At 55.0% G+C, this 57,671-nt stretch carries 51 protein-coding genes (1 of these 51 running past the window's edge); 22 read left to right on the top strand and 29 right to left on the bottom strand.

Annotated elements, in window-relative coordinates; genetic code table 11:
- From VEV40_RS15570 to VEV40_RS15560, 3 genes are all read right to left on the bottom strand, one after another.
- On the bottom strand, positions 1-2,230 hold the 5' portion of the coding sequence (locus tag VEV40_RS15570; protein WP_324833637.1) for a TonB-dependent receptor. Its footprint begins 1,208 nt before the window's first position; only the first 2,230 of its 3,438 coding nucleotides appear in the window; it begins with the start codon at positions 2,228-2,230; the stop codon falls past the left edge of the window.
- Between the two features lie 281 nt (positions 2,231-2,511).
- On the bottom strand, positions 2,512-3,216 hold the full coding sequence (pyrF, locus tag VEV40_RS15565; protein ID WP_324833636.1) for an orotidine-5'-phosphate decarboxylase: 705 nt from the start codon (positions 3,214-3,216) through the stop codon (positions 2,512-2,514).
- A gap of 31 nt (positions 3,217-3,247) precedes the next feature.
- The gene (locus VEV40_RS15560; protein ID WP_324833634.1) at positions 3,248-3,790 is read right to left on the bottom strand and encodes a septal ring lytic transglycosylase RlpA family protein; all 543 of its coding nucleotides are present in this window, start codon (positions 3,788-3,790) and stop codon (positions 3,248-3,250) included.
- Between the two features lie 189 nt (positions 3,791-3,979).
- On the opposite strand from VEV40_RS15560, the gene thiD reads away from it, so the two are divergent.
- A complete protein-coding gene (gene thiD / locus VEV40_RS15555) occupies positions 3,980-4,813 on the top strand; it encodes a bifunctional hydroxymethylpyrimidine kinase/phosphomethylpyrimidine kinase (protein ID WP_324833632.1) in 834 nt (277 codons plus the stop codon).
- A gap of 210 nt (positions 4,814-5,023) precedes the next feature.
- Here thiD and VEV40_RS15550 read toward each other — a convergent pair whose 3' ends face one another.
- The 11 genes from VEV40_RS15550 to VEV40_RS15500 all read right to left on the bottom strand — a co-directional run bounded on the left by VEV40_RS15550 (position 5,024) and on the right by VEV40_RS15500 (position 14,447).
- Complete coding sequence (locus VEV40_RS15550) at positions 5,024-6,343, bottom strand: Gfo/Idh/MocA family oxidoreductase (protein ID WP_324833630.1); 1,320 nt, start codon at positions 6,341-6,343, stop codon at positions 5,024-5,026.
- Between the two features lie 217 nt (positions 6,344-6,560).
- Positions 6,561-6,911 carry a hypothetical protein gene (locus tag VEV40_RS15545; RefSeq protein ID WP_324833628.1) on the bottom strand — a complete coding sequence of 117 codons (351 nt, stop codon included), beginning with the start codon at positions 6,909-6,911 and terminating at the stop codon, positions 6,561-6,563.
- A 9-nt stretch (positions 6,912-6,920) separates the two neighbouring features.
- Positions 6,921-7,469 carry a DUF420 domain-containing protein gene (locus tag VEV40_RS15540; RefSeq protein WP_324833626.1) on the bottom strand — a complete coding sequence of 183 codons (549 nt, stop codon included), beginning with the start codon at positions 7,467-7,469 and terminating at the stop codon, positions 6,921-6,923.
- A gap of 92 nt (positions 7,470-7,561) precedes the next feature.
- A complete protein-coding gene (locus tag VEV40_RS15535) occupies positions 7,562-8,392 on the bottom strand; it encodes an ABC transporter permease (protein WP_324833625.1) in 831 nt (276 codons plus the stop codon).
- Between the two features lie 2 nt (positions 8,393-8,394).
- Positions 8,395-9,405 carry an ABC transporter ATP-binding protein gene (locus VEV40_RS15530; protein ID WP_324833623.1) on the bottom strand — a complete coding sequence of 337 codons (1,011 nt, stop codon included), beginning with the start codon at positions 9,403-9,405 and terminating at the stop codon, positions 8,395-8,397.
- 124 nt (positions 9,406-9,529) lie between these two features.
- The gene (gene cyoE, locus VEV40_RS15525) at positions 9,530-10,522 is read right to left on the bottom strand and encodes a heme o synthase (protein ID WP_324833622.1); all 993 of its coding nucleotides are present in this window, start codon (positions 10,520-10,522) and stop codon (positions 9,530-9,532) included.
- A 113-nt stretch (positions 10,523-10,635) separates the two neighbouring features.
- Positions 10,636-11,730: an AI-2E family transporter gene (locus VEV40_RS15520; protein WP_324833620.1), complete on the bottom strand. Its 1,095-nt coding sequence runs from the start codon at positions 11,728-11,730 to the stop codon at positions 10,636-10,638.
- Positions 11,727-12,290, bottom strand: a complete 564-nt coding sequence (locus VEV40_RS15515; protein ID WP_324833619.1) for a shikimate kinase — start codon at positions 12,288-12,290, stop codon at positions 11,727-11,729. The genes VEV40_RS15520 and VEV40_RS15515 overlap by 4 nt, the downstream gene beginning before the upstream one ends.
- A 37-nt stretch (positions 12,291-12,327) precedes the next feature.
- Complete coding sequence (locus VEV40_RS15510) at positions 12,328-12,606, bottom strand: hypothetical protein (RefSeq protein WP_324833617.1); 279 nt, start codon at positions 12,604-12,606, stop codon at positions 12,328-12,330.
- Complete coding sequence (locus VEV40_RS15505; protein ID WP_324833616.1) at positions 12,603-13,196, bottom strand: RNA polymerase sigma factor; 594 nt, start codon at positions 13,194-13,196, stop codon at positions 12,603-12,605. The genes VEV40_RS15510 and VEV40_RS15505 overlap by 4 nt, the downstream gene beginning before the upstream one ends.
- Before the next feature lie 225 nt (positions 13,197-13,421).
- On the bottom strand, positions 13,422-14,447 hold the full coding sequence (locus VEV40_RS15500; RefSeq protein WP_324833614.1) for a ThiF family adenylyltransferase: 1,026 nt from the start codon (positions 14,445-14,447) through the stop codon (positions 13,422-13,424).
- 152 nt (positions 14,448-14,599) lie between these two features.
- Here VEV40_RS15500 and VEV40_RS15495 point away from each other — a divergent pair, with 152 nt between their 5' ends.
- From VEV40_RS15495 to VEV40_RS15475, 5 genes are all read left to right on the top strand, one after another.
- Complete coding sequence (locus VEV40_RS15495; RefSeq protein WP_324833613.1) at positions 14,600-17,737, top strand: BamA/OMP85 family outer membrane protein; 3,138 nt, start codon at positions 14,600-14,602, stop codon at positions 17,735-17,737.
- Complete coding sequence (locus VEV40_RS15490; protein ID WP_324833611.1) at positions 17,737-18,498, top strand: SurA N-terminal domain-containing protein; 762 nt, start codon at positions 17,737-17,739, stop codon at positions 18,496-18,498. Before VEV40_RS15495 ends, VEV40_RS15490 begins: the two co-directional genes overlap by 1 nt.
- Positions 18,495-22,670 carry a translocation/assembly module TamB domain-containing protein gene (locus tag VEV40_RS15485; RefSeq protein ID WP_324833610.1) on the top strand — a complete coding sequence of 1,392 codons (4,176 nt, stop codon included), beginning with the start codon at positions 18,495-18,497 and terminating at the stop codon, positions 22,668-22,670. The genes VEV40_RS15490 and VEV40_RS15485 overlap by 4 nt, the downstream gene beginning before the upstream one ends.
- Positions 22,671-22,862: 192 nt before the next feature.
- Positions 22,863-23,648, top strand: a complete 786-nt coding sequence (locus tag VEV40_RS15480; RefSeq protein WP_324833609.1) for a BON domain-containing protein — start codon at positions 22,863-22,865, stop codon at positions 23,646-23,648.
- A gap of 98 nt (positions 23,649-23,746) precedes the next feature.
- Complete coding sequence (locus VEV40_RS15475) at positions 23,747-24,610, top strand: UbiA-like polyprenyltransferase (RefSeq protein WP_324833608.1); 864 nt, start codon at positions 23,747-23,749, stop codon at positions 24,608-24,610.
- Between the two features lie 44 nt (positions 24,611-24,654).
- On the opposite strand, the gene VEV40_RS15470 is transcribed toward VEV40_RS15475, so the two are convergent.
- Complete coding sequence (locus VEV40_RS15470) at positions 24,655-24,951, bottom strand: CsbD family protein (RefSeq protein WP_324833606.1); 297 nt, start codon at positions 24,949-24,951, stop codon at positions 24,655-24,657.
- A 61-nt stretch (positions 24,952-25,012) separates the two neighbouring features.
- Positions 25,013-25,165: a lmo0937 family membrane protein gene (locus VEV40_RS15465; protein ID WP_324833603.1), complete on the bottom strand. Its 153-nt coding sequence runs from the start codon at positions 25,163-25,165 to the stop codon at positions 25,013-25,015.
- 117 nt (positions 25,166-25,282) lie between these two features.
- Here VEV40_RS15465 and pheA point away from each other — a divergent pair, with 117 nt between their 5' ends.
- Both pheA and lon read left to right on the top strand, forming a co-directional pair.
- Positions 25,283-26,107, top strand: a complete 825-nt coding sequence (pheA, locus tag VEV40_RS15460; RefSeq protein WP_324833602.1) for a prephenate dehydratase — start codon at positions 25,283-25,285, stop codon at positions 26,105-26,107.
- Positions 26,108-26,355: 248 nt separating this feature from the next.
- Positions 26,356-28,797: an endopeptidase La gene (lon, locus tag VEV40_RS15455; protein WP_324833600.1), complete on the top strand. Its 2,442-nt coding sequence runs from the start codon at positions 26,356-26,358 to the stop codon at positions 28,795-28,797.
- Between the two features lie 87 nt (positions 28,798-28,884).
- On the opposite strand, the gene VEV40_RS15450 is transcribed toward lon, so the two are convergent.
- From VEV40_RS15450 to VEV40_RS15440, 3 genes are all read right to left on the bottom strand, one after another.
- Positions 28,885-30,468, bottom strand: a complete 1,584-nt coding sequence (locus tag VEV40_RS15450; RefSeq protein ID WP_324833599.1) for a M48 family metalloprotease — start codon at positions 30,466-30,468, stop codon at positions 28,885-28,887.
- The gene (locus VEV40_RS15445; protein ID WP_324833597.1) at positions 30,468-30,782 is read right to left on the bottom strand and encodes a hypothetical protein; all 315 of its coding nucleotides are present in this window, start codon (positions 30,780-30,782) and stop codon (positions 30,468-30,470) included. The genes VEV40_RS15450 and VEV40_RS15445 overlap by 1 nt, the downstream gene beginning before the upstream one ends.
- A 253-nt stretch (positions 30,783-31,035) precedes the next feature.
- Positions 31,036-32,427 (bottom strand): PP2C family protein-serine/threonine phosphatase, encoded by a 1,392-nt coding sequence (locus VEV40_RS15440; RefSeq protein ID WP_324833595.1) that lies wholly within the window; start codon positions 32,425-32,427, stop codon positions 31,036-31,038.
- 94 nt (positions 32,428-32,521) lie between these two features.
- Between VEV40_RS15440 and VEV40_RS15435 the strand changes: the two genes are divergently transcribed.
- The 12 genes from VEV40_RS15435 (at position 32,522) to VEV40_RS15380 (ending at position 45,804) form a co-directional block, all read left to right on the top strand.
- Positions 32,522-34,834: a TonB-dependent receptor gene (locus VEV40_RS15435; RefSeq protein WP_324833593.1), complete on the top strand. Its 2,313-nt coding sequence runs from the start codon at positions 32,522-32,524 to the stop codon at positions 34,832-34,834.
- Positions 34,834-35,382: a DUF488 domain-containing protein gene (locus VEV40_RS15430; protein WP_324833591.1), complete on the top strand. Its 549-nt coding sequence runs from the start codon at positions 34,834-34,836 to the stop codon at positions 35,380-35,382. Before VEV40_RS15435 ends, VEV40_RS15430 begins: the two co-directional genes overlap by 1 nt.
- 50 nt (positions 35,383-35,432) lie before the next feature.
- Positions 35,433-35,882 carry an antitoxin Xre/MbcA/ParS toxin-binding domain-containing protein gene (locus tag VEV40_RS15425; RefSeq protein ID WP_324833589.1) on the top strand — a complete coding sequence of 150 codons (450 nt, stop codon included), beginning with the start codon at positions 35,433-35,435 and terminating at the stop codon, positions 35,880-35,882.
- A gap of 18 nt (positions 35,883-35,900) precedes the next feature.
- Complete coding sequence (locus tag VEV40_RS15420; RefSeq protein ID WP_324833587.1) at positions 35,901-36,776, top strand: RES family NAD+ phosphorylase; 876 nt, start codon at positions 35,901-35,903, stop codon at positions 36,774-36,776.
- Positions 36,777-36,790: 14 nt separating this feature from the next.
- Positions 36,791-37,489 carry a molybdenum cofactor biosynthesis protein gene (locus VEV40_RS15415; RefSeq protein WP_324833585.1) on the top strand — a complete coding sequence of 233 codons (699 nt, stop codon included), beginning with the start codon at positions 36,791-36,793 and terminating at the stop codon, positions 37,487-37,489.
- Positions 37,486-38,385, top strand: coding sequence for a VWA domain-containing protein (locus VEV40_RS15410; RefSeq protein ID WP_324833583.1), 900 nt, complete (start codon positions 37,486-37,488; stop codon positions 38,383-38,385). The genes VEV40_RS15415 and VEV40_RS15410 overlap by 4 nt, the downstream gene beginning before the upstream one ends.
- A gap of 100 nt (positions 38,386-38,485) precedes the next feature.
- Positions 38,486-38,743, top strand: coding sequence for an RNA chaperone Hfq (locus VEV40_RS15405; RefSeq protein WP_324833582.1), 258 nt, complete (start codon positions 38,486-38,488; stop codon positions 38,741-38,743).
- Positions 38,740-39,633, top strand: a complete 894-nt coding sequence (locus VEV40_RS15400) for an inositol monophosphatase family protein (RefSeq protein WP_324833581.1) — start codon at positions 38,740-38,742, stop codon at positions 39,631-39,633. The genes VEV40_RS15405 and VEV40_RS15400 overlap by 4 nt, the downstream gene beginning before the upstream one ends.
- Before the next feature lie 90 nt (positions 39,634-39,723).
- Entirely contained in the window at positions 39,724-39,984 is a 261-nt protein-coding gene (locus VEV40_RS15395; protein WP_324833579.1) for a ferredoxin family protein, read from the top strand.
- Positions 39,985-40,132: 148 nt separating this feature from the next.
- Positions 40,133-40,462 (top strand): PadR family transcriptional regulator, encoded by a 330-nt coding sequence (locus VEV40_RS15390; RefSeq protein WP_324833577.1) that lies wholly within the window; start codon positions 40,133-40,135, stop codon positions 40,460-40,462.
- 10 nt (positions 40,463-40,472) lie between these two features.
- Positions 40,473-43,145 (top strand): ABC transporter permease, encoded by a 2,673-nt coding sequence (locus VEV40_RS15385; protein ID WP_324833575.1) that lies wholly within the window; start codon positions 40,473-40,475, stop codon positions 43,143-43,145.
- 10 nt (positions 43,146-43,155) lie between these two features.
- Entirely contained in the window at positions 43,156-45,804 is a 2,649-nt protein-coding gene (locus VEV40_RS15380; RefSeq protein ID WP_324833574.1) for an ABC transporter permease, read from the top strand.
- Between the two features lie 22 nt (positions 45,805-45,826).
- Here VEV40_RS15380 and VEV40_RS15375 read toward each other — a convergent pair whose 3' ends face one another.
- From VEV40_RS15375 to VEV40_RS15360, 4 genes are all read right to left on the bottom strand, one after another.
- The gene (locus VEV40_RS15375) at positions 45,827-46,513 is read right to left on the bottom strand and encodes a hypothetical protein (protein ID WP_324833573.1); all 687 of its coding nucleotides are present in this window, start codon (positions 46,511-46,513) and stop codon (positions 45,827-45,829) included.
- A gap of 389 nt (positions 46,514-46,902) precedes the next feature.
- Positions 46,903-47,493 carry a hypothetical protein gene (locus VEV40_RS15370; protein ID WP_324833571.1) on the bottom strand — a complete coding sequence of 197 codons (591 nt, stop codon included), beginning with the start codon at positions 47,491-47,493 and terminating at the stop codon, positions 46,903-46,905.
- Positions 47,494-47,516: 23 nt separating this feature from the next.
- Complete coding sequence (locus VEV40_RS15365; RefSeq protein ID WP_324833569.1) at positions 47,517-47,813, bottom strand: hypothetical protein; 297 nt, start codon at positions 47,811-47,813, stop codon at positions 47,517-47,519.
- A gap of 111 nt (positions 47,814-47,924) precedes the next feature.
- Positions 47,925-49,355 carry a glutamine synthetase family protein gene (locus VEV40_RS15360; RefSeq protein WP_324833568.1) on the bottom strand — a complete coding sequence of 477 codons (1,431 nt, stop codon included), beginning with the start codon at positions 49,353-49,355 and terminating at the stop codon, positions 47,925-47,927.
- Positions 49,356-49,561: 206 nt separating this feature from the next.
- Here VEV40_RS15360 and VEV40_RS15355 point away from each other — a divergent pair, with 206 nt between their 5' ends.
- Positions 49,562-50,476 (top strand): ABC transporter ATP-binding protein, encoded by a 915-nt coding sequence (locus VEV40_RS15355; protein WP_324833566.1) that lies wholly within the window; start codon positions 49,562-49,564, stop codon positions 50,474-50,476.
- A 152-nt stretch (positions 50,477-50,628) separates the two neighbouring features.
- Positions 50,629-51,321 carry a hypothetical protein gene (locus VEV40_RS15350; protein WP_324833564.1) on the top strand — a complete coding sequence of 231 codons (693 nt, stop codon included), beginning with the start codon at positions 50,629-50,631 and terminating at the stop codon, positions 51,319-51,321.
- Between the two features lie 353 nt (positions 51,322-51,674).
- Here the strand turns inward: VEV40_RS15350 and VEV40_RS15345 are convergent, their stop codons facing one another.
- From VEV40_RS15345 to VEV40_RS15320, 6 genes are all read right to left on the bottom strand, one after another.
- Entirely contained in the window at positions 51,675-53,153 is a 1,479-nt protein-coding gene (locus VEV40_RS15345; protein ID WP_324833562.1) for an NADH-quinone oxidoreductase subunit N, read from the bottom strand.
- Positions 53,150-54,676, bottom strand: a complete 1,527-nt coding sequence (locus VEV40_RS15340) for an NADH-quinone oxidoreductase subunit M (RefSeq protein ID WP_324833560.1) — start codon at positions 54,674-54,676, stop codon at positions 53,150-53,152. Before VEV40_RS15340 ends, VEV40_RS15345 begins: the two co-directional genes overlap by 4 nt.
- A gap of 34 nt (positions 54,677-54,710) precedes the next feature.
- On the bottom strand, positions 54,711-56,693 hold the full coding sequence (gene nuoL, locus VEV40_RS15335) for an NADH-quinone oxidoreductase subunit L (RefSeq protein WP_324833558.1): 1,983 nt from the start codon (positions 56,691-56,693) through the stop codon (positions 54,711-54,713).
- Positions 56,690-56,992, bottom strand: coding sequence for an NADH-quinone oxidoreductase subunit NuoK (nuoK, locus tag VEV40_RS15330; RefSeq protein WP_324833556.1), 303 nt, complete (start codon positions 56,990-56,992; stop codon positions 56,690-56,692). The genes nuoL and nuoK overlap by 4 nt, the downstream gene beginning before the upstream one ends.
- Before the next feature lie 5 nt (positions 56,993-56,997).
- Positions 56,998-57,492: an NADH-quinone oxidoreductase subunit J gene (locus VEV40_RS15325; protein ID WP_324833555.1), complete on the bottom strand. Its 495-nt coding sequence runs from the start codon at positions 57,490-57,492 to the stop codon at positions 56,998-57,000.
- A 56-nt stretch (positions 57,493-57,548) separates the two neighbouring features.
- On the bottom strand, positions 57,549-57,671 hold a 123-nt coding region (locus tag VEV40_RS15320; protein WP_324833660.1), incomplete at its 5' end, for an NADH-quinone oxidoreductase subunit H.

The raw sequence follows: 57,671 nt of genomic DNA, 5'->3' as shown, positions 1-57,671 counted from the left end.
CGTTGAATGTAACGTTGCCGAAGTTACGCTCATAGCTGATACCGTACCCACCGCGAATGGACGTCTTGCCGTTACCAAACAGGTCATATGCAAAGCCGATGCGAGGTGAGACTGTTCCCCATTGCGGATTCCAGAGCTTGTGAATGGGGCTGTTCGGAGTTGTGTACACCTGACCGGTGCGGATGTTCGCGGGCTCTAGTGTTCCATAGTAGAAGTTAGAGTCCAGATCCTCGTGGTTGTTGTGCTGGACGCCGTAGTACTCATAACGCACGCCGTAGTTAAAGGTGAACTGCGGCGTGATCTTGTAAGCATCCTGTGCGTAGACAGCCCAGTCGTGAAACCTGTTGCTGCGAGCGAACTGGGGCGCCGTGGCTGGAAGATTGATCGAGCAAGCTGGCGTTTGCGTCAATGCGCCGGTGTACTGGTTGCGAACGCAGGGCAGCGCTCCACCAGGATTCACCGCTGCCTGGAACTCAAACAGGTCTCCGGTAGCCAGGTTTTGTAAGCCCGAGTCCAGATTGTTGCCGAGTTGCTCGTTTGCCTGAGCATAGGCGCCATAGGCCTGGTTGCTCTGGATATAAAGAACCTGTCCTCCGTACTGCATGGAGTGCTTGCCTTTGGTCCAGTTCAGGTCCTGGTTCCACTGAATCGTGTTTTGCGGACCGCCGAAGGGAAGACCGCCGTTTGCCGGATTGAAGTCATAGAAACCGGGCAGTTGGATGAAGGTGTTGGTGTTCGGTACCTGCGCGTTCACGGAGACTACCAGCGTCGGCGTTTCTTGCAGTGCGGTGTCGTAGCTGAAGAACGTGTTAAACCGGCTGAAGCTCAGTTTGGTGGTCGTCAACAGACTTGGGCTGAAAACGTGCGATCCGCTGAAGAGGTAAGCCTGGTTGTCCAGAGTTTGTCCCACATTGTATTGCGAATACGGTGAGGCAAACTCGGAGCCTGGTTCATCCACCTCTTTGTAGTCGACAAAACGGAAGAACATCTGCGTCTTGTCACTCAGGCTGTAATCCACTCTGCCAACAATGTTGTAGGCGTTCTGCGGAAAACCGCCGCCGGCATTCGTCGGTGCGCTGTAAGCCACGGTGCCAAGTGCGGGTGTGTTCGCCGGAATGCTCGTCATGCCCAGGTAACTGGCTGAGTAGGTCTGCGAGAAGTTGAATGTCTTCCCACCGGCATACTTGCTGAAAAAGTCCTGGATGTTCGGAGCAGCCACGGCCAGAAAGTCAGGCGTCGGAACAGCAGCCGTAAGATTTGCAGCGCTGCGAACGCGAATCCATTCTGTGCTGCCAAAGAAGAAGAGCTTGTCTTTCAGGACAGGTCCGCCCACAGCAAAGCCGAACTGGTTGCGGGTATAGGTGCCCTTGGGAATGCCCGCCTGATCGTTGGTCTCGGTGTTTGAGGTGTAAGCAGAGAGCCGGTTGAACTCCCAGGCATTTCCGTGGAAGGCGTTCGATCCCGACTTCGTGGCTACGTTGACCACGCCGCCCGATGCGCGGCCGTACTGCGGCTCAAAGTTGCTGGTCGTTACGCGGAATTCGTTGACCGCATCGATCGGAACAACAATGCCGACCGAGTCGCCGAAAACGGACACATTTTCGACACCGTCTAATAGAATTTCGGTGCCGGTAGAGCGCTGTCCATTAATGTTGAAGTTAACGCCGCGCGTCGTCGCATTTTGCGTGTTTCCACCCATTTGCGAGTTGCCGCTGTTCGAGCTGTCCCCGTTTGAGATATTGCCGGACAAGGCAACAAAGTCATAAGGATTGCGAGTCAAGCTGGGCAGCTGCGAAACCTGTTGCTGGCTCACAACCTGTGACAGTTCTTGTGTTTGTGTGTTTACCTGTGTGCCGCCCTCACCCACAACTTCTACTGACGTTGTAGCGGTGCTCACACTCAATGTGGCGTCAACGGTGGCATGCCCACCAACCGTGACCTCCACCTTTGCGGTGTAGGGCTGAAAGCCCGGCGCGGTTACGTTCACTTCATACGTTCCGGTGCTCAAACCGGTCGCCGTGTATGCTCCATTCGCAGCCGAGTCGACGGTTCGCTTAACGTCGGTCTGCAAGCTGCGCAGCGTGACGCTAGCCCCCGCCACGACGGCGCCAGTCGAATCTGTGACCGTTCCTCCGACTGTGCCGGTATCGACCTGGGCGAAAGTAATACCGCAGACAATCAGCAGCATCACTGCCAGGCCCGCGAGTTTCTTAAGAATGTCTTTCATCATGCTCCCTCCCAACGGAAATGCTTTTTTGTTGGTTGTTCCAATAAAGGCATTTCAAGGGCCATTTGAAGGAGGTATTCGTGATTACCCAAATGTCATCATTTATAAGTAGTTAACAATTGTTAATTTATTAACCATATATGTAACAAAAAGAATGTGATCCATTTTTGGAAGCTAAAATCCGCAATTTGGAAGGGAATGGTGTAATTACAATCTGGTTAACTATTTATTAACTAATTAACACAGCAATTAAACAATTCACCAATGGTAAACAACCGTTCGTCTCATTTTACAAATGCAATTTCGCTGAGAATAGCTTCAGCTGCCAGAACCGGGTCTTTAGCCAGCGTTATAGGACGTCCCACAACCAGATAATCCGCCCCTGCCGATAATGCCGCTGCGGGAGTAGCCACACGCTTCTGATCTCCGACAGATGCCCCGACAGGCCGAATCCCCGGCGTCACGAGAATCGAGCCGGGAAGCTCATGGCGCATCTGTGCCGCCTCTTCCGGGCTGCAAACCAGTCCCTGAATTCCCGATTCGTGCGCTACTTTAGCCAGCCTGAGAGCCTGCTCGGCTGGCCTGGCAGCAATCCCCGTCGCGGCCAATTGCGCTGCATCCATGCTCGTTAGAACAGTGACCGCCAGCAAACGCGACGCCTGCGGCAACCCCGCAGCGGCCTCAGCCGCAGCCGCAAGCATGGCCGGACCGCCGCCTGCATGAACGGTCAGCAGGTCGGCTCCAAGTCCGGCAACAGAACGAACCGCCCCAGCTACCGTGTTTGGAATATCGTGCAATTTAAGGTCTAAAAAGACACCAAAATGGCGCTTTTTCAGCTCTAAAACGACGTGATTTCCTGCCGAAATATACAGCTCCAGGCCGACTTTAAACCAGCGGCAGCGCCCCTCAAGCTGATCCACAAGCGCGAGCGCCTGCGAGGCGTTGGGAAAGTCGAGGGCGACAATCAGCTTATCGGCAGCGCTAGACACACTTCGAGTAAGAACCATGTCAAAGAAGATTTTACGGCCTGGCTGCCGCGGGAGTCAGCGGATAGCTCAACTGGGCCAAATCGTTCTTTGTATTCACAAGATCCAGGCGCACAGGCGCCGTCCCCCTGCTGCTAAAACCAAGGAAGCGCGCGGCGGCGTAAGAAAGATCGACCACGCGGTTTTGCGGCATCGGGCCGCGATCATTCACGCGAACCACAATGGTCTTGTGGTTGCGGAGGTTCGTGACGCGCACCATCGAGCCAAGCGGGAGGCTGCGGTGGGCGCACGTAAGTTGATTCATATCAAAGTCTTCACCGCTCGCCGTCGGCTGTCCCTGGAGCTCTTCGCCATACCAGGATGCACGGCCAATCTGATACCAGTGGCGCCTTTTGCCAGCAATATCAGTATTTTTCCCGAGGTCATTGTCGGGAAGCGCGGACGGTTGCGGGTTATGAATGGTGGCCGGAACATCGGCCTTCATGCCGAAAAGCCCAAGCATGGCAGCCAGGACAAGCCCAGCATACGTCGAGAGCTTAGGAATCCGTCTGTTCGTATCGGTTACGATAGCGTTCATAGTCCTCCATGTACAAATTGTATGGAGCCAATAAGGCTAAGTCAAACCAATATCAGTATTTATCCTCAGTTTTCGCTTGCCAGAATGTAACATCTGTGGTAGCAAATTGACGCAGTTTGAACGTCCAATGACGAAGGCAGATTCGACGGTTAAGATGAAAACACGATGAACGAGGATGTGCAAGCTGAAATGCGAGCAGATGCCAAGTTTTCCGCCAGACCCATTGCGCTCACCATTGCCGGCTTTGACCCATCCTGTGGCGCAGGAATCACGGCCGATCTTAAAGTCTTTGCTGCCCATAATATATACGGAATAGCCTGCATCACTGCCTTAACTGTGCAATCGAGCATGGGAGTAAAACGGGTTGAGCCGGTTGCGCCGCAAACCGTCCGCGAAACCCTGGACGATCTGCTCGAAGACGTTCTTCCAAACGGGGTAAAGGTTGGCATGTTGGCGACAGCAGATGCGGTCAGCAAAACCGCCCAGTTTCTGGCCAAGTCTGGAATCGGGCGTCAGCGGATCGTCCTCGACCCCGTCATTCGATCCAGTTCGGGCAGGGAGTTGCTCAGCCCGGAAGGCGTGGCTGCTTTGCGTTCAGAATTGCTGCCTCTTGTTGGCTGGGTAACGCCGAATATTGAAGAGCTGGCCGTGCTGGCTGGTTCGCCAGCTTCAGTAAGAGAGGATGTACCCGACGCGGCAGCGCGTCTCCAATTCCTGACCAGCGAGGGTGGCAATCGTGACCTGCACATTGTAGCTACGGGAGGCCATCTCGACAGCGTAGACGATTTCCTCCTTACGCCCAATGGGAAGGGGCAGTGGGTCAAAGGCGAGCGAGTTGAAACTCAGTCCACTCACGGGACGGGTTGCGCTTTTTCATCGGCGCTGCTCTGTCAGCTGATTGCTGGACGAAGTCCCGAAAAGGCAGCTATGGAAGCTAAGGCCTACGTAAGCGCAGCTCTCAAAGCTGCCTACCCGGTGGGTCGAGGGACTGGTTCCATGCATCACCTCTTCCGATTAACGTGATCCATTTCAGTTGGCGCTGAATGCCCTTATAAAAAAACATGCTTCGGGAAAGATAGAAACAGGCAACACCTTTGGTGCTGCCGGTGAACGGTTGAGAGGGACATGCTTCTCTGGGCGGAATTTGGAATGTGGAAAAGTCTTGGTGCAGCATTGGAGATCGGCAACTGTAGTCCAGGAACAGCTTTATCGCCAAGCTTCGATGATCTATATTTAGATCTGGGGCTCCCAGCCTTTCTCATATTCGCGTGACCATCCCTTCATCGCTTCAGAATCGCCGAGAATCTTTCCATTCTTTGAATCCAGATTCAACTCGCGCTGCACCTTCCACGCGATATTGGAAAGCTGAAGCATGGTTACCGCTACATTCCCAACCGCAATCGGAGCATTCAGTTTTTCGCCCTTACGAATACCCGCGATGAAGTTCGCAAAATGGTCGTCGGTCATCGAGTCGCGGCCTGTGAGATCGGCGGAACTTGTCGCGCTGCCGGTCTTATACTCATCCGTCTTCCTGCCATGCAGGTCGTACACTTCATATCCATCGCGATCTACAAGCACAGTCCCGGACGTGCCCATGATCGTCGATCCGCGGTCGCGTCCGTAATACTTCATCCCCTGGCAGCACTTGCCCTCCCAGGTCAGTAGTTTGTCGTCGTATTCAAAGCTCGTGACCAGCGTGTCGTAGAACTGCCAGTCATCTTTGAACTGATATCGCCCGCCTGAAGCCGTCACGCGATTCGGATAATCCACGCCTAAGGCCCAGCGACAGACATCCACTTCATGTGTCCCATTGTTCAGTGTCTCGCCTGTGCCGTAGATCCAGAACCAGTGCCAGTTGTAAGGATGGAGGTTGTCCTTATATGGCCGTCGCGGAGCGGGGCCCTGCCACAGGTCCCAGTCGAGCGAAGCGGGGACCGGAATTTCTTTCCCCACACCAATGGATTTGCGCGTGTTGCTGTACCAGGCCTTCGCAAAGTACGGTCTGCCGATCAGCCCATCATGGATTTTGTTAACGATTTCGATCGTGTGCTTTGACGAGCGTTGTTGCGTGCCCATCTGGACCAGCTTTCTGTATTTCTGCTGTGCCTCCACCAGCAGTGCGCCTTCAGCCGGATTGTGACTGCACGGCTTCTCCACATAGACGTGCTTGCCCGCCTGCAGGCCCGCAATCGCAAGCGGGGTATGCCAATGGTCAGGCGTTGCGATGGTGATCGCGTCTAAATCTTTTGAGGCGAGCACTTTGCGGTAGTCCTTGTCAGTCGCTGGTGCATAGCCGAGTTCTTTTTGCGCGTTCCCGGCGAACTTCTCCAGAATGTTGCTGTCCACATCGCAGACATGAGAGATGCACGCCGCGTCCTTATTTGCTTTCAGCGATGACAAATGCGCGTAAGCGCGTCCATTCAGGCCAATCACTGCAAAATTAAGGCGCTCGTTCGATCCCAAAATTTGAGCGTAGCTCTTTGCCGTTGCGCCAATCGCCAAGCCCGCTGCTCCAACAGCTAGCGTGTCGAGAAACTCCCTTCTAGTGACCATCTCAGCTCCTTAGTTTTCCTGCGAATGCACTGCGGGCTGTCTTAAATACCGCTATGCGGGACGGCAGACATTCAGTAGTGAAATCAATATGTGACCCTAATGTACACGAGCATTGTGATGACGTGCATTTCTGCGACTGCACTCCACACGCTGGGTCGGGCATGCCTGACCTGGCCCAAGAAGAGCCACACGCCTATGCATGAGGCTTTCCCGACTATTATCGGTGACGCTTTATAGCGTCGGTATGCCCTGAGGACAGTGCCGTGCTTCTTTGAGACCTGAGTCGTAGCCACTTCGCTATTCCAAGCAGCGACAGCAACAGGCCAAAGGGCAGACACATGAGGGCGACGATGAGGGTTAGCCATCCGGAGTTGGTATGTGGGCCTTGCGGGCCGATGCCGCCGAAGGCAAACTGTGCGAGCGCGGCGGCAATTATGCCGGCGGTAAATGTTCCGAGGCCGGATTGCAGGAGTTGTCGAGTTCCGTCGCCTTGTCCAAGATGGGTCCGGGGCTCGGCGCTTTCTGACAACGGCTGATGCTCCGGCGATTGTTCGGTCACAAGCGACATGCTAATCCTTCAGCGCCATGCTGCCAGCATCGCATAAACTACAACGCCAGTGATAGAGACATACAGCCAGATCGGCAGCGTATAACGGGCAATTTTCTTGTGCTGTGGAAAGCGGCCCGAGAGCGAAAAGAAAAACGTAATCAGAATCAGCGGCAGCGCCACGGCTGACAGCAGTATATGGCTGATGAGCAGAGCGAGATAGGCTGTGCGGATGGGGCCGTGTCCGGCAAAGCGCATTTCTCCATGCAGAGCATGGTTGGTTGTATAGGTGATTAGAAAAAGCACGGAGAAGGCAAAGGCTGTGAGCATCGATGCACGATGCGCCGCGATGTTGCGCTTGCGAATGTAAGAAAAGCCAATGACTAGCGCAGCGGCGCTCATGGCGTTAAAGAGGGCGTTCAGCGTGGGCAGGAAGAGCAGACGCGAAGCATATTCCTGCGATGGCGGATGCACATAAATCAGCCAAAGCAGAAAGAGCGTGGCGGCAACGCTGATTCCGATGATGGTTGCGATGGGCGCGCGGCTTGTGGTCTCGGCTTGTGTTGTTTGTCCTTGCACTGGTGAAGCCCTATTTGGAGTGCGCTTCGCGCGGTCTATCGTTCACAAAAACAGATCCTTCGCTCCGCTCAGGATGACAACTTTGTAAAGAGTCATGCAGACGGTTTATTTGTCCGGTGGTTGACAATGGCCCAGGATGCGGCGAAGGTCAGCGCGCAGAAGGCGATGGTCACGGTCAGGTTGGTCGTCAGCGGGAAATCTGTCTGCTGCGCGGGAAAGAGCGCGTTACGCAGCGCGTCGGTCCCGTAAGTCAGCGGGTTGATCCGCATAAGCGTACGGAGCCAGCCAGAGGCGCCGCTTGCCGGAAAGATCGCGCCGGAGAGCATCCAGAGAGGCAGCAGGATCAGGTTCACGATCGCGTGGAATGCCTGCGGCGAGTCCATAGGCCAGGCAATGGCGAAGCCGAGTGCGGTGAGCTCGAAGCTGATCATGATGATAGCGGCGATGCTGACGCCGATAGCTTCGAGGTTAGGGTGCACACCTATCAACGGCGTGAAGACGAGAAAGACAATCCCCTGGATCGCGGCGAGGGTTGCGCCTCCCAGGACTTTGCCGAGCACGATGGACGAACGGCTGACGGGCGCGGCCATGACTGAGAGCAGAAAGCCTTCATTGCGGTCCTGAATCAGCGACATCATGCTGAAGATCGCGGTGAAGAGCACGATCATGACGACAGCGCCGGGAAAGAAATATCCCAGGTATTGATTGGAGCCTTCGCTTCCGGTGTGGAAGCTATGCGCGAAGCCGGAGCCGAGAACAAACCAGAACAGTATAGGAGAAGCGATAACGCCGACGACACGAGCTTTCTGGCGGTAGAAGCGGACGATCTCGCGCAGCCAGAGGGTGTAGGCGGGCGTCCAGATACCTACCTTCCTGGTTTGCTGAATGCGTGGCGCGGGAGCGGTTGCAACGATGGTGGCCATGGTTATATGCGCTCCTTTGCGGCTTCTTCCTGTTCTGTCCAGAAGCGGTGCCCGGTGCGCTGGATGAAGACATCTTCCAGGCTTGGTTTGGCGACAGATATGCTTTCGACCAGTCCGGGAAAAGCTTCGACGACATCGGTCACGAATTTGTGGCCTTGTTCACGTTCGAGGCGGACGGAGTGGCCGAGCACAGACGGCGAAATAATGAAGCGGTTGGCGATCTTTTGCGCAAGGTCTGCGGCATCGGCCTCGCTTGCAGTTTCAAACGTCACCACATCGCCACCGATTTCCGATTTCAATTCAAAGGGGGAGCCGAGCGCGACAAGTTTGCCTTCACTCAGGATAGCGAGTCGGTCGCAGTGTTCGGCCTCTTCCATTAAGTGCGTGGTCACGAGAACCGTAACGCCTTCATCGTCGCGCAACATGCGCAGGTATTGCCACACGTCGCGTCGCGCGCCGGGGTCGAGGCCGGTGGAAGGCTCGTCGAGCAGGAGGACTGAGGGGGAATGGATAAGGCCCTTGGCCAGTTCTACGCGGCGCTGCATTCCTCCAGACAGCGTTTCGACAGCATCTTTGGCGCGATCAAGCAGACCCACACGGGAGAGAACCTCGTTGATACGGCGTTTGAGATGTGTGCCTTTCAGTCCGTAAAGATGGCCCTGGTGCTTGAGATTTTCAGCGACCGTGAGCTTGATGTCGAGGCTGCGCGCCTGAAAGACAATGCCAATCTGCTGGCGAACTCTATTCGGTTCGCGAGCGGCGTCGAATCCCTGCAAGAAAGCATGGCCGCCGGTTGGCACCATCAATGTCGAAAGGATGCGAAATAGAGTGGTCTTGCCGCTGCCGTTGGGTCCTAGTAGGCCAAAGATTTCCGCCGGACGCACGTCGAAAGTGAGGTGGTCAAGGGCGAGGCGCGAGCCATAGTTATGCGAGAGCGCGTTGAGAGAGATGGGCGCGGGAACCTGAGGGTTGGCGAGAGATTGTATTTTCTCGAATTGTGTTGTTGTTGCCATGTTTAGTTTGTCGGACTTGGAAAAATCCTAACCGCAGGTCCCCTTCGGCTACGCTCACGGCAGGCTCTCTGCTCCGCCTTCGACTCCGGTCGGATGACAAAATTGGGAGCAGTACTCATACTTTTCACTTTCCCAGCGCATTCAGCATTAGGACTGTCAAAAGCACGGGCAGATAAATAACGCTCACTTTCAGCAGATCGCGCGCGTACATTTTCGATTCGACAATGCTGCGCGCGCGTGTGATGCGGGCGAACCGAATTGTGTATCCCAGATAGACGATACTGAGAATCGCTGCGGTCACACCATAGATCTTCCCGGCAAAGTGCAGATACACCGGCAGCAGGCTTACGGGAACCATGAGCACGGCATAGGTCAGGGCTTCGAGTACGGTAGACCAGCCGTCTGGCTGCACGACCGGCAGCATGCGGATTCCCGCTCGGCCATAGTCTTCTTTATAAAGCCACGCGATGGCCATGAAATGCGGGAACTGCCAGACGAAGAGAATCGCGAACAAGGCGACAGCAGGCCACTCGATTGCTCCGCGCACTGCGGTCCAGCCGAGTAGCGGAGGCATGGCGCCCGGAAACGCGCCAATGAAGGTTGCCAACGTTGTGTGGCGCTTGAGCGGCGTATAGATGGCCACATAGCTGAACGCAGTAATGAGCGTCAGTGCCCCTGTAAGGGGATTTGTTTCGTATGTGAGCCATAGGGAGCCAGAAATGATAGCTGCCATACCCAGCAGGACACCATGCGGCAGGCTGATACGTCCCGATGCCATGGGGCGCTGAGCGGTACGAATCATTCGTGCGTCGAGTTTGCGCTCCAAGGCCTCGTTTAAGGCTGCGGAACCGGCGGAGACCAGGCCGATGCCGACTAGGGCAGCGATGAGTCCCGGCTGGATGCTGCTGATGCCGCTGCGCATGGAGCCGAGATAAAAGCCGGCCCACGCAGTCATCACGACCAGCGCGGTAACGCGAAATTTAAATAGCTCCGCGTAATCGGCGATACGGGATGCGGTCTCGCCGGCGCGCAGATGTGGGTGTTCTGCAGTCACAGCCTCGCCGGGCGAGATGACCTGGTCTTCGATGACAGAAGATGCGGGGACGGCGGGCGTCATGAGGGTACGGCTCGGACGAAATCTAATTGTGCGCCTGGGGCCACTCCCCATGATAACAAGCGATGGGACCATTGAGTCGCAGCAACTGATTCCCGGAGAAAGTCTTTCAATTTTCAAGCTTGAACTTCGGTAACAGGATGAGGCGCTGAGATAATTGGCTCCGGCTGCACTGCATATTCATCCAGCAGAACAGTGACGAGAACGGCGGTCGGCACAGCGACCATTGCGCCAATGATGCCGTCGAAGGCCGCGCCTAAAAGCAGCGCGACGATGATGGCGATTCCGGGGAGATCGACGCTCGAGCGCATGATACGCGGTGTCAAAAATGAGGTTTCAACCTGTGCATAAATGGCGTAAAAGATGGCCACCCCAAGCACACGGGTCCATGAATCTATGGCGGCAACAAGGATTGCAAGCGAGACGGTAATGACCGCTCCCGCAATTGGAACGATATTAAACACGCCCATAAGCACACCGAGCGCATAGGCGTAGCGCACATGCAGCGCGAGGAAGACGATGGTGCTCGATAGGCCGAGAATCAACATCAGGCTGGCCTGGCCGAGCAGCCATTTGCCCATGCGCCTTTCGGCGCGCGCCAAGGCTACATCCAGCCGCTGCCGCATGTCCACAGGGAAGAAGCTTAAGACCCAATGGTAGGCAGCTTCACCTTCAAGCATGAAATAGATGGTGAGAACAATGCCGGCGACGACATAGAAGAGCTTAGTGGCCCAGTCGCGTATGGAGAGAAGCAGATAGGTGGCGAAATTCGTGGCAAAATCCTGCAATTTGGTGTTGAGCACGCTCACGTTGACACGCTGCATAAAAGGGACATGTCGAATGCGCGACAGCAGCTCAGGTCCGCGCGTCGGCAATTCGTTGAAAAACTCGCGCAGGTCACGCATCACTGGAGGCAGCGCGAAGACGAAAAACAACGTAGCAAAGCCCCCGACTGCGAGCAACAGAATAAGTATGGCAATCCCTCGACCAGGCTTCCAGCCGCCGATACGCAGCTTCATGATGCCGTTGACTACCGGCATTAATACGACGGCGAAGAGGGCGCTGACGTAGAGCAGCACCAGCACATCGCGCACAACCCATGCGAGATACAGCCCGAGGGCGAGTGCAAAAGTGAAGACTATGTCGCTACGCAGTGACCGGGTCTGCTTGATCGTTGTATCTGTTGGAACCGCGATGGGGGGTTCGCTCATGCCAAAGTATTTTCCTTAAGGAGAGCACTGACTGTCTTGAATATCTGATGCGATGTTTCTTCCGCCGTAAGCGAGGCTGTTTCAATGACAAGATGTGCTGCATAGTAGTAGGAAAGGCGGGACTCGAAGCGGCTGCGCAGGTGTTCGCGATTCTGCAGCACTGGACGGAGGGCGGCGCCGGGCTGCTGCTCACAGCGCGCGATCATGATTTCAAGCGGAGCGTGAAGAAATACGACGCATGTTTCCGGGTTTACGAACAGGGCCTCGCGAATGGAGGGTGTTTCGACGGCTCCCCCACCCAGTGCTAGAACCAGGCGGTCTTCGCGCACAAGATCATTAATGACCTGGGCTTCCAGGGCGCGGAAAGCAATTTCACCGTTGTGGCTGAAAATGTCAGCAATGGATTTACGCGCACTGTCCTCAATGACATTGTCTGCGTCGAGGAAGCGCCATTGCAACAGGCGCGCCAGCAGGGAGCCAACAGTGGATTTGCCGGCGCCCATGAATCCTACGAGCACAATGCGCGAAATGCAGGCCGGAAAATTCGGCTTCGTCTCCATGCGTTCTCTGCATTATAAGAACCGAAGCAGGTTAAGACTACGGCAGCTTGCCGGTATGCGCCCGGGTCTTGTGGTCCGTTTCATTGCGAATGGCTGACTGAATATTGTCCCAGACTGACGGGCTGGGGTCATGGATCGGTAGCAGAAGCTTGGCCTGCGCGGCGATGTATTCGAGATCGCGCACCAGGGCAGAGCAATTTTCGCAGCCGAGCACATGCTCATTGCGGCTAACATTCGCGCCCGACTCAAAGAGTTCGGGGAGACTTTCCTGAAATTCTGCGCAATTCATTGATTTCCTGTCGCGAGTGTTACTCATGCGACCGACTCCTCTTTCCGTTGTCCGGAGCGCAGGAGGTCGCGAAGCTTCATTCGCGCTTTGTGCAGTTGCGATTTACTGTTGCCGATGGAGCAGTTGAGCATGTCGGCGATTTCATTGTGTTCGTACCCTTCCACATCATGCAGTACGAAGACGAGCCGATAGCCAGGAGGCAGATTTTCCACTGCGCGTTCAAGCGCGACTCGGTCGAGAGAACCGGAGAGAACAAGGTCGCGTTCGCCAAGGTCTCTCCGAGGGCCATCTTCCTGGGAAGGCTCGAGTGCCTCCTCGAGCGATATCTGCGGCAGGCCTTTCTTGCGCAAGTGCATGAGCACCACGTTAACCGCGAGGCGATGCAACCATGTCGAAAACGCTGAGTCGCCGCGGAAGGTACCGATTTTGCGATGGAGCTGTAAAAAGGCTTCCTGCGTGAGGTCTTCGGCCTCCGCAACATTGCCGAGCATGCGCAGGCAGAGCGAATAGACGCGGCGTTTATGCAGCGAGTAGAGAATCTCAAACGATTCCCCATCGCCTGCCTGGGCCTGGGCGATGGCTTCTGCTTCTCCGGCAATCGGAGGATTTCTGCGCATGTGTCTTACTGGTGGTCTGGGTTCCGATCTGGGCTGCGTAGGTCCTGCGCTCATCCGCACTCCACCTGTCTTGAAAATTCCACGCTTTGCTTCTCCCGTCAATCCATAATTCGATTTGGTCTGAGCTGAATGCATAGGACACTGATCGGGATGGCATACGTTGCGAGTTGTAAATAGGAGGACAATCCAGCGCAAATGGTTGCCAGGCAGCAGCTTGTCCCTTAGTCAAGAGCCGATGAAGCGGGCATACAGGCTTCGGGCCTGAATGACATCTGTTGTCCCTTGAATCAGTGCCCGTCCGTCAGCGAAGACAGTGATGACATGAGCGCCGCGTTCAAAACGGAGCAAAAGATTATTGGACCGGACTTTGCCGTGCGACTTGAGTCTTGCCTCGAGTTCACCGAAGTCGACGGGGCGCTCGTGCTCATGGATCTGAACTGAGTTCCGGCCGCAGAGAGTGATGTGAGGGCGGCCTTCGCCGCGCAGGTGCGCGAAGTCACGCCGCTGGCAAACTTCACAGTCAGGCCGTGGACGGTTCGTTGACACCTCCGAGCGCTCGTTAGTCCATAGATCAAAAGACAGCAGGCTGCGGCGCAGCATGTCTTTTGATCCGGTGAGCAGTTTGAATCCTTCTGTCACTTCGATGGAAGCAGCGAGGTTGACTGCTGAATTGAGAATGCCGGCGGTGTCGCAGGTTTCGATTGTGCCGCTGGGCGGCTTGGGAAAGATGCATGCAAGGCATGCGGTTTCCCCGGGAAGGATGTTCATGGTGACAGCATAGGCACCAATGGCAGCGGCATATATCCAGGGTTTGCTTTGTTCAACCGCGTAGTCGTTGATCAGGTAGCGGGTCTCAAAATTGTCACTTGCGTCGAGCACAAGGTCTGCATCACGTAGCAACTGGTGGATATTTGCCGGAATCAAATCAGCGATGTGGGCATGGACACTGATCTCACTGTTAAAGAGAGCGATTTTCCGGCGGGCGGCCTCTGCTTTTGGGAGCGCCAGTTTTGCGTCTGTCTCGTCAAAGAGCACCTGGCGCTGAAGATTACTCTCCTCAACATAGTCGCGGTCGATGATGATCAGCGTACCGACTCCAGCGCGCGCGAGCAAAGATGCTACGGCAGCTCCGGTGGCCCCGCAGCCAACAATGCCAACATGCGCCGCTTCCAGTTTTCGCTGTCCCTCGGGCCCGATTCCGGGATACAAAATTTGACGGGAGTACCTCTCTGTTAACTGTGCGCTCGGCATTGGCTTGTTCTTTAGTATAGAGAATGGATGGAGCCTTCATTGGATGTTGGGGGTTCTTGGCGTGGACAGGGCTGGATTTCATTCTTTCGACGCATTTGAGGGGCCGATTGGATTCTCGCTGCAAATCCTGGACAAGCGCCTGTTGGCAGGCGATGCGTTGGTTCAACCTCGTAATTTTGATGTGCCTCGCTTTTTGCGGCTTTGCAAACGCCGAGGAAGCTCGTGGCACAGTCGGCGCTCAACAGACAGCGGGTGCGGCAGACAACTTGACGCTGCGAAGTTGGGCGAGCCTGCATGTAGAAGCAATACAGTTTCGGGGAGTTTCCGCGGAGAGGCTCGCCCCTCTACCGGACCAGTTGGCGCAACAACCACAACAGCCACTTGATCCGCTTAAAGTCCGCGAAAGCCTGCGGCGTCTTTATGAAACCGGCCTTTACAAGACAATTCAGGTTGAGGGTCTGCGCAACGGCAATACCGTGACCATCATATTCGATGGTGTTCCCAATCTTTTTATCGGCCGTGTGACGGTAAATGGGGTGAACACCGAGAGGCTTTCCGGCGTGCTGGAGCGCTCGACACGCATGAATGCAGGGACCGTATTCACTGATAGCAAACTCATGCAGGCGCAGACGCTTATGCAGCAGACGCTGGCGGAAAACGGCTACTATGCGGCGAAAATCTTTGCCAGCACCAGCATCGATGAGGCAAATTCACAGGTCAATGTGGCTTTTCAGATTGAACAAGGCAAACAGGCGCGCGTGGGCGATGTAGGGGTAAAGGGTGACAGCGGCATGACGGTTGACCAATTCCGCAAGAAGGGCAAACTGAAACAGGATTCAAAAGTGACGCGCGATACGGTGAGCAATGCTTTGAATCGTCTGCGCAAAAACTATCGAAAACAGGACCGTCTGGAAGCAAGCCTCAAGCTGGATTCGCGCACTTATCAGCCACCATCTAACCACCTGGACTACGGATTTTCCGCGGAGCGCGGACCGATTGTAGAAATTAATGTCGATGGAGTTTCACTCAGCAAGGGTAAAATCCGGAACCTTGTGCCTGTCTATGAAGAAGGCAGTGTTGATGATGATCTGCTGCATGAAGGCGACCGCCGTATTCGAGACTACTTCCAACGCGAAGGCTATTTCGAGGTAAAAGTAACACACGCTGAACAACGGAAAGACCCGCAGCACTCCATCATTACGTACACAGTCACTCCTGGGGTTAAGCATTCTGTGACTGAGGTGACCGTCAGCGGAAATAAATATTTCGACACGGACACCATTTTGCCGCGATTGAGTGTAGTGAAGTCGAGCGTCGTCAATCGTCGTGGCATGTACAGCCAGGCCCTGGCGCAGGCCGACGTGAACTCGATTACGGCTCTGTATCAAAGTAACGGTTTCAGCAATGTGAAGGTGACGCCGCAAGTGAAAGACATCGATACCGGCAATGCGGGGCAAAACTCAAAATATGCGCGGATCAGCGTAAATTATGCCATCGATGAGGGCGTACAGCAACGAATTGGTGCTTATGTGATCAATGGAACCAGCAAAATCCAGCTTTCTGAACTGACTCCTCTGCTCAATACCCAGTCCGGCCAGCCTTACTCATCGCTCAATGTGACGCAGGACCACGATGCGATTCTCACGTACTACCTTAGTCACGGTTTCCAGGATGTGCAGGTTGACCTGCTGCAGCGGCCCTCGCCCCAGAATCCTGACCTTATCGATGTAACGATCACAGTGAGAGAGGGTGAACAGTTTTTCGTTAACCGCGTTCTGATTTCCGGCCTCCACTACACGCGACCAAGTACGGTGGAAGACCGCGTGCTGATTCATCCGGGAGATCCCTTAAATCAGACAGCACTGCTGGATACGCAGCGGAAACTCTACGACCTGACGCTGTTCAACCAGGTCAATACCGCTGTGCAGAATCCGGGAGGCGATGAATTACGAAAAAATGTATTGTTGCAATTCACAGAAGCGCGGCGCTGGGACCTCAGCTATGGATTCGGATTTCAGGCGCAGACCGGCAATCCACAGAGCAATTGCAACAATCTCACGCCGGAGCAATTGATCCAGCTCGGGATCAATCCTTCAACCTATACATGCAGCCCGAATGGCAAGACCGGCGTAAGTCCAGCGGTTCTATTCAACATCTCTCGCATCAATCTTCGCGGTACGGACAAATCCATTTCCCTCAACACGACACTCGGCACACTCGAGCAGCGTGTTCTGGCGAGCTTTTCGGATCCGCATTTTCGGGGGAATCCGAAATTTAACTTCCTTCTCACCGGTGGATACACGAATGCACAGGACGTAACAACCTATGCCTCGTCAAGGCTCGAAGGAACTGTGCGCTTCACGCATAAAGTAAACAAGCCAAATACGCTCATTTATTCCTTTGGATATCGCCGCGTCAAAGTTGATCCCAACAGTGTACAGGTGGCTCCGGATCAGATTCCGCTGGTTTCGCAGCCGGTCCGGGTGGGCGGACCGGGCATCACATGGATTCGTGATACCCGGGTGCCTTCTCCTCTTGATGCAGGCAGCGGTACCTACAACACAGTCCAGGACAACTGGGTAGATAAGCATTTTGGCTCTGAGGCAGACTTCAATCGCATCGACGGAACGAACGCCAGCTATTACAAGTTCGGCAAATTGAATACCTGGATATTGGCGCGCAGTACCCGCATCGCCGCGGAGCACGCGTACGGCGGCTCGCAATACGACCTGGTCCCGTTGCCCGAACGTCTGTATGCAGGCGGTGCGCAGTCGCACCGTGGGTTTGCCATCAACGCCGCTGGGCCGCGCGATTCGCTGACCGGCTTTCCCATTGGCGGCACGGGCGCGTTTGTCAACAGCACGGAACTGCGTATGCCCAGTCCCACTCTGCCATATATAGGTAACAGCTTGGGTTTTGTTCTATTTCATGACATGGGTAATGTCTTTGAGTACGCCAAGGACATCTGGCCCAGCTTTATCCGTTTCAGGCAGCCGGATAGAGCAGGTTGTAGAAATCTAAATGAAGAAGAGCAATCTGTGCCGCACCCGAATTCCCCCATCGGTGCGGCCGGGCTCTGCAGCTTTAATTATTTTTCGCACGCTGTTGGGCTAGGCTTGCGGTATCACACGCCGGTAGGGCCGCTCCGTTTTGACTTCAGCTATAACTTGAATCCGCCTATCTATCCCGTCATTATTGACTACTCCAGTACGCCAACGAACCCGATACCGCCGCACGTGGGCGAAGCAGGGCACTTCAACTTCTTCTTCAGCATTGGACAGGCATTCTGATGAAACGTCACTGGCATATCGGACTGCTCGTCGCGTTTATAACGGCCGTAGTCTGCCTGTGTCCCAATGGCGGTGCACAAGAGAATCAGACAACTGGTGAAACTCCGGTCGTGCTGGATCGTGTCATTGCCATCGTAAATGGGGATGTTCTCCTTGAAAGCGATGTGCGCGAAGAGATGCGCGTCGCCGCCCTGCAGCCCCTCAGCGTTCCTCCTGGCCAGAATACTGAAGTAAACGCCGCGCAGCGTTTGATCCGACGGGCGCTGATTCTGCAGCAGATGAAAGCGCAACAGGTCATCAATTACTCGATCAGCGACGATGAGGTAAAGAAAAGCCTCGCAGAGTTGCGCACGCAAATACCCGTTTGCAGGCAAATTGGCTGCGCAACGGAGGAGGGATGGAAAGCGTTTCTCAAAGAAAACGGCCTCACCGAACAGGAGATGGAGAACCGATGGCGGCAGCGCCTGGAGATAATCAAATTCATCAATGTTCGCTTCGCCGCTGGCATTCGCATTACGCGACAAGACATCCAGAAGTATTACGAAGCGACCGTAGTACCCACCTTTGAGAAGATGAAGGAAAAGCCGCCAACTCTGCAGAGCGTGTCCCCGCGTATCCAGGAAATACTGCTCCAGCAGCAGGTAAACTCCATGCTTCGCGACTGGCTGCAAAGCCTGCGTGACCAGGGTACGGTGCAGATTCTGGATTCTCGATTCGGGGAAAACAACAGTTCCGATGACGAGGATGGAGGCGGAGCATGAGCACACAGCCTTTGCCGGCTCCGACCCCTACGCCTCAGGCTGCGCCGAAGCGCAGAATATGGCTGCGGGTCCTTGCAGCTGTGGTTTTTTTGATTCTGCTCGCAATTGGGGGAATCGCATGGTACGCCTCAACGCCGCAATTCAAAAACCTGGTTCACGAAAAGCTCATTGCCACGTTGGAACATGCCACTGGCGGACGTGTGGAACTCGCTGCGTTCAAGTGGTCAGTGCGGCATCTGGCTTTCGAGGCAGATGGCCTGACGATTCATGGGCTGGAAGCGGCAAATGAAGTTCCGTACGCGCATGTTGACCGTATTTATGTGCGGATCAAAATTCTTTCCTTCATCCACCCTCGAATTGATCTGAATTATCTGGAGGCTGACCACCCTGTTTTTCATCTCATCATTTATCCCGATGGCTCGACAAACCAGCCTCGCCCCAAAACCGAGAGCAGCGGCAAGTCGGTCAAGGATGAGATTTTTGATCTCAAGGTTGGCAGGACTGAGATCCATAATGGCATTGCCCTGATTAACAAGAAGGCCACGCCTTTCGACCTGGCAGCGAATGATCTCGGCATTGTTGTGACGTATGCGGCGCCACAGGACCAGTATCAGGCAACGCTGCAAGCTTCGGACATCACGGCGCGTCGCGGGAAAAACCCTCCTCTTCATTCAAAGTTGAATCTTACGGCGAACATGGGCCGCAACCTGCTGAATGTATCGCAGTTGCAGTTACAAACCGGGCCTTCCGTATTGAAGGCGACGGCCAGCGTGCAGGATTTTGCGAATCCACGCTGGAACCTGACGATGCAGGGCAAAGTGGACGTGAGAGAAGTGATGGCGCTTGCGCCTGTCGAGGGTGTTGATAGGGGCCTGGTCGATCTCGATTTGAAAGGGCAGGGAACGCGGACGCAGTTTGTTCTGGATGGGCAGGCGAAGGTCAGAGATGCGGCCTATCACATCAACACTGTGCACATTTCCGGAGTCGATGTGGACACCGCGCTCCACGCGACGGAGCAGGAACTGGCGCTTACCGGAGTGCGAGCGCACATTGCGCGCGGCGGCAATATCGAGGCAGAAATGCGCGTCGCGCACTGGCTGGGCATGGCGTTCGCGCAGCCGGGGCAGCCGGCATCGGCCACTGTAAGAAGAGGAACGATTCGAGCAAAGCTGAACGGAATCACCCTGCGTACGGTCATGGCTTTTGTTGCCCCATCCCAATATGGAGAGCTGGGTTTCGATACCGTTGTGTCGGGAGATGGGTACCTCGACTGGACAGGCGACGCTTCAGACCTTGCGGCGAGAGCGAATGTAACGATGACGCCTTCCGCGCACACGCCTGCGGGAGAGGTGCCCATGTCGGGCATGGTCGATGCGACCTACTTCCAGAAGAACGGCAGCGTCCAGATCAGGCAATTGCAAGCGCAGACTCCTGCGACGCAGTTTGAAGTGACCGGCGGACTGGGCGTATATCCCATCAGCCGTCCTTCTACGCTGCAGGTAAATGTAGAAACGACAAACCTCGGCGAGTTTGACGAGGCGCTTGCAGCTCTAGGAGTTGCCGCGAATGGCAAGAAAGGCGTGCAGGCTTTACCTATTCGATTGGCGGGGCAGGCGCAGTTCCAAGGCACGGTGTCGGGCAGTCTTCCCGATCCCGACGTGAAGGGCCATCTGGTTGCCAGCAACTTTGATCTGCTGATACCAGCGAAGACGGCGGAGCCAGCTCCCGCCGTGAAACAGGCAAGCGCGCCTGCAGAGCCAGAACCGGCAAATACACCTGCACAACCGGAGATGCCTGTGCCCACAGAGAGAACCATTCACTGGGACTCACTCACAACGGACGCGGAATACTCTTCGCAATTGATTGCGATACAACAGGCAACGTTGACTCGCGGCAAGACTTCAATCCATGCTTCGGGACAACTGCACGCGCATCATATTTCGCCGCATCACAGCGCTTTTGATGATGAATCGCCGATCAGCGCGGACGTTAAAATACAGGGCGCCGCGCTTGACGAAGTGCTGGCGCTTGCGGAACAGAACCTTCCTGTAACCGGCGTGGTTGATCTGAATGCTCATGCAGGTGGAACCTTGGGAAATCTGAATGGCGGTGGGCATCTTGCCATTCAGGGAGGAGAGGCATACGGCGAGCATTATCACAGCCTGAATGCCGACCTGAAGTTTGCTGGAGACGAGATCGGTGTATCAAAACTTACATTGCTACAAAATGGCGGGCAGATTACAGGAAATGGCGGGTTAGGCATCCGCTCCAGGCAGTTTCACTTTCAGGCCGAGGGTAAAGGCTTTGATCTAAGCCATACAGAACACTTCCGGGATGCGAAGTACCCGCTCGGCGGCCAGCTTGTCTTTGCTGCCGATGGCTCAGGAACGCTGGATTCACCCACAATCCATGCCAATGCCCACCTGACTAAAATCAAAGTAGGCGCCGAAACGAATGGCGCGGTAGATGTAGAAGCACACACCGATCACGGAAATATATTGCTTACTGCCAGCGGTCGGCTGGGCAAGGCTGCACTGCAGGTGAATGGGAAAACGTCTCTTTCCGGCGATTATGCAACACAAGACCAGGCCACGCTTTCGAATCTAGATGTCGATCCTTTCATGGAGATGTTCCATGTTCAGGGTGTGACCTGGCACTCATCGATTGCCGGGAGCGTAACCGTATCGGGCCCGTTGCGCAATTTGCGGCAACTGCAGGGTGATGCGCAGATCAGCCAACTGGCGCTCGCGGTCGGCAGTGTTCCGCTGAAGAGTGAAGGGCCACTGCATGCCCAGCTCAAGGATAGCCTTCTGAGCCTCGATCCGCTGCACATTACCGGAGATAACACCGACCTGCGCGCCCAGGGGCGAATAGGCATCTTCCGCACAAACCATCGGCTGAATGTGCAAGGCCAGGGAAGCATCAATATGAAGCTTCTGGAAACGCTGTATCCGAATGTCACTTCCACCGGGCAGATCACGTTCAGCATGGACGCGGGCGGGACATTCGAGCGGCCGGAACTGAGTGGCCAGGTAAAGCTGGCCAACGTCGCGATGAACATAGGAGACCTGCCGAATGGCATAAGCCAGTTGAATGGCACACTGCAGTTCGATCAGGACCGCCTCCAGGTGCAGAATCTGCAGGGGACCACAGGCGGCGGCACGGTGAAGGTTACCGGATACGCCACCTATCAGCAGGGCATCTACTGCGATTTAACCGCGACCGGCACCGATATCCGCATCCGCTACCCCACCGGAATCAGTTCCATGGTGAACACGAAGCTGCGGCTGCAAGGCACTCAGAACAGCCTGATGCTGAGCGGCAACGTGCTTCTGACACGGTTTACCATCAATCCGAATCTGGATTTCGCAAGTTTCGCCGGCTCATCGAGCGGTGTTACTCCCCCTCCTGACCCCAATGCTTTTTCCAACCGCATCAGGCTGGATATCCATCTCACGTCGGCGCCGGAACTTGACTTCCAAAACTCATTCGCCAAGCTTGCGGGCGATGTGGACCTGCGCGTGCGCGGCACTCTCGCTCAACCAACCGTGCTGGGACACATCAACATTACCGAAGGCAGCGCGACCTTTGCGGGAACGAAATATCAGTTACAGCGGGGGGACATTTATTTCAACAACCCGGTGCACATCGAGCCAACCATCGATCTCGATGCAACCGCGCATGTTGAGGACTATGACATCACCATCGGGCTGCATGGCACACCAGGCAATCTGACGCCATCGTTCCGTTCGGAGCCGCCGCTATCGCAACAGGATATTTTTTCGCTGCTTGCGATGGGCCGCACACAGGAGGAGCAGCAGATCTACTCCATGCAGGCGCAGCAGGCTGGCGTAAATACAGCTGCCGATGCCCTGTTGGGCGGCGCGCTAAACGCGACCATCAGCAGCCGGATCCAGAAACTATTTGGCGGTGGAAGTGTAAAGATTGATCCGTCGTGGGTGGGTTCAATCGGCAACTCGACGGCGCGCATCACGGTGTCTCAACAAGTTTCGAAGAATGCGACCCTCACTTACGCGACGAACATCAACTCGACAGCGCAGCAGTTGATTCAAGCGGAGGTGAATCTAACGGCGTCTACGTCGGTGCTGGCGGTCCGCGACGAATCCGGCGTTTTCAGTTTTATGTTCAAAGTGCACAGGCGTTATCGGTAAAGAGGATTGTGCTCCTTGTAACCAAAGTATTGAGTTAACCATCAAAAAGGCGACCTACACATTAGCTCACCCAGTCACCAAAGAATTACAAGTAACTGCGCATCTAAATGCGCGTAGAATGTGTCCGAAGTAACAGACGCTGCAGAAATTCCTGATTGTTTCAAGGGTTGCAGCAAGCGAGGAGAGCACGACATGAGAATGGTATTGCGCGGTCTTGTTCCCGCTGTAGCAGCGGTTTTGCTGACGATTTCACCTTCTGCTATGGCACCGCATTCCGCGGTTGCGACTGCACAGACGAATGATGCCAGCATACAGGCGGATGTCCAGAACAAAGCCTTAAACAAATCGCAGTTCAAGAATGTGAAAGCCAGCGTTCAGGACGGGATTGTCACACTGACAGGAACGGTGGACGTCTACGATCAAAAAGCTGATGCTGACAGGCGCGTTCATAGAATCAAGAATGTGAAAGGCGTCGAGAACCAGATTGACGTCGCCGGCCCGGAAATTCCTGATGCTCAGTTGCAGGACAAACTGGTCAAAGCGATCCAGTACGACCGCGTTGGTTATGGTACGACTGCCTTTAACGCTATAGGCGTAAATGTGCAGAATGGTGTTGTGACCCTGTCCGGAACTGCTTACGGCCCTGTGGACGCTGATTCAGCAGTCGCAGTTGCCGCCAACACGAAAGGCGTGAAGGACGTTATCAATGACATTCAGGTGGACCCGGTTTCGCCGATGGATGACCGCATCCGCATGGCGACCTATCGAGCTGTCTATGGCTTCCCCAGCCTGAACAAATATGCCATTGACCCGGGTAAGCCGATTCGTATTTCTGTCAGGAACGGCAATGTCACCCTTTATGGCGAAGTCATGAACCAGGGTGATAAAGATGCCGCGGGTATTCGCGCGAATTCCGTGCCCGGAGTTTTCAGCGTGACTAATAACTTGCAGGTGGCAGGACAGCCGGAGAAGAAATAGCTGTCTAAACGATGTAGAGCGCGGCCCCGCGATGATGCGGGGCCGTTTTATTTTGTGCCGAACGGCTGTCATACACTGGTATTGGAGAATCGTAAGAGATGGCATTTCTACGCAGCATCGGCACGACACTGGAAATGATTAAGTGGGAGCACTCGATCTTTGCGCTTCCATTTGCGCTTACCGGGGCAATGCTTGCCGCCCACGGATGGCCACGTCCGATGCAGTTGCTATGGATTGTAGTGTGCATGGTCACGGCACGTTCGGCGGCGATGGCGTTCAACCGCTGGGCTGACGCCGATCTCGACGCTGTGAATCCGCGTACGTCCGCCCGCGCGATTCCGGCAGGGCTGCTTACGCGAGGCTTTGTCGCAGCATTTACGGTGTTTATGTCGGTACTGTTTATTCTGTCGGCAGCGCAGTTAAACCGGTTGACGTTCTGGCTTTCTCCGGTGGCGCTGGCGATTTTGCTGCTCTATTCCTATACCAAGCGATTCACCCGGTGGTCGCACCTGGTTCTCGGCTTCTGTCTGGGGATTGCACCTGCGGCCGCATGGATTGCTGTTCGCGGCGCTCTCGACGCGCGCATCCTTGTCCTGACGGCAGCGGTGCTTTTCTGGGTTGCTGGGTTCGACGTACTTTACGCCTGTCAGGATGCAGAGCATGACCGCAAGCACAACCTTAACAGCGTGCCCGCCGCCATCGGCATTGCCGGAGCATTCTGGACCGCGCGCGCAATGCACGCCATCATGCTGGGACTGCTGTTATGGCTTATTCATCTGTTCGCCCTTGGCCCGGTAGGGGGGGTAGGCGTTGCCGTGGTTGCCGCGCTGCTGCTGTATGAGCACCTGATCGTATCGCCCAACGACATGCGCCGCCTGAACGCTGCCTTCTTTACAATGAACGGCGTGATTTCAGTCGTATTTTTCGCTTTTGTCGCGGCGGCGCTGCTTATAAGGCGCTAAAAAAAAGCCCCGCAAAACGCGGGGCTACTCATAGGCAGAATTTCTTAAGCCGACTTACGGTGCTGGTCGATTCTTTCGTTCACGCGCTCCTTCATGTCCTGCACCTTGTTTGCAACGCGCTCACGCGAGGCGTTTGCGTCTCGCTCTGCTTCGCGGCGATTTTCTTCAGCATTCTGGTGGGCAACGTCCTTTGCATTGCCCCAGGTTTCCTTCGCCGCGCCTCTTATCTGATCTGTGAGACCTTTATTGGCAAGACGCTGGTTACCCGCCGCCTCTCCGATTTTTTCTTTTACCTTGCCGGTTGCCTGATCGAATTTGCCGCTTACCTGGTCTTTGTTCATGACAATGACTCCTGAAGAATTAGAATCTAAGGCCAAAATTGGCTAAGATTCGCAGTTTGCGTTACACGACCGGGCGTCTGCCGCTGAATAACTGGATCAGCAGTACGATCAGCGCCACAACTAGCAGTATGTGGATATACCACCCGATCGCATGAAAAGTCACCAGACCTACCAGCCACAATACCAACAGGATTACGAAAATTGTCCAAAGCATCTGTGCTTCTCCTTGTCTCTTGCATACAGCCTGAAATGGCCTACGGTGTGATATGGTGCGCATGATACCCGTTTGGGTTGCCGTGGAAACAGAAACCTTTGAAGGGAAGTATGCAGAATGCAAGTAGCGATCCAAGGCGAACCAGGATCATTCAGCCACGAAGCCGCTGGAAATGTTTTTCCGGAGGCAACCATTTTGCCTTGCGCTCTCTCGCCGGAAGTCTTCGGCGCGTTGTCGCAGAAAGAAGTTGAAGCCGCTGTTATTCCGATCGAGAATAGTCTTGCGGGTTCTGTCGTCGAGCATTACGATCTTTTGCTGCATCAGGATGTCGCCATTGAGAGCGAAAGCCTTCTGCGCATCCGGCATAATCTGATTGCTGTTCCCGAATCGAATTTGGGTCGCATCCGGCGCGTCTATTCGCATCCTGTTGCGCTGGCGCAGTGCCGTAAGTTTTTCGAGCAGCATCCCGCGATCGAAGCAGTCCCCTTCTATGACACGGCGGGAAGCGTGAAACAGCTCATTGAACTTCGCGACCGGAACGCAGCGGCGATTGCGTCAGTCCGCGCAGCGGAATACTACGGGGGAGAAATTCTGGCCCGTGGTATTGAAGACAATCCTGAGAACTTTACGCGCTTCTTTGTCGTTCGGCGGCGCGACGATGTGCGGCGCAGTCCGGCCGCAGACAAGGTAAGCCTGGCATTTACGGTAGAGAATCGGCCAGGAACTCTGGTTGCGGCCCTGGAGGTATTTGCCGGGCAGGGAACGAACTTGACGAAGATTGAATCGCGTCCAGTGCAGGGAAAGCCCTGGGAATACGTTTTTTATGTCGATTATCAGCTTTCGTCGCAGGCACGAGCAGATATTGCACTCGATCTGCTACGGCAGCACTGCTCTATGGTCAAAGAGCTGGGGCGATACCAAGCTGCCCAGCGCGTGGAATAACCTTTGACCGTCAACTCGCGCAGACCTTTCGCCGATGAAAGATTCGTGAGGAACCAACATATGCCCACAGGCGTACTGCATCCAAGAAAGAAACCGGCCGAAAATCGAATGACTTGAAGTGCAGCTAAATTACGACCTAACAGCAGTTTGTCGGGTTCCGGGGCTGAATTGCGACCTTTTCTACTTTGAGGAATCAAATACTTACAATTAATCGTATTCAGATCATATAATCTGATAAGAAGGCACTCATGGCTAGCGATTTTCTCAGCATTATCGAACCCAGCGATCCAAAGGAACGCGGACAGCGGTCGTCAGGGCGTGTTTTACCAGTCCTCCCTGTACGCGATACTGTTCTCTTTCCGCATGCAGTCCTTCCGCTCACTGTGGGACGCGAAAGCTCCATTCAATTGATCCAGTCGCTCGGCGAAGAAAAGACAATTGTTGTAGTCGCGCAACGCGATGCTCATCTTGATACTCCCCAGCCGGGTGATCTGCATGCGTTTGGCACGCTGGCTACAGTTCACAAAGTGGTAAAGATGCCCAACCAGAGCCTCTTTGTCTTTACCGAAGGCACGGAGCGCGTGAAGCTGGGCGAGTTCACGCAGACCGAGCCGTTCATGATCGCCAACGTGGAGGCAATCACCGAAGTTAATCCAGAGAAAGGGCCCGAACTCGAAGCGTTGCAGCGGAACATCCTTTCGCAATTCCAGCAGATTGTTTCCTCGTCGCCAACGCTTTCAGACGAGCTTTCGACCATCGCGGCGCAGTTGGAAGACCCCGCCAGGCTTACGGATTTCGTTGCCTCGAATCTTCCGTTTCTTGCTACAGCCGACCGGCAGGACCTGCTGGAGACTCCTGACGTCACGGCCCGCCTTGAGCGACTGAATAAGCATCTCGTCAAGGAAATTGAGGTTCAGCAGCTTCGCAATAAAATTCAATCCGAAGTACAGGACCAGGTGCAGCAGTCACAGCGCGACTACTATCTGCGCGAACAATTGAAGGCCATCCAGAAGGAGCTTGGCGAACAGGACGAGAGTCAAAAAGACATTGAGGAACTGCGCCAGAAGATTGAAGACGCGGGCATGCCGGAAGAGACCAAGAAGGAAGCTTTGAAAGAGCTGACTCGCCTGTCGCGCATGTCTCCGATGGCGGCCGACTATTCGCTTACACGTAATTACATCGAGTGGCTCGCCATACTGCCGTGGGCCAAGTCGTCAGGCACAGAGGTCGATATTCCGAAAGCAAAGGAAATCCTCGACGAAGACCACTATGATCTCAAGAAAGTGAAGGAGCGCATTCTCGATTATCTTGCCGTGCGTCGTCTCAAGCCGGACATGAAGGGACCTATACTCTGCTTCGTGGGACCTCCGGGCGTAGGCAAAACCTCGCTCGGACGCAGCGTGGCGCGCGCTTTGGGACGCAAGTTTCAGCGCATCTCGCTAGGCGGCATGCACGATGAAGCCGAGCTTCGCGGGCATCGCCGAACATATATCGGCGCGCTGCCAGGGCAGATTATTCAAAACCTGCGTCGGGCCAGCGCGAACGATCCAGTGTTCATGCTCGATGAGGTCGATAAACTGGGACGTGATTTTCGCGGCGATCCGGCGTCGGCGCTACTTGAGGTGCTTGATCCGGAGCAAAACAATACCTTCCGTGACAACTATCTCGACCAGCCCTTCGACTTATCAAAGGTGCTCTTCATCTGCACGGCCAACATGCTGGACACCATGCCTGCTCCGTTGCTCGATCGCATGGAGATCATCGAGTTGCAGGGCTACACCGAGGAAGAAAAGCGGCACATCGCATTCCGGTACCTTATTCCGCGGCAGGTAAAGGAGAACGGCATCAAGATTGAGGACATTGAGTTTCCGGAGGAATCAATCTCCTATATTGTGCGGCATTACACGCGTGAAGCGGGCGTGCGCAAGCTCGAACAGCTTATTGGCACGGTCTGCCGCAAGCAGGCGCGGCGCATTGCTGAGGGTAAAACGGAGAAGCTTATCGTCAACAAGGAAGTCATCCACGAGTTCCTTGGCGGCATTAAAGTTCGGGTCGATACGGAAATTGCTGAGCGCACCAAGCGCGCTGGAGTTGCCGTTGGTCTGGCCTGGACGCCTGCGGGCGGCGATGTGCTCTTCATCGAAGCCAACAGGATGAAGGGCAAGGGCGGATTCACCATGACGGGCCAGATTGGAGAAGTCATGCAGGAATCGATGCAGGCAGCGCTAACCTGGGTGCGGTCGAACGCGAAGTCCATCGGACTCGCCGAAGACTTCACCAAGGACATCGATCTGCATATCCATGTTCCCGCCGGAGCCATTCCGAAAGATGGCCCATCGGCAGGCGTCACGATGGCTACAGCGCTGATCTCGCTGCTCACTGATACGCCGGTACATCCGCTGACTGCGATGACAGGCGAGATAACGTTGAGCGGCAATGTGCTGCCCGTGGGCGGTATCAAGGAGAAGTTCCTTGCCGCAAAGCGAGCAGGCGTCAAGCAGGTCATTCTGCCGGCGGAGAACAGGCTGAATGTCGAGGAAGACCTGATGCCGGAGCAGACTGAAGGGGTGACAATCCATTACGCCAGCCGCATTGAAGATGTGCTGGCTGTTGCCCTGCCCAAGTCTCTCAAAGAAGAGAAGGCAGACGAAGAAGTAAGAGAAGAAGTGCTGCAGCACGCCGGGAACTGAGCTGAAGGCGAAAATAGAGACGCCCTGAATAAATTTGGGGCGTTTTCTGTTTGTGCAATGTGCTGATTGACGTCAGGATGCGCAGAATTAAGCCGCAACCGCTTTATCCGCTACCCGACGCCTTACCTTCGTAACCATGATTATCAAGACAAAGGTTCCCGCAAAAAGTATGGATTGTAAGACTCGCCAAGGGTCAAAAGGAGGAAACTCCACTGCTATTAGAAGGCACAGATATCCAGCGGAGAGACCGATGAAAGTGTTGCGGAACCGGGCAACTACCGCCCCTAAGAAGATGATTCCAAACAATATACCCCAAGACCAGAAACTGGATATCTTGGATATGTCGATGGCTGCTTTCGGATACAAAGATAGGGAAATGGCTGCTGTGACGGCCATGATTGTTCCCGCCTCGAAAAGGTCTCGCATATATCTGAGCAAGAGCAGGAGCAGGCACGGCCAGACAATGCAATTCCAGATGAGGCTGTTCACGTCCGGCCGACCGAATTCATGGGGTTGATTGCTCAATGCCCGATAAACGATACCCATTGCAATGTCGCTGACGGCCAACGAAATCAGTAACGCGCTCGCGCGCACTGCGTCGAAGCGGGTGCTCCCAACACCGAATACCTCTGCAAGTGGCGATAGAAAGCCAGCCCTAGGGAGGGGTTTCATATCACTGTCGGCACAGGTAAGGGGAATCTTCCGTCGAGGTCCTTTTCGCACTTCCACTGCAAACGCGGCAAGAAATACCACCGCGGCCACCAAAAGAGCGATGATCAGGGAAATGAATTCGCTGCTATCTGGCTCTTGACCATTACGTGAGACTTTAACGTCTGCAACTACTCCTGAAAGCGTCACCACGATAACGAGCAGCATTGCCATATTTGTTCTAAGAACGGGATTGTCGGACTGGATTGCCGCAATTCGGTCAGCCGGGCTTGGATGAAACCAGCTCTTTCGATGAAAGCGCCCTTTCTCCAACAGACGCAAATAGCCTATTCGATCTTCAGTGTGATTGACTGCGATTGCATCCGCTAGAAATTCTCGCCTTCGAAAACACAGCAGCAGCAAATAGAGTGAAATCAGAATCACCTGCGGTTTAAATACGGCAGTAACGACAGCGGCTTCCTCAGAGTCAGATAACAGAACCCATATTGGTACTAATACGATCCCTAATAGGGTGGAAATCAGGAACTGCCAGAGCCACATATCGTGATTGTCAAGATGCGCCAGTTCATGGCGAAGAATCATCCGGGTCTCGTCAGGAAATTCTTTTGCAGCGACACAGAGACGGCCCGTGACAACGAGCTTTGGTCTAAAGCCGCCCAATGTGAAAGCAGTGGCTTGAAGTGCCGTGGGCGCGCAGTAGACCTTGGTTTTTGCCGAAGATGAGTATTTTGCAATGGCCATTGCGCTCGACTCTTCGCACAACATGCTCAGTAGTTTTGGTGCTTGAGTATCGGTCAGGGTGTGAACTCCAAGCCGAGCCATCCTGGATTTCGAAAAGAGTTCTGTGATCAGGCACACGAATAGAAGCGCAATAAGTGCGGAAATCAAGGAAGAAGGCATCTCGAAAAGCAAGGCCGGGATAAAGATTCCAAGCAGTATCAGATTGTCGCTGGAAATCTTGATGTTCTGGACACTTTTGCGGGATGCGCAACGTATGGACATCACTTCACTCCGACAATATCGCGAATCAGAGCAGGCTCCAGCGCGAGCATCGCGATTAATGAGTCTCCAGCGGAGTTCGCCTCCTTTTCAGTCGCGCCTCTGCTCAGAAGCTTCTCGACTACTCGCGAATGCAGCCTGGTCAGCGCGTCGCGATTAAGAAGGGGCGCCGATGCTCTTCTGTGCCACAGCCAGTCATCCAGGTGATCGCCCCATTTCTTCGCAAACTCGTTTGCTGCCGTGCCGGCAAACTCTCTAAGCACCTCCAATAGCGGATACATCCATAGGATAACTCCGGCGTCTACACCGGAACCCAAAGCTCCAGTCCTCTTGGCAGTATCAACAGTAGGCTTGAACAGATGCTCGACCAGAAAGGCTTCCTCAGGCCGTGTCTCAGCTAGGACTGATGAAATTACTTGTTGGATCGAGGCTTCTTGCGATCTTGAGAGGGTTGACACTCATGTCACCTCACGCAGCCGCAGCGCAATAAGCTTCTTTGGCTACATAGTGGTACGCAAGTCTACTCTGCTTTCGCCGCTATTGCGACGATAAAATGGAAGAGTTTGAGCCCTACGCGCTGGCATAGTCGCAAACAATGACCGTCCGGTCGTCGTCCTGTGATGCAGACCACTCTTTCACGCGCGCAAGTATTAAATCGGCGGTTTCTTCTGAAGTCATTCCAGAACTCTCCTGCAATGTCTTGCGAAGACGCTCGTGGCCGAACTGTTCTGCCGCTGTGTTCTCAGCTTCATAAATACCGTCGGTGTAGAGCAGCAGCCTGTCGCCGGGCTTGAGCGGGCGCGTGGTCGAAGTGTAAGGGGCTGATGGGAAGAGCGCCAGCATTAAACCGTTCTCCTCAATGGGCATTATTTCGCCATCACGCAACAACAGCATTGGAGGATGCGCTGCCGCGGCATAGCGCAAGTCTTCGGTCTGCGCGTCAAGATGAACATAGGCCGCGGTAACGTATTGGCTCTGGGTATTGCCAAAGAGGGTTGTATTCATGCCCGCCAGCAGCTTCTCCGGATGCCCTGAGTGTTCTTTTTGTGAAGTGGCTGCAAGTTTGACCATGGATGCGATCAGCGCGGCGGGTACGCCATGTCCGGAAACGTCGGCAATCAGCAATCCGGCCTTTCCATCTTGCGCTGCATAAAAGTCGTAGAAGTCGCCGGCGACGGAAGTCATTGGCACATATCTTGCGGCGACGCGGAAATGAGGCGATGCAGGAAATGCAGGCGGCAGAATCGATAGCTGAATGCGCTTTGCTATATCCAATTCTTTTTGAAGTTCGTTGAGCTGATGGTCCCGTTCCAGCACACGGCGCGCGGCTACATATCCCAGGCAACCGAGGAAGATCGCAAACCCAAATGGCTCTACCCGGGGAACGGACCGAAACATCCAACTGTAGATGTTGTTCCAAAGCGCAAAACCGGCAAAGATCAGCAGGCCGCTTCGAATGACGAGAAAGTCCTTTGTCATTGCGGGCATGAGGAAAGACTGAACAACCAGCGGGATCAGTCCGCAGACGATAGCAATGTTATTTATGGAATAAAGAAGCCCAAGAGGCGCGTTGAGCAGCGTTGCCAGCAGCAGGCACAACATGACTGTTGTTAAAGCATAAGTGACAATGTTGGCAAGACGTCCCAGCAATCCTGTTGCCTGGAAGAACAGAAATGCGGGGATGGCTGCGAGAAAGTTGGCAGAAGCCCGAAGTCGGTCAAAGAAATTCGATGACGGCACCATAAGCGTCATCAGGCCGGTCTGCATCCACAAACGTCCACCATAAAGAATGGCAAACAAGGCCAGCCAGAAAAGAAGCGCATCAAATTTACGGCGAATGGCGAGGAAGCCGAGAGAAATCAGTCCGACTGTAGTGAATGCCGCCCCAAGAAACAGGAACACTTCGTCACGGTGAAAGACACGCAGGACTTGTGAAGCCGTAAGTTCGGGATCAAGCGCCATGGCAATGGATGGTAAATCAAAATGGCGCGTAATGACTTACCAAAGATTGTCATCGGCTTGTAACAGTAACATTGAAGATGTTGACCGTACTGCGATGAAGAACCTCTTCGCCATTTTCATGCTGTGTGCCTCGTGCGTTCTGGCGCAGGTGAACAGCGGGGAACTGCGTCTTCATGTTCTTGATCCTTCTGGCGCGGGACTCAAAGCGGTTGTACATCTGACCAGCGAGGGGAGTGGCTATAACCATTCGTTCATGACAGACGCCGCCGGATTGGCCAAAGTCGAGCGGTTGGCCTATGGCATTTATCAGGCCAGCATTGAGCATCAGGGCTTTGCCGAAATTTCACAGTCCGTCGAGGTGCGGTCTGCCGTGCCTGTTGATTTCACGGTGCGGCTCCGTGTGGCCTCCGTTATGACGGACGTTACAGTAAATGCGGCGGCCACGCTCATCGATCCTGACCGGCCCAATTCGGTCATGCAGATTGGCAGCAAAGAAATCTACCAGAGGCTGGCGTCGCTGCCGGGCCGCTCTGTGCAGAACCTGGTCAACTCCCAGCCGGGCTGGCTTTACGAGGGCAACGCCGTGCTGCATCCTCGCGGGTCCGAGTATCAAACGCAGTTCGTCATCGATGGCATTCCGCTGACTGACAATCGCTCTCCGGGTTTTGGCCCTGAGATCGAAGCCGACTCAGCCGATTCACTGAACATCTATACCGCGGGGATTCCGGCTGAGTACGGCCGTAAAATGGGCGGCGTGGTCGAGCTGAACACGAAGAGGGAAACCGATCCGGGCCTGCATGGCGAGGCTGTTCTTGGTGGCGGCAGCTACGACACGGCATCCGGCTATGTGCAGGCACAGTATCTATGGGGAAAGAACGTCCTTGGCGGCTCTGCAGATGGCGCGCGGACCAGCCATTATCTCAATCCCGTCGTGCCTGAAAACTACACCAACAGCGGCACAACCGGTGATTTCGCAACCCGCTATGAGCGCAACTTTACCGAGAATGATCGCCTTGTCCTTAATGTTCGCCATGAGCTGGCGCGGTATGAAATTCCGAACGAACTGGTCCAGCAGCAGGCGGGACAACTGCAGAATGCCGACAATTTCGAAACCATGGGCACTGCGCATTATCAGCATGTCTTTTCGGCTGACATGGTAGGAAATCTGGCTGGGATGGTGCGTGACAATGCGACGAATTTCTACTCCAATCCGCAGTCCACACCGATCATCGTTTCGCAGCACAACTGGTTTCGCGAAGGGTATTTCAAGGGAAGCATTTCGGTCCATCACAGCAACCAGGAATGGAAAGCCGGAGTCGAGTCTGACAATACTTTTCTGAACGAAGATTACAGTCACATCATCACTGATCCTGGTCAGTTCGATCCTGACACGCCGAAGACATTTTCATTCACCGGCAGCCGGCCCGATCTGGAACAGGCGGCGTTTGTTGAGGACCTTGTCAGGCTGGGAAACTGGACCGTCAGCGCCGGTCTGCGCTGGGACCACTATCAACTATTACTGAATCAGAACCACTTCAGCCCTCGAGTCGCCATCAGCCGGTATTTTCAATCGGCGAACCTTGTGGCGCACATCTCGTATGACAATGTCTTCCAGACACCGTCCTCGGAAAACATTCTGCTGTCGAGCTCGCCGGACATAGCCGCGTTAAATGAGAACTTCCTCCGGCTGCCGGTGAAGCCCTCCACCGGAAACTATTACGAAGGCGGAATCACCAAAGGCTTTTCCGACAGGCTTAAGCTCGATGTCAATGTATTCCGTCGCGACGAGAGGCAATACGCAGACGACGATCAGCTTTTCAGCACTGGCGTGAGCTTTCCGATTGCTTTTGATAAAGCCATCATCTATGGAGCCGAAGGCAAGCTGGACCTTGTTCGCTGGGGCAGACTCTCCGGCTTTGTCAGCTACTCCTATATTGTCGGCAATGTCTGGTTTCCGGTGACTGGCGGGCTCTTCCTGGGAGATGATGTCACCGATGCTGAACAGGAGCAGACGGGGCACTTTCCCGATTCGCAGGACCAACGCAATACCGTGCGCACGCGATTCCAATATCAGCTAACGCATCGTCTATGGGCGGCAGCAGGCGCCGATTACGGTTCCGGATTGCCATTTGAATATACGGGTACTGAAGACGAAGCTCTTGCTCAGTATGGCCCTCAGGTGGTTGACCGGCTCAACTTCGACCGGGGGCGCATCAAGCCCATGCTTGCGGTCAATGCCTCGCTCGGTGCCGATCTATACACTACGGACAAAATGAGTATCCATCTCCAGGCGGACGGTGAGAACCTGAATAACCGGCTGAACGTCATCGATTTTGCCGGACTCTTCTCCGGCAATGCCATTGGCCCTGCACGCAGCTTCGAGCTTCGGCTCTCGACGAATTTCTGATGTTTACCATTGGCCATTCCACGCTGCCTATCGACGTGTTTCTGAAGATACTTAAGGACAACGGCGTCCGCTGGCTGGTGGATATCCGCACGATTCCCAAGCCGCTCCATAATCCGCAATTCGCACAGGAAAATCTGGAGAAATCGCTGAAAGCTGCGCATATTCACTACCGCTGGCAGAAATCGTTGGGTGGCCTGCGGCATGCGCTCAAGGACTCGATCAACACAGGCTGGCGCAATGCCAGCTTTCGTGGCTACGCCGATTACATACAGACGCCTGACTTCGTCGCAGCCATTGACGAGCTGCTGGCCGTAAGTCCTCCGGAGCAGACGGCGATCATGTGCGCCGAAGCCGTTCCCTGGCGCTGCCACCGTTCACTGGTTGCGGATGCGCTGCTTGTGCGCGGCGTGGAGGTCGAGGATATTTACTACGACGCAAACGGGAAGAGCCGCCACGAACCGCACCACATGACCCGATTTGCGAAGGTGCAAGATGGACGATTGTGGTATCCGGCGGAAAGCGAATTGTTCGATTTCGAACCTGGATAGTATTTTCTTCTTTGCATTAGCTCCATTTATGGAGCTATACTGGTTCATATATGGAGAAACAAAGCGCAAGTCAGGCATTAGCATATCCAGCAACGATCTATGCGCCTCCCGCGCTGCCTGATCTCTCGCGTCCGGAAGAGCGGCGGCGGCTCTCACCCGCTGCGCTGCGCGCCTTTTTCAACATCTTGGAGCACTGGGAGGTTCGCGAGGAGGATGCGCGCCAATTGCTTCGAGGCATTTCCAATGGCGCGTTTTATGAATATAAAAGGAACCCGAACCGCGTCCTCGACGAAGACCGGCTGCGGCGCATTTCTTATCTGATTGGTATTTTCAAAGCGTTGAACATCCTTTACGGAACCCGGCTGGCCGACAAATGGGTGCAGCTTGAGAATACAAATCCACTCTTCGGTGGAAAAACGCCTTTGACCTACATGCTGCAGGGCGGAACGCAGGCGATGGCATTTGTGCGCCAGTTGCTGGACGCGCGGCGCGGCGGCTAGGACTTAAAACTCCCCCACATGACCCGGCCCAAAGCAGAATCCTCCCTCAACCCCCGCGATCCATCCGGCGCGTTGGCAACACTGCGCGCGCAGATGGAAGCGCACCCCGAAGTTCCGGTTCCCGAAGATCCGAAAGAAAACGAGGGACTGCCGACAGTCACTCAACTGCGTCGCTTCGACACACACCGCCTCCTGCCTGCGAAATACAGCGTGAATTTAGAGTCGGTGCTGACGCGCATCGCTGATGACGATGAGCATTTGCAACGCATATTTGACCTGGACAACGCCACCAACACCCGCCTAGAGGCCGAAGAGAACCTGCGCCCCGGGATTACGCAGCGCGATCTGGTTTTCAATGTCCCGTGCTACCGCATCATCAACGCAGCGTTTACGCATCCGCACCCCCTTGGCGCGCGCTTTTCCACCAACCTACGTGGAGCCTGGTATGCGGCCTTTGAGCTTGCCACAGCCAAGGCCGAGGTGATGTTTCATAAGTCAGTCGAATTTGCCGAGATCAATTGGTCGGAACGCGAGGAGCTGCAATACGACGAATATCTGGCCGATTTCATTGGCTCTTTCCACGACCTGCGTCCTGACGCGCTGCCGGAAGAAAACCGCGAGCAGTATGACGCCTGTCTTGATCCGGCCAGTTATGTCACGTCGCAGAAATTGGCTGTGGTATTGCTTGAACGCGGTTCGCTGGGCGTCATTTATCCCAGCGTTCGCAAACCCGGAGGGACTTGCATTGCGTGCTTCCAGCCCAGCGTAGTGGCCAATGTTCGCAAGGGCAGCCGCTTCCGCATGACCTGGACTCCAAACCGTGTTGCTTTTGTCAAAGAAGGTCCCTTGAGAGCGCGCTCCAGTGCTTCCAGCCCCACAGGACAGCACGTCTAAGTATCCTAGAAGGTATGCAAGTGCGCGTTCTGCTTTTTGGCGTGTTGAAAGACATATTTCCGCAGGCTGCTGATTCACTTCAATTGCCGGCAGACGCGACTGTGGCGACATTGATCGAGCATTTCCGCGCCTGCTCTCCGCAACGTGAGCAGCTCTGGACGTCGCTTGCCGTCGCTGTCAATCAGGCATATGCATCGCGGTCGCATCCTCTTGCTGACGGAGATGAAGTGGCGCTGTTGCCTCCCGTGAGCGGCGGCAGCTACTCGTCGCATGTTGCGCTGGTGCACGAGCCGATTCAGGCTGAGACTCTGGTCAGTCGGTTGAAGCAGGGTGAAGATGGGGCGGTTGTCGTATTCGACGGCATTGTCCGCAACCACACACGCGGTCGGCGCACACTCTATCTGGTTTATGAAGCCTATGAGGAAATGGCGCTAAAGCAGATGCGTGCCCTCGCACAAGAGACGGGTCAGCGCTTTGCCATACGCGACGTTCTGCTGGTGCATCGTCTCGGCAAACTGGAAGTGGGCGAGACCAGCGTGCTGATTGCAGTTGCGTCCGCACACCGCGCTGCGGCTTTTGACGCCTGCCGCTGGCTTATCGACACGCTGAAGAAGACAGTTCCCATATGGAAAAAAGAGCATTTCGAAGACGGGGCCGTATGGGCAGACGGTGAGCCTTTTCCGCCTGAAGTGAAAGGCGCGCAGGTTCCATGAGGCTTCTGTCAGCATTGGCATTTGCACTGGTTGTGTCGGGGCTGCTGCCTGCGCAGACGGCCCCGCCGATCAAGGTTGACGTGAAGCTGGTGAACGTCTTTGTCAATGTCACGGATGCCAGTGGCGCCCCTGTCGGCGGACTGACGAAAGACGACTTCACGATTGCCGAAGATGGTCATCCGCAGAAGATCGCGATCTTCGAGCGCGAGTCGGCGATGCCGCTCTCGATTGTGCTGGCTATCGACACGAGCGGCAGCGTAGCGAAGGACCTGGCCATTGAAAAGCACGCCGCGCACACCTTCGTGCATTCTCTGTTGCGCCCCGTGGACCATCTCGACCTGATAGATTTTTCGTCGGATGTGCGCGAAGTTGTGCCATTCACAAACAATCTGAAACGGATCGACTACGGCATCGAAAACCTTTTGACCGGACCGGCCACTGCTCTCTATAGCGCAGTGTATCTTGCGTCGCAGAGTCTCGCCACGCAGCATGGGCGCAAGGTGCTGATTCTGATTTCCGACGGCGGCAATACTGTGAATGGCACCGACTACGCGGACGCCCTGGAGCAGGCGGTGCGTTCCGAGACAATGGTCTACAGCATCATCGACGTGCCCATTGTTGCTGATGCCGGGCGCGATACCGGGGGCGAACACGCCATGATTACGCTCTCACAGGAAACAGGTGGCAAGTACTACTATGCCGATGCCGAACATCTGGGCGACGCTTTCCAGAAAGTTTCGGAAGACCTGCGTACACAGTATTTGCTTGCCTACTATCCGATCCACCGAATCGCTGACTCCGATTTCCGAAGAATCGACGTGACCCTCAAGCAGCCGCCGAATGCGCACTACAATGTCCGGCATCGCACCGGATACTATGCATCGCCCGCCCAGTAAGATTCATTCGCAGCTTCGCTACAATAGGTGCATGGTCATTCCCACTTCATCGCGCCGCCGCCCAAAAAACCCTCCGCCCGGGGAAACCGGACAAGAGGCCTTGTACCTGCGTTTTTTGAGCGAGAAACAGGTCCCGGTTGCGGTAAAACTCCGCGATGGAGAGACGGTCACTGGCTGGATTGAATACTTTGATGACCGCATGATCCGCCTGACGCGCGAAGGCAAGCCGAACCTGTTTATCTATAAGCACCAGATCCGCACCATTACCGAACAGTCGAGCCGTCACGGAGCCCGCCAGCGCCATGCACGCAAAACCGTCGATGAATTAGACATCGCACCCGATGGGGAGCAGAAGTGACCCAGCTTCCTGCTGATATTCATCTGGAATTTGCCGGTCCCGCATCCGCCATTGCGCTTGAAGCTGGAATGCTGCTTCGCGATTTTTATCATCGCGGCGTTGCCACGGAGTACAAGAGCGATGTTGATCTTGTTACCGAGGCAGATCGTACTTCAGAAAAACTGATTGTCGAGCGGATTCATACAGCATTTCCGGGCTTTGGAATTTATGGCGAAGAAGGAACACGCGACCAGATTGATCGCGAGTATCGCTGGTATGTCGATCCGCTCGATGGGACAACAAACTTCGCGCATGGCTTTCCCGTTTTTTGCGTGTCGCTCGGCCTGGAGCATCGCCCGTCCGGGCTTGCTGCGAATGAAGATGGCACTCTCGTAGCCGGAGTGGTTTACGATCCAATGCGCGACGAACTTTTCGTCGCCGAGAAGGACAAGGGTGCGTACCTGAATGGGAAGAAGATTCGCGTCTCGCGCACAGATGATTTGGCTGAAAGCCTTCTGGCCACCGGATTTCCCAGCCGTTCACGCCATCTGAATCCGAACATCCACTTCTACCACGAGATTACGCTGCGCTCACACGGCCTTCGCCGGGCTGGATCCGCCGCTCTGGATCTGGCCTATACGGCTTGCGGCCGCATCGATGGCTATTGGGAGTTCAATCTGAATCCCTGGGACACATCCGCCGGAGCATTGCTTGTGTTGGAAGCAGGCGGCACAATGACCACGTTTGATGGCAGCCCATTCAGGTTAGACAGCAGGGAAGTTCTCGCCACGAACGGGATTATCGACGAAGAAGTGATCACGCTGTTTCAGAACATGTTTGCCGGTCACGATATGGAGCCGATTCCTACTCCGAAAGAATTCGCGGCGAAGCGTGCTGAACGCGGGCGCTAGAAAACCGTTTTGTTTTTGCGCAGCGCGCGTATGCCCGCGGTCGCAGCGCGTGTACAATAATCTTAATCACCTGCAACCGGAGAAGCTCTGATGGCATATGTAATTGCGGAACCCTGCATTGGCACGAAAGACACCGCCTGCGTGGATGCGTGTCCCGTTGACTGCATCCACCCCAAGAAAGACGAGGCGCCACACGCCGAACAGGAACAGCTATTTATCGATCCGGTTGAGTGCATCGATTGCGGAGCCTGCGTCCCGGTATGTCCCGTGTCGGCCATTTTCGCCGCTGACGATCTGCCGGAGAAGTGGGCTAGCTATACAGAGAAGAACTCGACCTACTTTGGGCGTTAAAGATTTTTGTATTTTTGCCAGACGCGCAGCCACAGTGCTGCGCGTTTGTGTTTTCTGAGACACTCTTTAAAATTGTCGTTCTGCGCAGCCGAAAGATCTGCTTTCAATACCTTGACGGTCTACAATTGGATATGTAGATAATCATGGTATGGGAAAACCAAGCGATCTCGTACAGGGCACGCTCGATCTTCTGATTCTCAAAACATTGTCACTCGAGGCCAAGCACGGCTGGGCCATCGCCAAGCGCATCCAGCAAGTTTCGGGTGATGTATTGCAGGTGCAGCAGGGCTCGCTCTATCCGGCGCTCCACCGCCTGGAGCAACAGGGCTGGATCACGGCAAAGTGGGCCGAGAGCGAAACCGGCCGTCAGGCGAAGTTCTATTCGCTCACGGAGGCAGGCCGTAAGCAGCTTGAATCAGAAACAGCCAACTGGAACCGCCTGTCGGAAGCCATCAACATTATTGTTCAGGAAGCATGAGGAGACAGCAATGCGCTGGCTGCACAAACTGCTGATGCAACTGCGAATGCTCTTTCGCAGAAACGAAGAGAGTGCGCGTCTTAACGACGAACTGCAATTTCATCTTGAGCAACAAATCGCTGAGAACATGGCGACCGGCATGCATGAAGAGGAAGCGCGTCATGCCGCGATGCGCAGCTTCGGCAGTCCTGCAGTGTTGAGGGATCAGACTCGCAATACATGGAGTTGGAACTGGCTGGAATCTCTGTTTCGTGATGCACGCATTAGTGCCCGCACACTGCGCCGCGCACCCGGATTCGCGGTCATGGCGGTGGTTGTGATGGCATTGTGCCTCGGAGCGGCAACGTCCTTGTTCACCATCGCACGCGGAGTACTGCTCAAATCATTGCCGTTTCGTGATCCCGACAAACTCGTGATGGTCTATGAGCATTTTCACGGGTACGACTCAAACCGGGAGGCATTTAATTACAACGTCGTTTCTCCTGCCGATTACTACGATTGGCGCACGCAGACGCATGGGTTCGAAGACATGGCAGCATGGCGCTGGGACAAATTCAACTTTAGTGGCGAGCACGCCGAGCTGCCTGAAGTCATCACTGCTGCCGCGGGTACCTGGAACTTCTTTTCTGTTCTAGGAGTAAACCCCGTCCTGGGCCGCATTTTTTACGAATCTGAGGACCATCCTGGAGCTAACCGTGTTGTCATGCTCACCTGGGGCCTCTTCCAACGCCGGTTCGGTGGAGATCCTTCCGTCATTGGGAAACAGATTCATCTGGATGCGAATCCGTACACTGTCATAGGAGTATTGCCTCAATCCTTCGCTTATCCTGATGCGACCGTGCAGGTATGGGTACCATATGCCTCCGGCGTGACAGCCGAATACCTTTCATACCACGACCATCACCAGAGCCATGTAGTTGCTCGCCTGAAGCCAAATGTAAGTCTGCAGAACGCAATAAGCCAGGTAGAAGCCGTCCAGCACCGGCTCCATATGGAGAACCTGGACAAGCCCGTGGCAGAAGACGCAGTATCGCGGCCGCTGCTGGACGACGTAGTGCACGACATCAAAACACCGCTGGTCATTCTGCTCTGCGCGGTTGGCTGCATGTTGTTCATCGGCTGCCTCAATGTTGCCAATCTGCTGATTGCTCGCGCAGCGACAAGGCAAAAGGAAATTGCCATTCGCGGCGCACTGGGAGCAGGCCGCGTCACACTTATTCGCCAGCAGATGGTTGAGAGCCTGCTGATTTGTTTTGCCGGAGGCGCTCTCGGGGTGCTGCTCTCCTTTGTAGCGACAAAATGGCTTACCAGCGCCTGGAAAGATCTGCCCCGCACCGAAGCAATTCATGTCGACATGAGTGTATTGGCCTTCTCGTTTGTATTGATATGCCTCTCGGCCCTGCTTGCCGGACTTCTGCCGGCGCTCTTGTCAACGCAGAAATCGGCATTTGTTGCGCTGCATGATTCGTCCCGGTCAGTTGGAGGCAGCTTGGCACGCACCACTTTGCGAAGAACGCTGTTGACGATAGAGATTGCCGTTACAGTGGTTTTGCTGATTGCCGCGGGCCTACTGCTCAAAAGTTTCGCGCGCATTCACGACGCTGATCTGGGTGCGACCACAACGAATGTGCTGACGCTTCACTACGATCTGCCCAAGCGGCAGTACGACCAGCCTGAAAAGGTTGTGGCCTTTAACGAGACTCTGTTGGAGAGTCTCCGACACATGCCAGGAGTGCGTGCCGTGGGAGTAGGCTCGGTAGTTCCAGGGGCCGGATACGGTGGCGACGACGTTTTCACCATTCCCGAACATCCGCCAGTTCAGCCCGGACAGGACCTTCCTGATGCCATCTACCGCATGGCTGATCCAGGGTATTTCACAGCTTTGCAGATACCTCTGTTGAGAGGACGGTTCTTTACCGATCACGACAGGCTGAATCAATCGAATTACGTGATTATCAGCCGCCAGCTTGCCAATCAATATTTCACCAATGAGAACCCCATCGGATGGCATCTACATGTTCCAGCTTGGAATAGCGGTCTCGTCGATTACGAAATTATTGGCGTCGTTGGAGACACGCTTTATCAGGCGGACAAGCCGTTGAAAGCAACGATGTATTTCCCCGTGTTTGCCGGATATTTGGATCGCGATTACACCCTGATAGTACGGACTGCATTTGACCCGCTGAAGTTCTCGCTTCCGGTGCAGAAGGAAATTGCCAGTCTTGACCCCACTCTTCCGATGTCAGAAGTGCTGACCATGCAGCAGATTATTGGCGAGTCAGCCGAGAACACCAGCTTCAGCGCAACCATACTTCTATCCTTTGCCCTTCTGTCGCTGCTGCTGGCCGCAGTCGGCCTTTATGGAGTGCTGTCTTATCTGGTGACTCAGCGTACTACCGAGATAGGCATTCGCCTGGCGCTGGGAGCACAGCGCGAACAGGTGGTGCGGCTCATGCTGGGCGACGGACTCCGCCCCGCGCTGTTCGGATTAGTCTTTGGTTTATTGGCCAGCATCGCCCTCACGCGCCTCATCCAGTCCATGCTCTTCCGAACGAGCCCATTTGACCTATGGGTCTTTGCTCTGGTAGCCGCGATCCTTTTGTTCGTGGCTGCCGTGGCATGTGCGTTACCTGCACGGCGGGCCTCGCGGCTCGATCCTATGCAGGCGCTGCGCACGGAGTAAGGAGAAAGTGATGCGCTGGCTACGCAAGCTCACAATGCGCTGGAAGATGCTTTTCCGCCGTAATAAAGAAGGTGCGCTCCTCGACGATGAACTCCAGTTCCACATGGAGCAGCAGATCGCCGAAAACATCGCTGCTGGCATGAGCATTGAGGAAGCCCGGCATGCGGCCATGCGCGCCTTCGGCAACCCCACGGCATTGCGCGACCAGACGCGTAACACATGGAGTTGGAACTGGCTGGAATCCCTGTGGAGGGACATGCGTATTGCAGCGCGCACGCTTTGTCGAACGCCGGGATTTGCAGTTATCGCCATATTAGTGATGGCGCTGGGTATCGGCGCCAATGTTGCGCTTTTTACCATCGTGCGCTCGGTCCTGCTCAAGCCGCTGCCGTTTAAAGATCCCGATCAGTTGGTCAGGCTTTATGAACATAGCTCTGACGATAAATTCCCGTATAACTCAAGCTCGGGTGGCATGTTTGAACAGTGGAAGAAGCAGAACAAGAGCTTCTCTGATCTTGCGATCTGGGGTTACGCCGGGTACAACCTTTCCAGCACAGGTGAACAGCTGCCGGAAAACGTACGCGCCGGGAGCTTCTCATGGAATCTGCTTCCGACACTTGGTGTGCAGCCCGCCCTTGGTCGCAACTTTACTGCAGCCGATGACCAGCCATCAGCGAATGCGACTGTTATCTTGAGCTGGGGGCTCTGGAAACGCCGCTTTGGCGGCAGCCCGTCGGTACTCGGGCAGACGATACTGCTGGATGCCCGGCCCTACACCGTCGTAGGCGTCATGCCGTCCTGGTTTGCACTTCCGCATCAGGCCGCACAGTTGTGGACACCGATCTACTATAGAGAAGAGCCCGCTACCATGCAGGCCTTAGACGATCATCAGTTCATTGTCATTGGACGCCTCAAGCCTGGCGTAACTGAGGCACATGGAGTCTCCGAACTCTCTCTGATTACGCGCCGCATTCACGATCAGCATCGAGACAATCCGTTCATCAGCAAGGGAGCAAATATTCGACCCCTTCTGGACTGGATCATCGGCGATGTAAAGAGACCGCTCTACGTGCTTCTGGCCGCAACCGGATGCGTCCTGCTCATTGCATGTCTGAATGTTGCAAATCTTCTTGTATCTCGTTCTGCTGCACGCCGCAAAGAGCTTGCGGTTCGCACAGCAATAGGAGGCAGTAGGCTGAGGCTGTTGCGCGAGCACTTGATGGAGAGTTTTTTACTGTCAGCCGCTGGCGGCCTCCTGGGCTGTCTGTTGGCGTATGGGGTCTTACAGTGGCTCATCAGTACGCGACAGGTAATGATTCGTACCGAAACGATTCACATGGATGCCGTTGTCGCAGTGGTTAGTCTGGGACTTGTCGTTCTATGCGCCATGTTTGCCGGCCTGATCTCCGCAGCCTCCATTAAGAGTGATCAGGTTCTTTCTGCATTGCAGGATTCGTCGCGCTCGCACAGCACCGGCCATGCCCGCGCAACCCTGCGCAAGGTGTTGCTCTCGCTCGAGGTCGGGCTGACAGTTGTCTTGTTGATCGGCACAGGATTACTGCTGAGGAGCTACGCGAAGCTTCGCTCCTCCGATCTCGGCTGCATCACGCAGAATGTCCTGACCATGAACTTTAATCTGCCGGAAGCCCAATACACACAACTCACGCAGCGGATAAGCTTCTTTGAAACTTTGCTCATGCGCGTTCGCAATCTCCCTGGAGTAAGAGCGGCTGGTTTGATCTTTTCTGTTGTTCCGGGAGATGGCTATGGCGGAGACAGAGGTTTTGTGATTCCAGAACATCCCCCATTGCCTCAAGGAAAATATCAATACGCTATGAACCGTTGGGTCAACCCCGGCTACTTTGCTGCCATAGGTATTCCCATCCTGCATGGCCGCACATTCAATGATGACCAGCGGCCAGGTCATGCCACCGAAACCATAATCAGCAGGTCGTTCGCAGAACAATATTTTCCGGGCGAATATCCGATTGGCAAACACCTGATCACCGAAGGTGGGCACAAGTTTGAGATCGTCGGTGTTGTGGGTGACACTTTATTTGAAATTGGTGAGCCCGTTCAGCCCATGATGTACTTCGGACTCTACACACCTGACTGGCTGAATGGGGCATCGCTGGTCGTTCGCTCCGATCAGGATGTCACCAGATTTGCTCTGCCGATTCAGCGCATTGTTGGGCAGTTGGACCGTGATTTGCCAGCGTCCGACATCCTTACCATGGATCAGGTCATCGGCAGAAATACAATAGACGCTAGCTTCGATGCTATGCTGTTGCTCGTTTTTGCTACGCTGTCGCTGGTTCTCGCTGCCGTGGGCTTATTCGGGGTGCTCTCCTATATCGTGGCGCAGCGCACAACGGAAATCGGCATCCGTATGGCGCTTGGGGCACAACGTGAACAAGTCATGCGATCGATGCTTGGCGATGGCTTGCGTCCTGCGATCCTGGGGTTGTCAGTGGGGCTGCTCGCAAGCGCTGGCGTGACCCGTCTGATCGAATCCATGCTCTATGGAACGAGCCCGTTTGATCCTTTGGTTTTTGTCCTGGCAGCTGCGACGCTTTTGTTCGTGTCTGTTCTGGCCTGTGTGTTGCCTGCATGGAGAGCGTCCCGTCTCGATCCCATGCAGGCTCTACGCACAGAGTGAATTGAGCTGCTCCGGCGGGTCCCTAGCTGGTTTTGCGAAAGGTGCCGGATTGGGCCGTCACCGTGGTCGCCAGCTGGGTGTAGTCAAAAGCGGCAAATCCGCCCGGGGCAGTATTCACCTCTTCGGCGGTGCAGCGCCCCGCCATGTGATGGACCAGCCATTTGTTGGCGACTTTCTGCACCGCATACCGCAAATGCTGCTCGGGCCGGGACTCGGCGTTCACCGCAGTCGTTGCCGTTGCGGGCCGCTGTACCTCATACATCGGGAACCGGCTCAATGAAGTAAAAATCACTTCTTCATGGTCGCCCTCCATGAGTGTTGCCAGGCGCGTGTCCCTCGACGTGAAATAGTCATAGATGGCCTGATACTCCTTTTGCCTGCTGTCCACCTCGTCTTTCAGGTTGTCCTGATATTTCTTCTGACTCAGCACCACCGTTGTACTGACTGGAATAGTGGTAAACGCCGCTGGATTGCCGCCGGAAGCAGGTGTAATCAGGCGCCGCTTGCCTACTGACTCGGCGCTTTCTTTCATTTTGGAAGGGATTTTGGCGGTCCGGTCGCAAATATGGTCATCGGTAAATTTTTTGGTTGCGAACGGAAACACCATGTCTGCCTGAGGAAGGCGGTTTTGAGCAACTTCAAATGCGCCCGTGAGGTTGGGATTGAAAACACGCTGGAGCGAAACCAGAAGATCATAGAAAGCGGCCACCTTCGGCCAGTCTTTGCTCGCCGGTTTGCCGCCCGAAGCCGCCGTCCATGCCGGTTGATGAATTTAGGCAATGGAGTCGAGATCGGATTCAGAGTCAGCGTAATCTTGGCGTCAAGCGCCGTAAATTGGTCTGCTATTTCACTCAGGGTCTTCTGGTTCTTTGAATAGAATCCGTTCAACGAATCCTTAGTGAATACGCCCTTTGAACTGTTCACAAAAATCTCGAATTCAGCCAAATTATCCTCCGGGTTTACCAAATGGCAGGTATGTGCAATTGCAAGAACCGAGGCAAACTTCACATCCCGCGATTTGTTTGCGGACATGATCGGAATCAAAAAATGAAGCAAAAGCATTGTAGCGCTGAATCGGATTGTGGCTTATATATGTGTTCAATTCACACTTAGATCGCGGTCCACATCCACAACCAGCGCATTGTCCTCGACCTGCATAGAGTGGATCTTCAGCCGATCAAGCTTCAGGTCGTAGCCCGTGCTCTGTCGTGATTGCGCCAGCACTTGCCGCAGCAGCGTTGCCGCATTTACAGTCATGCTCGACGGCACTTTGCGGCTCAGGAACGGCATCAGCACAAAGTTCAGCTCGCCTGATTCACTCAGGTGCTCGATACGCGCGTCGCGGAAGCCGATGGTCTCACCTTCAGCGTCTGGCAGCAGCGAAACATCAGCGTCGGGCGATAACCCGATGCCGATACATGTTCCGCGCAGGTGGGTGCCTAGTTTCGCGTTCGTGTGAACATGAACGAAAATCCTGTCTCCCGAAAACGAAACCTTGGGCGACTCGGCATACACATGGCAGGCTGAATTGGCATTGCCCTTGATGTAGTAACGGCCGTCCGGCGTGTTGAAAAGTTGCGATTTGAGCGTATGCTCCAGCGCCTGCGCGGAGATTTTCAATTCGACCGCGTGCGCAGCCGGCGGCAGGGCCAGCAGGATAAGACAGAAAGCAAATTTAGTGAAGTTCATGCACGATCTGACTTCATTATCGTCTATGTGCGTTTTGAGCCGGCCTTGCGATGCGCCTCTCCGAGCACCTGCAATGCTTTTGCAAGGTCCGCCTTGCTCTTCACGTCGAAAAGCTGCCACTGATGGCCTTCACGTCTTGTCTGTGCCCTGTCCGCAAACTTATAACCAACCGCAGTTTCACGATCGATCGTCTTCGTCTCCGGCAACAGGGCAAAAATAACGCCCTTACGATAGACCGCGCGCATCCCAAACATTGAACGCACGGTAACGCCCGGCCAGCGCAGCATCTCTTCCTCCAGCAGCACGGAGAGTCTGCGCATGTCTTCCGATATGCGGACGAATGATTCCCGGGATGAATTGCGTTTCTTCATTGCGAAGAAAATCGCCCCGGCAGGAGCCGGGGCGACCAGTGTAACAATGCAATAACCGGCTTAAAACTGGTTCCAGAGGAACTGGTTGTAAACCTCGTGGTGGAACTGCACTTCCTGCGCCTTGACGAACGTTCCCAGCAGACGGGGGCAGCGATCGGCGGAAGCCTGCTTCAGGTCCGCATATCGCGCCTTCACATCTTCGCCCAGCAGCTTCGTTGCCCATGTGGAGTTGCGAAAGTTCTCAATCGCTGTGTAGACGTTGTCGGGCAGATACCGCTGTGCCTGGCGCAGGTTCTTAATCTTCGCAGTCTCGCCGTCAAGACCCGACTTGAAAATGGAATGGAGCACCAGATAAGGATTCGCGTCCGGTGCCACGGAACGCACTTCAACACGCATACTCTTCTCGTTGCCAATGGGGATGCGGATCATTGAGCCGCGATCCACCGCCGAAGCTTTAAGCTGGTTCGGCGCCTCAAAGTGAGGATCGAGACGACGGTATGCGTTCACACTGGAATTCAGCAGCAGACAGATGTCGTTGCCGTGCGTCAGAATGCGGTCCACGAAATCCCAGCCGACCTTGGCCAGCTTCTCCTCGCCCTTCGGGTCCCAGAAGATGTTCTTGCCGTTTTTGCTGATCGAAACATTGGTGTGCATGCCGCTGCCGTTCACGCCAACCACCGGCTTGGGCAGAAACGATGCTGACATACCCAGCTTGGTCGCCACCTGGCGACAGACCAGCTTGTAAATCTGGATTTGGTCGGCGGCGGCCACTACTTCGCCGTAGCCGTAGTTAATTTCAAACTGCGAAGGGGCAACCTCGGGGTGGTCCTTCTCGTTCTCAAAACCCATCGAGCGCAGCACTTCAGCTGTCGTGTCAATGAAGGTGCGCAGCGGGTCCCCAGGCAGCGAGTGATAATAGCCGCCGGTATTTACGTATTCGAACCTGCCCGTTTCAGGGAAGCGCCGCTCGGCGTCCACGCCGGCGAAGATGAAACCTTCAATTTCATTGGCGGCATTGAGTGTAAGACCCTGCTTGGCATGAAGCTCTTGGGCAAAGCCCTTCAGCACGCCGCGCATATCGGCCGTATAGGGCGTGCCCTGCTTGTCGATCACTTCGCCGAAAACAAGCACCTTGCCCGGCCCGAAAACGTCCGCGGGGCCCCAGTAGAACGCGCTCCAGTCAATGCCGAGACGCAGGTCGCTCTCGCGCTGCGCCGTAAAACCGCGAATGGACGAGCCATCAAACGTAAGGTTGTCGTAGCTTTTGATCAGGAACTTCTTGTCATAATCCAGCATTTGCAGGCGGCCCTCAAGATCGCTGAATAGCACAGTGACCGCCTTGATTTCCTTGGTATCGGTCAGATACTTGAGGCGTTCTTCCTGGATTTTGTGGGGGGCTACCCGGTTCTTCCGCTGTTCTTTAGCATTCAGATTTTTTTCTTCCAGCTCTGCGTATGAGAGCGACAGGAAATTACGAAGTTCGTTGGACATGCATCTCCTCTGGATGGGTTTAACCGGCGCCCACCGTGGCCCGCTTAATTGAAAGTTAGCGAGCTCGACCTGGCTGGTTGTTTTCTCTGCTAACAGGTTAACGTGACAGTATAAGGAAGTCTCTGGTATCAGAAAAAGTGATATTGCAAATAGAAATTAATTATCTGGGATAGATCATTTCTTCCACCAGATGACTATGAACCCACATGAGACAATGCGCTGTGACCGCCGCTCTGGAGTTTCACAGTATTAGCAAGCGATTCGGTGCTCATGCGGCTCTCGATTGCCTCTCGCTGGCGGTCGAACGCGGCGAAATCCTTGGCTTCCTCGGGCCCAACGGGGCAGGTAAGACCACGACCATCCATCTCGCCCTGGGATTCCTGAAGCCGGGCGCAGGCGGCGGCACAATTCTCGGGAAGCCTTTTGGCGACACAGCTACGCGCTCCCGCATCGGCTTCCTCCCGGATACGCCCAGCTTTTTCGCAGGCTCCGCATCCAGCGCGGTCGCCTTGGCTGGACGGCTGAACAACATGCAAAGCTGGCTACTGCGTGAGCGAAGCAGGGAACTGCTTGCCCGGTTGAATCTCACATCGGCAGGTAAAGATGCTCGCCGATTCTCTCGCGGCATGCAGCAGCGGCTGGGCATAGCGCAGGCGTTGGTCAACGATCCCGAGCTGCTCATCCTCGACGAGCCGACTTCGGCACTCGATCCTCCCGGAGTGCTCGAAGTCCGTGAGCTTTTGCGCGCAGCCCGCGACGAGGGCAAGAGCATCTTCTTCAGTTCGCACCAGCTTTCTGAAGTGGAACAAATCTGCGACCGCATCGCCTTTCTCGACCGTGGCAGGCTGCTGCGCCATGGCCCTCTGGCGCCTTTCCTCGAAGACAGCGGAAAGATGGAGATTGTGATAGATGGTCTTTCCTCTGATGCAGAAGCGCTGGCGGCATATCGGCCATACCGGACCAGCTTGTCAGGGAACAGCATGCTCTTCATCGTGCCTGCCCGCATCCAGCGCGAACTGATCGAGAAGGCCTGGGCCGCTGGCGGAACGTTGAAGAGCGTTACTCCTCTGCGGCGCACGCTGGAAGAGCTGTTCATCAAGTGGACTGAAAGCGAGCATTGAGATGGCAGTTCTGTTTCGTAAGGGCACGGCTTCAGCCGTGCCGTAAAAGTCAGGCTGAAGGCCCTACCTTACTGCCGTAGGCGCGAGCGAAACCGAAGGTAAAGCGAATAGCAAACTGGGGATTGTTTTTCTTTGCAAAATGGTCTTTCAATATGACGAAAGCCTGGCTCATCACAAAACGCCTTTTGTGGCAAAACCGCTGGCTCTTTCTTCTGTTGATACTTTGGCCCTATGTGATGGCTGCGATCCTTTGCTTCGGTGGCGCGCCGGACCCTGATGACGTGCTCTGGATGCTGCATCAGGAATGTTTCGCCGGCCTCGCGCTGGTCGCGGTCACCGGCAGCACGTTGCTAGGCAATGAGCAGCGCTCGCGTCGCATCGTCATGGTGCTGTCGCGTGCAGTCAGCCGTCCGCAGTATCTCTTTTCACTGCTGATGACTGCATGGCTGCCGCTTGCGCTTTACGTCATTGGATTTGTTGTCAGCGGAATTTTCATGGCGGGTCTGCTGAACCGTCCGTATCAGGGGATTCTAGTGATGGCAGAGGCACTGATTTTGTTGGGCGTCTGGGCTGGAGCCATCAGCATATTCTGGTCAATCCTGTTGCCGCAGATTGTCGCCTCGATCATCTCAATGGGCTGTATTGGGCTGGCGGTATATATAGGGGAGCTGGGATGGATCGGCCCGGCCAGATTGCTGCGCGTTTTATTTGCGACAACGATCTCGGTGAAAAACATTCCAACTATCTGGTTTGACGTCGCGCTGACCTTGCTCGCCGGTGCGGTGTGGTTCGCCGCGGCGTCATGGATTTTCAGCCGCCGGGATTTGAACCTACTAGGCGATTAGCAGCATCGCGGCCGAGACTCAATAGTCCTTCGTAAGAAACACCCTTTGGGGGGACATCGGGCCCAGAAAATTTTCTGTTAAGTACCAACCACGAATAAAGTTTCTATATGGCTGATTCTAAACAATAAAAACCTTCGGCAATTTGATCGGTGTTTATGTGCAACTGCTAAAATAGAAACAGAGAAATCCAACGAAAAAGGCCCGCCCAAGCGCGGGCCTTAACTATTGCGAAGACAATATTTTCCTCGCAACGCTCGATTTCTTAAGACTTTAGAAGCTTAAAAATATAACCGTCGTATTTTCAAGGAATTACGCACATGGGGTTACTATGGGGGCGCTAATGAAGGCTGGGACTACTTCAAAGCAGTATTCACGCTGACAGGCACGAGGGCGTCTGCCCCGGCCTTCGCGCCAGCCAGCACCCGCCCAGGCACAATGCCGAGAATCAGTGTGGCGGCTACTGTAATCAGCAGGGCAAAGAGCAGGGGTACGGAGGTCCGGGGAATTCCATCGAGCAAATCGCTGTGGACCGGCTTGGAATAGGCGGAAGCCAGCAGGCGCAGATAGTAGTAGCAGGCGATGCCGCTATTAATGAGGCCGATAATTGTCAGCCAGACCAACCCGGAATGCAGCGCAGAGGCAAAGACGTAAAACTTGCCGAAAAAGCCGCCGGTGAAGGGAATTCCAATCAAAGAAATCAGGAAGAAAGCCAGCGCTCCGCCAAGTAGCGGCGAACGATAGGCCAGCCCGCGGTAATCCTGAATCAGTGCCAGCCGGTCATTCATTCCGCCCGCCTGGCTGAACACGGCGAAGATGCCGACATTCATGGCCGCATAGGTGACTGCATAGAAAATTGCGGCGGCAATGCCGTCGGGGGAAAGTGCGGTGAATGCGACCAAAAGATAACCGGCATGCGCAATGGAGGAATACGCCAACATCCGCTTCACATTCTGCTGCCGCAGGGCACCGAGATTGCCGATGGTCATGGAGAGCACGGCCATCCACCACAGCAGCGGCTGCCAATGGTTATGCAAAGCAGGGAAGGCGACGTAGAGAATGCGTAGCAGCACGGCAAAGGCTGCAGCCTTCGGCGCCGTGGACATGAGCCCAACCACGGGCGACGGCGCGCCTTCGTAAACATCGGGCGTCCACACTTGGAAGGGCGCGGCTGAAACCTTGAAGCCGAGGCCAATAAGAATCATCGCCAGGCCGACGATAGCCAGAACCGGTGTCTGGCTGGACGTGATCAGCGCTGCGACCTGAGGAATGGCCGTAGTGCCCGTGGCCCCGAAAACCAGCGCAATGCCATAAAGGAAAAATGCCGTCGCAAAAGAGCCGAGCAGGAAATACTTAATCGCGGCCTCTGGACCCTTGGCGCTTTTCCGGCGGAAACCCGCCATGATGTAAGTGGAGATTGAGGAAATTTCGAGGCCAATGAAAACCAGCAGCAATTCGACAGCGCATGTCATCAACATCATGCCGACCGTGCCGAAACAGACCAGCGCGAAGAATTCGCCCAGCCCCTCCGCATCCGGACTGGCCGCATCAAGCGTGACCAGAAGCGTAGCCAGCGCGATTCCGGCTATAACCACATGGAAGAAGACGCTGTAGGCGTCAGTTTGCACGGTGCCGAAGAAGGCCGTGCCTGCAGGCAATCCAAGCTGCCATTGGCTTGATGCCAGCGCGGCCAGCGTGCCCAGAACCGCCAGCCAGCCCAGCGGCTTGCGGCTGGAGTTCTTCTTAAGCAGCGACTCCGCAAGCATGATGACCACGCCGGTAATGGTCAGAATTACCTCGGGGAGAATCCGATAAATCTGGGGTACGTCGGTCATCGCTTCTCCGCCACGTTTGGTATGACAGTCATAGTTGTATGTGCGATATGTTGCGTGACCGTGTCCGCCAGCCCGCTCACCGCGCCGTTGATGGCGTGAATCCAATAAGGCGAGGCCACACCCATCACCAGCATCAGGACAGCGGCGGGTATCAGCGCGAAGCCTTCGCGGAAGACTATGTCAGGCACAGGCTTGTTCACAACCAACTGTGACTGTTTTCCATAGAAAAGCTTCTGAATCATAGTAAGCATATAGGCCGCGCTGAGAATCACGCCCAGCGTAGCTGCGGTGCTCCAGTAAGGATGCACGCCAAAACTCGAACTGAGAATCAGGAACTCGCCGACGAAGCCGTTGAGGATCGGCAGCCCGATGAGCGACAACGTCGTAATGACATAGAGCGTCGCCATGCGCGGAAGGTTTGAAGCCATGCCGCCGTACAGGGCCATGTCATAGGTTCCGTAGCGCTCGTAAAGAATGCCGAAGAGGATCAGGATCGCCGCGCCGGAAAGCTCGTGGTTCAGAATCTGATAAAGCGCGCCGTTCAATCCGACGACGGTAAAGCAGAAGATGCCGAGCGTACAGAAGCTCAGGTGTCCGACGGTTGAGAATGAGATGAACCGCTTCAGGTCCTGCTGGATGAGCGCAATCAGCGCGCCGTAAAGAATTCCGATCACTGCCAGTGCGATCATCAGGGGCGCAATCTGGCGCGACTGCTCAGGAAAAAGGCCGAGGTTGAAGCGAATGATCGAGTAAAGTCCCAACTTGCCAGCAACCACCATTGCCATGGCAGTTGGCGCTTCAGAGAAGACGTCGCTCAGCCATCCATGGAGCGGGAAAACCGGAACTTTGACAGCAAAGGCCGCAAGGAACGCCAGCGAAACCCACCACAATGCCTGCGGCGCAAGGAGCAAGCTATTCTGCGACAGATATTGCTGCGTTTCGACAAAGTCAAACGTGCCTGTCTTTGCGTAAAGCCAAAGCAGGCCGACTAGCAGGAGCGCTGACGGGATGAAGGTGAAAAGGAAGAACTTGATTGCTGCCTGCGGCCCGCGATTGCGTCCGAACATGGCGATCAGAATCGCCATCGGCACCAGCGACAGTTCCCAGAAGCCGTAATAAAGGAACATGTCGAGCGAGACGAAGACGCCAAGCATCGCCGTCTGCTGTATCAGGAAGAGGAAATAGAACTCTTTGGTCAGGGTGGCAATCGCCTTCCACGAGGCGAGCACGGCAAGTGGCCCCAGGAAGCCGACGAGAACGATCAGCCACATCGAAATGCCGTCAATGCCGAGATGGTAGCCGATCTTCGGGCTGGGAATCCATGCATGATTCTCTTCAAACTGGAAGCCGCCCTGTCCGTATTGATAATGCGCGGGCAGATGTAGCGTCAGCGCGAACGTAAGCAGCGTGACCAGCAGCGTAAACCACTGGATCAGCTTGCCGCGCCGCGGCAGCAGGGCGACCACGATTGCGCCCGCCGTGGGCACAAACGTAATCAGCGACAAAATGGAATCGTTCAGCACGAATTCGTTCCTTGCAATCCTTTGTTAGCGCCCATCAAAATGACCAGCGCACTCCAAAACCAAAATAAGTCAACAGCAACAACGCCGCCGCACCGATAGCCAGCCATCCCGCATACGAGCGAATATTGCCCGACTGCACTCGCTGCACGAGCGATCCAATGCCCTGGGTGGTATATCCCAGCGCTAGACTGCCGCCGGTAACAATGCCTGTATCAAAGAGGCCCTTGAGCACATAGCGCGAAATCAGCAGCACCGGCGTAACAATGACCGCGCCGTATAGCTCGTCGATCCAGTACTTGTTCAGCAGTAGCGAATACAGTCCGTGGACCTTCGCAGCCAGTTGCTTCGGCAACTCGGGCTTGGCGAAGTACATTAAATGCGCGATGAACCAGCCGATGACTGCGACTGCTACGGAAACAATGGCCAGCAGCAGTTCCACCGATTTGCCGCCTTCCGCAGCCTCAGGCGCTGCCTGCAATACTGGCGCTAGGAAATGGCTGATTTCAGCATGGCCGCCAAGCGCTGCCGGAACGCCGACCCATCCGCCAATGAGGGAGAGAATTGCTAGCACTACGAGAGGTCCAAGCATGATCCACGGGCTTTCATGCACAGGATGCGGCTTCTCCTCTTTCTCTGGCTGGTGGCCGGGCTCAGGAGTGTGCGGAGCAGCATGTTCGGCGCGGCTCTCGCCGAAGAAAGTCAGATACCAGAGCCGGAACATGTAAAACGACGTGAGGCCGGCGGTCAGCAATCCAACAAACCAGAGAATTTTGCCCGCGCCATTGGGTGATACAAACGCCTGATAGAGGATCTCGTCCTTGCTGAAAAACCCGGCAAATGGCGGAATGCCGGAGATGGCCAGGACTGCCGCAGTCATCGTCCAGAAAGTGATAGGAATCTTCTTCCACAGTCCGCCCATCACGCGCATGTCCTGCTCGCCACTCAATGCGTGAATCACAGATCCGGCGGCAAGGAAGAGCAGCGCCTTGAAGAAGGCATGTGTCAACAGATGAAAGATCCCGGACGAGTAAGCCGCCACGCCGCAAGCCAGGAACATATATCCCAGTTGAGAAACGGTGGAATAGGCGAGGACGCGCTTGATGTCCGTCTGCACCAGGCCGATGGTCGCGGCAAAAAGCGCTGTGGCCGCGCCGATGATGGCAACAGTCGTCAGCGCAAAGGGCGAGCGGTCAAAGATGGCATGCGCGCGCGCCACCATGTAAACGCCGGCCGTCACCATGGTCGCTGCATGAATCAGCGCAGAGACAGGCGTAGGGCCTTCCATTGCATCAGGCAGCCAGACGTAGAGCGGAATCTGCGCCGACTTACCCGTCGCGCCCAGAACCAGGAACAGCGCAATTGCCGTCAGGAACCCGCCTTGCCACTCAGAATGCTGACCAATCTGGCTGAAAATCCCGCTGAAGCTCAAGGTGCCAAAGTGCGCGATGAGCAGGAACATCGCGATTAAAAAGCCGAAGTCACCGATGCGATTGACGACGAATGCTTTTCTGCCTGCATTCGCCGCCGAATCTTTAGTGAAGTAGTAACCGATCAGCAGGTACGACGCGAGCCCGACGCCTTCCCAGCCGACGAACATCAGCAGGAAGTTTTCCGCCAGCACCAGCGTCAGCATGAAGAACATGAAGAGGTTCATGTAGGCAAAAAAGCGCCAGTAGCCATCTTCATGTGCCATATATCCGGCGGAGTAAAGATGAATGAGGAAGCCGACGCCTGTCACTACGAGCAGCATGATGAGCGTCAACTGGTCGAGCGCGAAGGCAAAGTCGGCATGGAAGTTGCCTGCTGTAATCCACGTCCCGATGTCTTCTCTGTAAGGCAGCGCCAAGGAGTTGAGGTGCAGAGCGATGTTCAGCACCTGCAGGAAGGGAATCAGGGTGGCCACCCAGGCCACGGTCGTCACCAGCGCTTTAGGAAAGCGCCGGCCAAGCAGACCGTTCACCAGAAATCCGGCGAAAGGAACGAGCGGAATCAGCCAGAGATAGAGGGAACTGGTCATAGTTTCATCAAATCCACTTGGTCAACATTCAGCGTGGCGCGTGTGCGGAAGAGGGCAATGATAATCGCGAGTCCAACCGCGGCTTCCGCGGCCGCTACGACCATTACGAAGAAAACAAAAATCTGTCCGCTCACCTGATGCCACTGGTGGGCAAAGGCGACGAAGGTCAGGTTCACCGCATTCAGCATTAGCTCAATGGACATGAAGATGGTGATGATGTTTCGCTTTACTAGAAAAGCCGCCATGCCGATGGAAAAGAGAATCGCGCTTAGCACGAGGTAGTAGGCATTGGGAACCATGATGCTTAGTGCTCCTTTCTTGCCAGCGCAACTGCGCCGAGAATGGCCACCAAAATCAGCACTGACGTGACTTCAAACGGCAGCAGCAGGTCACGGAAGAGCACACGGCTCAGGTCGTGCGTCGTCACCAGGTAGCCGCCCAGCTTGGCCGATCCAAGTTCTGTGCGATGCTTCAGGAAAATATATGTCAGAACGGCGAGCAGAGCAGCAGCTCCGGGGAAGCCCACGATATAGGCTGCTTTGCTGCCGTGTGTGCGTACTTCCGCGCCCGCATTCAAGAGCATGATGACAAAGGTGAAGAGCACCATAATGGCGCCGGAGTATACGATCACCTGCGCTGCAGCCAGGAACTCCGCGCCCAGCAGAAGATACAGCACGGCGAGCGAAGTCATCACGACGATCAGCGAAAGGGCGCTGTTAATAGGATGGCGCTGCAGCAGAAGATTTAATGCTCCCGCAACGCATAACCCGCCGAAGATGAAGAACAGAACTAAATGCATGTGTTTTTAAACAAAACGGAACAATGAAGAAACAAAATTGTAATGCAGCGCCAGCATCACGCCGCGCGATAAGCCAGCCAAAGACTTGTCGCAATGATGTTTGCAATCGCCAGAGGTAACAAAAACTTCCAGCCGAAACCCATCAGTTGGTCATAACGGAAACGCGGCAACGTGCCGCG

Origin of the sequence: Alloacidobacterium sp., assembly GCF_035631355.1 — a bacterium.
Taxonomy (GTDB): Bacteria; Acidobacteriota; Terriglobia; order Terriglobales; family Acidobacteriaceae; genus Alloacidobacterium.
Note: the sequence above shows the minus strand (reverse complement) of the source record. Positions and strands in the feature narration are given on the sequence as shown.

Excerpts from the sequence above, each read along its gene's own strand:
- VEV40_RS15560 (WP_324833634.1), bottom strand. The coding sequence starts at position 3,790 with ATGAACGCTATCGTAACCGATACGAACAGACGGATTCCTAAGCTCTCG.
- thiD (WP_324833632.1), top strand. The coding sequence starts at position 3,980 with ATGCGAGCAGATGCCAAGTTTTCCGCCAGACCCATTGCGCTCACCATT.
- VEV40_RS15550 (WP_324833630.1), bottom strand. The coding sequence starts at position 6,343 with ATGGTCACTAGAAGGGAGTTTCTCGACACGCTAGCTGTTGGAGCAGCG.
- VEV40_RS15545 (WP_324833628.1), bottom strand. The coding sequence starts at position 6,911 with ATGTCGCTTGTGACCGAACAATCGCCGGAGCATCAGCCGTTGTCAGAA.
- VEV40_RS15535 (WP_324833625.1), bottom strand. The coding sequence starts at position 8,392 with ATGGCCACCATCGTTGCAACCGCTCCCGCGCCACGCATTCAGCAAACC.
- VEV40_RS15530 (WP_324833623.1), bottom strand. The coding sequence starts at position 9,405 with ATGGCAACAACAACACAATTCGAGAAAATACAATCTCTCGCCAACCCT.
- cyoE (WP_324833622.1), bottom strand. The coding sequence starts at position 10,522 with ATGACGCCCGCCGTCCCCGCATCTTCTGTCATCGAAGACCAGGTCATC.
- VEV40_RS15520 (WP_324833620.1), bottom strand. The coding sequence starts at position 11,730 with ATGAGCGAACCCCCCATCGCGGTTCCAACAGATACAACGATCAAGCAG.
- VEV40_RS15515 (WP_324833619.1), bottom strand. The coding sequence starts at position 12,290 with ATGGAGACGAAGCCGAATTTTCCGGCCTGCATTTCGCGCATTGTGCTC.
- VEV40_RS15510 (WP_324833617.1), bottom strand. The coding sequence starts at position 12,606 with ATGAGTAACACTCGCGACAGGAAATCAATGAATTGCGCAGAATTTCAG.
- VEV40_RS15505 (WP_324833616.1), bottom strand. The coding sequence starts at position 13,196 with ATGCGCAGAAATCCTCCGATTGCCGGAGAAGCAGAAGCCATCGCCCAG.
- VEV40_RS15500 (WP_324833614.1), bottom strand. The coding sequence starts at position 14,447 with ATGCCGAGCGCACAGTTAACAGAGAGGTACTCCCGTCAAATTTTGTAT.
- VEV40_RS15495 (WP_324833613.1), top strand. The coding sequence starts at position 14,600 with ATGCGTTGGTTCAACCTCGTAATTTTGATGTGCCTCGCTTTTTGCGGC.
- VEV40_RS15490 (WP_324833611.1), top strand. The coding sequence starts at position 17,737 with ATGAAACGTCACTGGCATATCGGACTGCTCGTCGCGTTTATAACGGCC.
- VEV40_RS15485 (WP_324833610.1), top strand. The coding sequence starts at position 18,495 with ATGAGCACACAGCCTTTGCCGGCTCCGACCCCTACGCCTCAGGCTGCG.
- VEV40_RS15480 (WP_324833609.1), top strand. The coding sequence starts at position 22,863 with ATGAGAATGGTATTGCGCGGTCTTGTTCCCGCTGTAGCAGCGGTTTTG.
- VEV40_RS15475 (WP_324833608.1), top strand. The coding sequence starts at position 23,747 with ATGGCATTTCTACGCAGCATCGGCACGACACTGGAAATGATTAAGTGG.
- VEV40_RS15470 (WP_324833606.1), bottom strand. The coding sequence starts at position 24,951 with ATGAACAAAGACCAGGTAAGCGGCAAATTCGATCAGGCAACCGGCAAG.
- VEV40_RS15465 (WP_324833603.1), bottom strand. The coding sequence starts at position 25,165 with ATGCTTTGGACAATTTTCGTAATCCTGTTGGTATTGTGGCTGGTAGGT.
- pheA (WP_324833602.1), top strand. The coding sequence starts at position 25,283 with ATGCAAGTAGCGATCCAAGGCGAACCAGGATCATTCAGCCACGAAGCC.
- lon (WP_324833600.1), top strand. The coding sequence starts at position 26,356 with ATGGCTAGCGATTTTCTCAGCATTATCGAACCCAGCGATCCAAAGGAA.
- VEV40_RS15450 (WP_324833599.1), bottom strand. The coding sequence starts at position 30,468 with ATGTCCATACGTTGCGCATCCCGCAAAAGTGTCCAGAACATCAAGATT.
- VEV40_RS15440 (WP_324833595.1), bottom strand. The coding sequence starts at position 32,427 with ATGGCGCTTGATCCCGAACTTACGGCTTCACAAGTCCTGCGTGTCTTT.
- VEV40_RS15435 (WP_324833593.1), top strand. The coding sequence starts at position 32,522 with ATGAAGAACCTCTTCGCCATTTTCATGCTGTGTGCCTCGTGCGTTCTG.
- VEV40_RS15430 (WP_324833591.1), top strand. The coding sequence starts at position 34,834 with ATGTTTACCATTGGCCATTCCACGCTGCCTATCGACGTGTTTCTGAAG.
- VEV40_RS15425 (WP_324833589.1), top strand. The coding sequence starts at position 35,433 with ATGGAGAAACAAAGCGCAAGTCAGGCATTAGCATATCCAGCAACGATC.
- VEV40_RS15420 (WP_324833587.1), top strand. The coding sequence starts at position 35,901 with ATGACCCGGCCCAAAGCAGAATCCTCCCTCAACCCCCGCGATCCATCC.
- VEV40_RS15415 (WP_324833585.1), top strand. The coding sequence starts at position 36,791 with ATGCAAGTGCGCGTTCTGCTTTTTGGCGTGTTGAAAGACATATTTCCG.
- VEV40_RS15410 (WP_324833583.1), top strand. The coding sequence starts at position 37,486 with ATGAGGCTTCTGTCAGCATTGGCATTTGCACTGGTTGTGTCGGGGCTG.
- VEV40_RS15395 (WP_324833579.1), top strand. The coding sequence starts at position 39,724 with ATGGCATATGTAATTGCGGAACCCTGCATTGGCACGAAAGACACCGCC.
- VEV40_RS15390 (WP_324833577.1), top strand. The coding sequence starts at position 40,133 with ATGGGAAAACCAAGCGATCTCGTACAGGGCACGCTCGATCTTCTGATT.
- VEV40_RS15385 (WP_324833575.1), top strand. The coding sequence starts at position 40,473 with ATGCGCTGGCTGCACAAACTGCTGATGCAACTGCGAATGCTCTTTCGC.
- VEV40_RS15380 (WP_324833574.1), top strand. The coding sequence starts at position 43,156 with ATGCGCTGGCTACGCAAGCTCACAATGCGCTGGAAGATGCTTTTCCGC.
- VEV40_RS15370 (WP_324833571.1), bottom strand. The coding sequence starts at position 47,493 with ATGAACTTCACTAAATTTGCTTTCTGTCTTATCCTGCTGGCCCTGCCG.
- VEV40_RS15365 (WP_324833569.1), bottom strand. The coding sequence starts at position 47,813 with ATGCGCAGACTCTCCGTGCTGCTGGAGGAAGAGATGCTGCGCTGGCCG.
- VEV40_RS15360 (WP_324833568.1), bottom strand. The coding sequence starts at position 49,355 with ATGTCCAACGAACTTCGTAATTTCCTGTCGCTCTCATACGCAGAGCTG.
- VEV40_RS15355 (WP_324833566.1), top strand. The coding sequence starts at position 49,562 with ATGAGACAATGCGCTGTGACCGCCGCTCTGGAGTTTCACAGTATTAGC.
- VEV40_RS15350 (WP_324833564.1), top strand. The coding sequence starts at position 50,629 with ATGACGAAAGCCTGGCTCATCACAAAACGCCTTTTGTGGCAAAACCGC.
- VEV40_RS15345 (WP_324833562.1), bottom strand. The coding sequence starts at position 53,153 with ATGACCGACGTACCCCAGATTTATCGGATTCTCCCCGAGGTAATTCTG.
- nuoL (WP_324833558.1), bottom strand. The coding sequence starts at position 56,693 with ATGACCAGTTCCCTCTATCTCTGGCTGATTCCGCTCGTTCCTTTCGCC.
- nuoK (WP_324833556.1), bottom strand. The coding sequence starts at position 56,992 with ATGGTTCCCAATGCCTACTACCTCGTGCTAAGCGCGATTCTCTTTTCC.
- VEV40_RS15325 (WP_324833555.1), bottom strand. The coding sequence starts at position 57,492 with ATGCATTTAGTTCTGTTCTTCATCTTCGGCGGGTTATGCGTTGCGGGA.